The following is a 57,671-nucleotide window of genomic DNA, read 5'->3' as shown; positions in this document are numbered from 1 at the left end:
ATTTCTGAATGGCACGAATATCATAATCAATATTGTGACCAATAATATAAGTGGTTTCCTGTGGAAGAGTAAAAGTCGTGTAGTGAGGCTGACCAACCAACTCGGATTCTAAAATATGATGCACTGCCATGGCGGCAAAAGAGATGGGTTCATCCACACTATAGAGCTGGTCAAAAATTTCACTCTTGTCTAAGGAGAGTTTGCTGTCATGGATTTGGATCGGTGCATAAGCAATCTCAATCGGCTGTCCATTTAACGTATGGGTTTCGGTATCGAGAATAATTGCTTGCATGACAGGTCCATAACCGTTGCGATCGTTTGGATAAATTTAACATTTTCAAATAAGCGGATACAAACTGAAAATACAGTCTTTTCCCCATTGCGGAGTATTTCTGTAGCGAGATGCTGTTTAAATGTGCTGCTTGAAAAGCATCTGTTGAAATTAAAGCTTTATCTAGCTAAAAGGGGAGCCGATCTTCCTGATCAAGCTAAATTTAAACCACTGTAAAAAACTCATCTTGATTTCAGCTTGATGGATTGAATTGATGAGTTCGGCAACTCTCAGTATAAGGATGGCTCGAGAAGAGTCATTTCTGTTAATCAGTCATGGGGGCGGCATAGTGACATAATGCTTTGTTCGCTGTTGGATCTATTTTTAACGTCATATAGCCTAAGCCATCGAAAAACAAGAATAAGAACAATAAGGACATACATCGTTTTAAGATTTTATAGTGTTAGATAACTGCACGTTAATAAAATTAAATTTTTTAAAATCAATTACTTAAATTAATAAAACTATCTCATCCATTTTTATAGTGTTTCTTTCATGTTAAGGAGTATTGTTCAAATACCGAATAAGAGTAATAGTTTGTAATTCATGATTATTTAAATCATCAAAACAAAAAGATATATAAGGAAGTGTAAACATGAATAAAACATTTGCTACGGTGTTGATCGGTGGTTCTGTCCTTTTTTTAACCGCCTGTGGAAACAAGGATGATAATGATGACGTGGTTATCTCTCCTCAGCCGACCATTCCGGTAAATAATATACAAAATCCGGTAGTGCGAGTGGAGGCGTATACGGACCCGAATACCGGAGACGCATACCCCGATCTGAACGCAGACCGGCAGTTGCTGACTTATAAAATGTTAAGTGTCGATGGAAAGGAAGTCCAGGCAACCTCTTTGCTTTTCACTCCAACCGGCGCCGTACCGGCAAATGGATGGAAAATTGTAGTCTGGGCTCATGGAACGGTGGGTGTGGCTGATAAATGTGCGCCAAGTCGTCAAGGCTTAGGAAGCAGCACAGTGTTAATCCAGAAATTGATTGATGCAGGCTATGTGGTGGTTGCTCCCGATTATGAAGGTTTGGGAGCGGAAGGCAATCATCCCTTCCTGAATCTTAAAAGTGAAGCTTTTTCAATTACCGATGCTGTAGTTGCGGCACGTAACTATTTAACCAGTCAAGGCAAAAATATTTCCACCGACTGGATGACTGTTGGACACTCTCAAGGCGGGCATGCAGCTTTAGGTGCTGCCCAATATGCAGCCCGAGCAAATCTAAACTACAAAGGAACCATTGCTGTGGCACCGGCTTCGAATCTGGAGACAATCTTGATGGCTGGAGAAAATTCAGTCAAAGACCTGCCGGGAAATGTACAAATCCCTGTATATGCCAAGTTAGATATGTTTACAGCTTTAATTGTTGCAGGCATGCAAGGGCATAATATATTCGTCAATTATAATCAGGTATTTAAACCGCAATCCGCCGCGATTGCTCCAATTGCAGAAGTAGAATGCGCTACAGATGTTGCAAATGCCTTTGGCGCCGCGATGGGACAATATGCAGCAACGCATAATAATTCTTTGCAAGATTATGGCCGTACTCAAGATAACTTTATGACCCTGCCGGTAATTAACAATTTCCTGGTCAATGATGCACAGCCGGGCAATGTCAAACTGGATCAGCGGGTCATTATTTATCAAGGTTCAAATGACACCACAGTACCTGAAGGGGCGACTTTATTATTAAAGGCAATGCTGGAATCTAAAGGAACGACATTTGAATATATTGACGATAAATTCATTACAAATGTGGCGGATCGCTGGGATCACGGCACGGTGGTCACTGCAAATGTCGATAATATTGTGAAGGATGTAAAATCTCTAATGCCAATTCAATAACTTGATTTGACTCGCACTGCTCATGTTTTTTTAAACATGAGCACTTTTTATTTAAAACTGAGTAAAGTTCATTCTCAATATTTATAAACTTCATGCTACAATACGCGCCAATCTTAGCACGGCTTAAAAGCCCTAATTTAATAGGACCTCGCTAATGTTTGCCAATATCTCTATTGCTGAATTTGATCCAGAAATCGCTCAAGCAATCGCTAACGAAGATGCCCGCCAGGAAGCGCACATCGAGTTAATTGCTTCTGAAAACTATTGCTCACCAGCAGTAATGGAAGCACAAGGATCAAAACTCACTAACAAATATGCAGAAGGCTACCCAGGCAAACGCTATTATGGCGGTTGTGAATATGTAGACGTTATTGAACAATTGGCAATTGACCGTGCTAAAGAACTTTTTGGTGCTGATTACGCTAACGTTCAACCACATGCTGGTTCTCAAGCAAACTCTGCAGTTTACCTAGCACTTCTTAACCCAGGCGACACAGTTTTGGGTATGAGCTTGGCTCATGGTGGTCATTTGACTCACGGTGCAAAAGTAAGCTTCTCTGGTAAAACTTATAATGCAATTCAATACGGTCTGAATCCAGAAACTGGTGAGATCGATTATGAAGAAGTTGAACGTTTAGCTGTAGAACACAAACCACGTATGATCGTAGCTGGTTTCTCTGCATATAGCCAAGTGGTAGACTGGCAACGTTTCCGTGACATCGCGGACAAAGTTGGCGCTTACCTGTTTGTAGATATGGCTCACGTTGCGGGTCTGGTTGCTGCTGGTGTTTACCCAAGCCCAGTTCAAATTGCTGACGTAACCACAACAACGACGCATAAAACACTTCGTGGCCCACGTTCAGGTTTAATCCTTGCCAAAGCTAACGAAGAAATCGAGAAAAAATTACAATCAGCTGTATTCCCGGGTAACCAGGGTGGTCCATTGGTTCATGCTGTTGCTGCTAAGGCAATCTGCTTTAAAGAAGCAATGGCACCTGAATACAAAACTTACCAACAACAAGTGGTTAAAAATGCTCAAGCAATGGCTGAAGTTCTAATCGCTCGTGGTTATGAAGTGGTATCGGGCGGCACTAAAAACCACCTGTTCTTGTTATCTTTAATCAAACAAGACATCACGGGTAAAGACGCTGATGCTTGGTTAGGTGCTGCTCACATCACTGTGAACAAAAACTCTGTACCTAACGATCCACGTTCTCCATTTGTAACTTCTGGTATCCGTATCGGTACACCAGCAGTAACAACTCGTGGTTTCGGCGAAGCTGAAGTACGTGACCTTGCAGGCTGGATCGCTGACATCCTAGATGCTAAAGGTGATGAAGCTGTAATCAACGCGATTAAAGCAAAAGTTGAAGTTGTTTGCGCTAAATTCCCGGTTTACGCAAAATAAGTTTCTCGCTTAAAAAAAGCCTCCTGATATGGAGGCTTTTTTTTATATTTTTTATGACACCAGCGCTGGAATGTTTTGCTGCATCGCTTTGGGATAAGGCAGCTTGTCTGGCTGGTAATATTGAGCCCAAATTTGTGACTCCGCTGGGCGGTTCCGTTCGCTGTCTTGAAGGCCTTTAAAAAATGCGCCCATTGCATGATAAATCTCAGCTAAGTTTTTGCTCGTGATGTCATCTCTACTGAGGAAATAGGGCTGCAAAATACAAAAACCGCGATAGTCAAATACCTGGAAAAAGGGAATGACTAAATGAATATTCATATGCTGTTCGCCATAATTGCGCACATGCAGGGAAATGGCGTCGGTTCGCACATGGGGCAGACAGGCATACATCTCATATCCGAGCACATTATAGGGATATTGTTCAGCATTGATATCCAGTTGTCTTAAGGGTGCATCGGGTCCATCTATATGGCTAAAGAAGGTATTACCCGGTGGATAACTGGTTGGTGTCAGGCTTTGCTCGCAAGAAGTGCGGGGAACCACCCCATGAATATGCAACAATAAAAAATGGGTCAACTGACCTGCTTGATATAAAGCTTCATAAAATGGCGATTGCTGTAAATTGCTATTGGCCTTTTGCGTATCTTCAGCCAAATAAATAGGATTTCTGGTAGCTTTGATGGTTTCCAGGGCATTCAACACATATTGTGTGCTGGATTCTGAAATGACCGGTTCAAAAAGAAACTGGCAAATATGCTGGGTCACAAAAAAGATGGAAGCATTAATCTGGGCAATCCGGCAGGTGGTTAGAGCATCCGGGATTTGCTGCCCCAGCATCTGGCTGACTTGTTCCGGGCGGAACCAGCGTAGTGAAGTTCCGGCCTGTGCAGCAATGACTTGTCCGACATAAGCGGCCAGAAAAAGAATAAAGAAAAAATGTGCATCATCTTCTAAAAAATGATCAATTGAAACCAGATAGTTCAGGCGAATTTCACGCATGAGGTCATCTAAACGGTCCAGACTTGCCATGCTATGGTCAAGATCGGAAATCTGCACTAGATCTTGAAAAGCAGAACCACAAAATAGCGGATAAGCCTTGAAATACATGGTATGTAAGTCGTGCATCTGTTCGGTAAATTTTCCGCGTTCATCTGCAAATATAATCTGATAATTCAGAATAACTGCTTCAATTTCCTGGCTGATGCTAAGCGGTAAATCATCTTCACAAAAATGTTTTGCCACATAATGCAGCGGTAAAATAATTTGATTATTGCAATTGAGCGCATAGCTATGTACAAAGTTATTGGGACGATCACGGAATTTGATAAAGTGAGCTTGTAGCTCTTCAAAACTTTGCCATTTTTCATCAAAGCCCAATTTTTGGCTAATAAACTGCCCTATATAACTGGAGATCAGATAAACGGTATTTAATTTTAGAGGATCTTCAACAAAATTTGCAGCTTGAGTTCCTATTTGTTTTTTAAATGCAGCAAATAGCTGATCCAGTCGTTCAAAGCTGGCAAAAGTACCATCAAAATTAACGGTTTTAAGTGCGGAAGCAATATAAAATTCATGTTGATGTTCTGGCATTTGAAAACGGCTGCGAATGTGCTGCATAAAATTGCGAGAATCAGGTTCAGCTGTCGAGTGTAGTGCGGTAGAGAGCATCGTATTATTCTTGTAAAGTAATTATTTATATACATATGTATACTTGAAATTAATTTTAAATCAACCGTATAGACAGCCTTATTATTGCTGACTGAAAAAAAAGTGTAAAAAAGAGGATGTTGAATATGCAAAGACCGGTAATTATTATTTCACAACAAGATCTTGAGCGTTTAGAAACGATGCTTGAGCATCAGTCGAAACTGACTCCAACCATGCAACATCTGGAAGATGAACTGGCACGTGCCGAAGTCGTTGCACCCCAAGATATACCCTCTAATGTCGTGACTATGAATGCACGGGTACAGATTACTATTGCGCCTTCGAATGAACCGACCATTATTACCCTGGTTTATCCGCATGAATTTATGGGTGAGAAAGGGCAGGTCAATGTACTTGCTCCAGTCGGTGCAGCCATTTTAGGATTGGCTGAAGGTCAGGAAATTGAATGGCCGCAGCCAGATGGTCATTTAATGAAGGTCAAAATTGAAAAGGTGATGTATCAGCCAGAAAGAGAAGGCCATTATTTATAATCGATTAAAATAAAAAGCCCCAAAATCAGGGGCATTTTTAATAGTTCATCACAGCAATTATTATTCACTCATTTTCTCCAGATAGCCCGTCATAAATGCTGAAACGACACAGGTCAGGTGCATGATGATGTACCATATGAGCTTGCTCAATATAAGCAAATTTTAGGGCGATTAAATGAGTTTAAAAAATTGAGGACAATAAAAAAGGCAAAGTAAAAACTTTGCCTTTTACGATCGTACCGATCTTAGTGGTGATGACCACCAGCGCCGTGTACGTGACCGTGTTCTAATTCTTCAGCAGAAGCTTCACGAATTTCAACGATTTCAACTTCGAAAGTTAAATCTTGACCAGCAAGTGGGAAGTTAGCATCGACAACAACGTTGTCGCCTTCAACCGCTTTAACAGTCACGATTTGAACGCCATCATCAGTTTGAGCCTGGAATTGCATACCAGGTTGGATGTTGTCCACACCTTGGAACATTTGAGCTGGAACTTCTTGTACGAGGTTAGGGTTGTATTCACCATAACCTTCAGCAGCAGGAACGTTTACAGTGAATTTTTCACCAACAGTTTTGCCTACCAAAGCGTTTTCTAAACCAGGGATGATGTTACCCGCACCGTGCAAATATGCAAGTGGCTCACCTTGTGATTGGTCGAGAGTTTCGCCCTCTGCGTTAGTCAACGTGTAGTGGAAAGAAACCACGAGGTCATTTGCAATAGCAGTCATGTTATTGATCCATTCAATTTTTTAAGGATACATCATAAAGTGAAAAGCGGGTTTTGTAGACTAGATTTAGCAAAAATCTGCATTTTTCCCACTCATTTATGGCGTTTTGTTAATATTGGGGACGATTTTGGAAATTTCAATGCAATTTTATCTTTGGTCCCGTTTTTCTTGTGACAAAATCTTTAGCTGTCAAAAGTCCTGCATGGGTATAACCATGAATCGCTGCCTGATGCAGGCGATATAACGAGATATACATGGTTTTTGCCAGTAAACCTTGGACATTCACTTGGCCGAGTAATTCTCCCACTGCTTTATTGTGGCTTAATGACACCAGTGAACCCTTGTCGGAAAATTTGAACATCGGTTGTGGCTTGCCTTGAATGCGAGCTTTCATTGCTTCAAGCAGGAAACTGGCTTGCTGGCTGGCGACTTGAGCACGTGGACCCAGTACCGGCTCATCTGCAGCAGGCTGGCAATGGGCACAATCACCAAATGCAAAGACATTCGGATCAGATAAAGTTTGCAGCGTTGCATACACTCTAAGGCGGTGAATATTGTCCTTCTGAAAGTCCGTCAACTTTTCTAGCACAGCTGGAGCTTTAATTCCTGCGGCCCAGACTTTCAGCTCTGCATCGATAGCGCTGCCATCGGCAAAATAGACTTTGTCCTGATCGACTTTAGCCACCCGATGTTTGGTCAACACCTGAATTCCAAATTGCTCAAGTTGATGACTGGTATGCTTGGCTACCGTTTCAGAAAGTGCAGGCAATATCCGGTCAGCAGCTTCAATCACGGTAATATTGACATTTTTTGGGTCAATTTTATTTAGCCCGTATTTAAAGAAGGTTTGTTTGGCCTGATACAGTTCGGCAGCAAGTTCTATACCGGTTGCACCTGCACCAATAATGGCAATATTTAAGGCGCGTGTTGTCTCTTGATTTTGCGCTTCAAGATATAAGTGCAGTAAATCTTGATGAAAGATATCGGCCTGTTTACGACTGTCCAAAAAATGGCAGTGCTGTTTGACGCCTTCAGTATTAAAGTCGTTCGAGGTTGAACCCACGGCAATAATCAGGGTGTCATAATCCAGCTGAATCTTCTTTTGCCCTGAATCTGGTTCAGTCTGAGCGGGTTTGGATAACTGCGCTGTTTCAAGAATAATGTGTTTGGCAGCTGGGTCGACCTGCGTCAAACTGCCTAAAACAAACTCATAATGATGTTTGGCGGCATGCGCAAAATAATTGGTTTCTTCGGCATGTGGATTGAGGCTGCCGGCAGCAATTTCATGTAAAAGCGGTTTCCAGATATGGGTCAGTTTCTGATCCACAAGCGTGATTTTTGCTTTATGATTTTTACCTAAACTATTACCCAACTGGGTCGCAAGTTCTAAACCACCAGCACCGCCACCCACAATAACAATTTTATGTAGATTACTCATTTTGGGACCTATTTATTATTTTCAAGACGAAAAAAAAAGATGGCCTTAATATGCCATCTTCAATTCATTGCTTTTGTTCAGATTGTTGTACAGCTTACATAACGTAAAGAAATTTCACGTAATTAGCCTAGAGGATAAGTTTTGACTTCAATCTCTTCACTTGAGAAAAAACTGAAAAGCTGTTTAAACCATATCGCAATTTTCTGGAAGAAATTGGCTTCTTCAATTTGCACATCATCTTCAATGGCAATGGTGCGAATCAGCTGATTATTTTGATAAACATGCACGGTTGCCAGTTGCATAACCTGAGCGACAGGAGCAGTCAGGAGCTTTTCTTTAATTTCGACATTTAAGTGAGTTTTGGTTTCTTGTAAAGGTTCTATGGTTTGAATTGTTCCATTGCCCGTATTCAACATAATTCGCTGATTGACCGTATCATAGGTTTTTAGGTCAATGGCATAAGGTTGATCGTATAAAGATGTGGTCACAATTTGCGGTTTACTGGTTTCCAGTTTAAACATTTTTAACGTGGATTTAATGACCGGTAATTCAGCAATCAGCTGTTTGTCTTTAATGGCTACTTCATTACGAGTATAGGTATACGCCATATTTAGCAGGGTATGGGCAATTTCAGCACGTTTTAAAGCATTTTGGGTTCCCATCACCACCACAATCAGGCGACGTTCAGGCAGTTCAGGATTAGCGGTAGGGCGGTGTGCAGTCAATGCCAGGTTATATCCCGCAGCTTTGGTAAAGCCGGTTTTTAAACCATCTACACTTGGGTCAAATTTAAGCGCCAAGTTGGTTGCACGATGAAAACGCTGGTTATAACTGAAACTTGGCATCACTGAATAATGCAGGTATTCAGGCGTTTCAGCTGTCAGAGCCTGACCCAGTAACGCCATGTCATGAGCAGATGAGTAATGATCTGGCATGGTCACGCCTGGTGCATTGGCAAAATGGGTATCATTCATCCCTAAAGCTTTTGCCTCTAAATTCATGCGTTCAATAAAAGCCGGCACAGTACCTGAAATGCGCTCAGCCAACGTCACCGCAGCATCATTGGCTGACATCACGATTAAACCCGCTAGAAGCTGATCTACAGTAATCTGTTCACCTTCTTTCAGATACATTTGTGACTCATCCCACTGCACCATTTTTACTACCGGTGTAGCTGTGATGATTTCATCCTTTTTCAAATGATCTGCTGCAATTTCTTTGAGTGCAATGTAGGCAACCATCATTTTGGTCATGGATGCCGGTGCGCGTTGCTCATGACTATTGTGTTCAGCAATGACTTGTCCAGACTGGGTATCTAGAATGGTCCATGCAGGAGCTTCAACACTTTCAGGTACAAGGTTCAGTAATGCAGCATTGCCTATCGTGGAGCACAATAAACTGAGTGATGCGAGGAGGTAGATGACAGCTTTCAATGATATTCCTTATTTGCCAATCCATTGACAGTAAAAATACAAAAAATATGAGGCATGCTATGCCTTTTTTTAGTGAATGGCTAGTCGGAATTGTAGACAATTAAGACAGTTCAGCATTGCTTGGTAAAAAAATGCTAAGCTAATCGTTAAGTTAACTTTTTTAAATTTTATATTGCCCATTATGTTGCATTATCAAATCGAATTTGACGATTATCGTCAGCATTTAATTCACGTGACAGTTCGCTTTTTAGCAGACCCGACACAAGTCCTTTCTTTACCGACCTGGATTCCAGGTAGCTATCTGATTCGTGAATTTTCAAAGCATATTGAGTCAGTTCGTGCTTATGATGAAGATGGACGCATTTTAAAAATCCAGAAATTTGAAAAGAATAAATGGCGCCTATTTAATACCGATCATGAGCTGATTACGGTGGAATATGATGTCTATGCTTATGATTTATCTGTACGTGGCGCCTATGTCGATCAAACCCGACTTTATGTGAATCCGGCCTGTGCGTGCTTGGGACTAGAAGGGCAGGAAGATAAAGCGGTTGAGGTTGAAGTGTTCCTTCCGGATGAGCTGAAGCATTTTCAATTGGCTACCGGCTTAGCTTCTAAAAGTCTGGTTAAAGGGCGTTATACCTTAAAAGCTGAAAACTATGCCCAGTTGATTGATTCACCATTTGAGCTGGCAGAGCAAACGCGCTTTAGCTTTGAAGCCAATGGAATTGCGCATGAATTTGTGGTGTCTGGCAAACATGCCATGAACGCCGTGCGTATGCAGCAAGATATTGAAAAAATCTGTAGTACCGAAATTTCAATGTTCGGTTCGGCACCATTTAGCGACTATACCTTTATGACCATGGCGACCGGTAATAGTTATGGCGGTTTGGAGCATCCGAACAGTACCAGTCTGATTACCCCGCGTGATGACTTGCCTAAAGCTGATGAACCTGCTGAACCCTCTGCGGATTATCAGCGTTTTCTGGGTTTATGTAGTCATGAATATTTCCATTCCTGGCTGGTCAAATTTATTCGTCCTGAAAATTTCGTCAATTATGATTTAAACAAAGAAGGCTACACTTCATTATTATGGATTTTTGAAGGTTTCACTTCTTATTATGACGACCTGATTTTGCTGCGTAGCGGTATAATTTCTCAAGAATCCTATCTGAAATTATTAAAGACACAGATTGACCGCTATTTACAAAATCCGGGACGTGCGATTCAAAGTGTTGCGGATTCAAGTTTTGATGCCTGGGTGAAATTCTACCGCCAGGATGAAAACTCGAATAATGCCGGTACCAGCTACTACAACAAAGGTTGTTTAGTGGCGCTTTGCTTAGATTTAGGCTTGCGTTTACGCGGTTCAAGCCTGGATGCCTTAATGCGTAAATTGTATAAAAATGCGCAAAATGGTGTTCAAGTGCATGAGCGCACCATCTTTGAATTGTGTAATGAATTGACGGGTGATAACTGGCTTGAACAGATCAATCATTTGATCAATACCACAGATGAATTGCCGCTAGATCAGTTGCTTCCTGAGTTCGGTTTAAGTTTTAACGTTAAAAATGACAAGTCTTTGCCATTTGGTTTAAAGCTTGCCGATAAACCTGAAGGCGTGGTGATTCAACAAGCGCGTCGAGATGGAGCAGCTGTTCAGGCTGGCTTGTCTGCCAATGATGTGATTGTTGCAATTGATGGCTTGAAAGCGACCAGTAAACTGCTAGAAAAATATGCGAAGCAGGAAGGTAGTTATACCGTTCATGCTTTCCGCCGTGATGAATTGATGACTTTTGAAGTTCAGGCCGGTGGTTCTGAATTGAGTGAAGTCGAGCTGAAAGTTGAAGATCAGGCCAAAGCAGAGAAGTGGTTAAACGCTTAATTTGCAAGCTGTATAAAAACCATGTAAAACCGGTGCTTAGGCATCGGTTTTTTATGTTTAGTTCTTGGCAAATTTTTCGAAATTGAAGCTAAACCTTCGGTTCGAGTTAGTTTTGTTTCGTCAAAAGTAACCAAAACCATTGTCATCTGCTGAACTCGGCAAAGTAAATTACTAATTTAAGGGGTCGCAGAAACTTTAATGATCAAAGTCGTCCTGCCTCGAACAGCAGCAGATGACGTTTACGTGTATCAAAATTTTGTGAGAATTTTTAATAGATAATGAATAAGAAAAGTTTGAATTGGGGCGTCGGAATTACAGTAGTTTGGTTAGCTGTAATTGGCGTATTTTGGATTTTTGGAGGATTAACATCGTCATCATAGTTAAGTGAACAGGATGATTTTCTGGCAGGTTTGTCAGAAGGAAATGCGATTTAATTGACCCAATTGAGTTTGTTAAGTTCTATAAAAATGAACAACTATCATTAAATAGTTTCCTTTAAGCAGAGTGTTTTTTAGTCAATTCCCCCGATAGGTTGAATAACCATAAGGACTTAATAACAGCGGAATATGGTAATGTTCTAAGCTGCCATCAATTACAAATACTACAGGTACTTCCGGAAAGAAAGAACGCTGATTTTTTGCCTTAAACCAGTCGCCGGTTTTAAAGGTCACTTTATAAATGCCTTTCTGAAGATTGGTATCTTTGGGATATAAGTCCGTAATCCGGCCTTCACTATTGGTTTTCGCTTCATTAAGCTTGGTCCATTTATCACCTTGCTGTGCTTCCAAAACCACCGCTACATTTGACGCAGGTAAACCTGTATCCAGATTCAAGACATGAACACTTAAAGGATTTTGAGCAAAAATCACAGTCGAAAAACTGGCGATTGAAATGGAAAGAATGGATATTTTCATCATGCTGACTTCAATTCAAACTTTAAATCGGTCTACCTTATATAAGACACCTGTATTTTTGCATTAGCTATAAAAAAAGGGCGCATGGAGCACCCTTTTGTAAAAGAATATAATTAACCGCGACCACGCCCCCGACCGCGCGGCGCTTTGCTATTCGGACGCGTTGTACCATTGGTCTTACGACGTGGTTTCTCGCTTTCATCCATTTGCCAGATACGTTTAGTCCCGGATTTTTTAACTGAGCCATCTTTATTCTTACGAACCATTGGCTTGCCGCCTGTACCGCCCGGTTTTTTCACATAAGAACGTGAACGGTAAGGCTCTTCCGCAGGTACATCTTTAAAGTCCGGGTATAACAACGGTTCGATTTCTTTGGTTTCACCCGGTTGTAAACCCAACTGAACAAGATCAATTGAACCAATTTTAGTACGAATCAAACGTAAAGTTGGAAAGCCTACAGCAGCAGTCATACGACGAACTTGACGGTTACGGCCCTCACAGATTGAAATTTCAACCCAAGAGGTAGGCACAGACGCGCGGAAACGAACAGGTGGATCACGATCCCATAACCATTCAGGCTGTTGAACCTTAATGGCTTTGCCTGGAAGAGTGATGCCATCTTTAAGTTCAACACCTTTACGAAGCTGTTCAAGCGCTTCTTCAGTTACATCACCTTCAACCTGTACCAGATAAGTTTTAAACTTCTTATTGGCCGGGTTAGTGATGTACTGGTTTAAACCGCCGTGATCGGTTAAAAATACTAAACCTTCAGAGTCCATATCAAGACGACCCGCTAAACGCAAGGTTGAGTCGTCTACGAAGTCAGACATCGTCATGTGTGCTTCGTCTTTACGGAATTGGGAGAGGACGTCATAAGGTTTATTTAGAATGACAATTTTCACTGTAACCTACTAAAATATATAAAAGAATTCTGTTGGGGTTTTTGAGTTACCCGTTTAAACCCATTTTGGGAGTTGTTTGGATAAAAGTTGGTAAATAAAAGCCCACTATGTGTGGGCTATCATATCAGATTCTGTTTTGTGTTCTTCAACTTTATTCTTTAGGTATGATGAATGCCCAAATACATCTTTTTCTGAAAGTCGAACTGACTGCATAATATCGCCAGAGTTTTCCAAAGAATAAAATTTATCCTTTCTTATGACTATAACTATATGAACTCTTTCGCTCGAATTCTGCAATCAATTTCCATCACAATCCCTCCAATCTTCTATCTGTTGTAATACCACTTTCTACATCTGCAATCGCCTTATTAAACATACCGATGGGCTGGGCGTGATCTGAAAATAAAGTCATTGTAATGATCTAAAAACACATAAATGCCGTTCGAATGTAAATAGAAGTGCATATACCCGAAATACTTCCCATCTAGAGCTTTTTTAACTCTTTCCAAGACCCTAAGTTTCTGCGCCAACTCATAAGCATTAAAATACTGTGCTATTCCTTCTTTCTTGATGCCAAAATTACATCAAAACAGGTTTAAACGGTTCATTATAAAACTAGCTTTAGGTAATTCGGCAAGCTCATCCCAACCAAATTTATTAATAAAATCAGCGGCTGTCATGAAACCTCTTCCAAAAGCTTTCACCACACCTCTCGGCAATCCGCTTAAATAAGTGCTAAAAAAGAGATAAAGCTTATTCAATTCCAGGTATTCAGAATTGATGATTACAATAAGTTTGAAGATATTATTTCCTATAATCCATCCTTATTTGCTCAAAATTAATTGACTGTTTAAATGTGATATAGCCTATCTTTGTTCAAGTGATCGCAGTGCAAGTTCAAGCACTCGATTAATTAGGTAGCTCGCGAAATGGGGAGCTTTTTTATATTTGAAATTTCTTCTAAAAGTATTGATTTTAAGTTCAGCTTATCTATAAATTCTTAAAAATTTAAAAATGATTGTTTTTTATGCAAGTTATTAATAAATATTAACTTAATTTGAACACCTTTAAACCTAACGCTCATATTTCTTATACTTATAATTTTATTGGATGATGGTATCTTTTTGTTATTCCAAGAACTTTAAAACAAAAATAATATTATGTGAGTTGAAAAGCCTACTTAATTTACAGCAAATTAAGTAGGCTTTTTATTGACTGATGAAAAGCTAAAGATATGTCTAGATGATACAAACTTAAATATAAGAAAAATCGTGAAATAGCTCTGGTCGACCAAGGACTGTATTAAATTAAGATATACATTTTATGTGGGATAAAGTTTACTTTTTGGTATATTCCATCATTGCAAGTTACTAATAAAAACGTAAATTTATAAGTCTACATATAAATAATACTAATGATATGCAAAATAAAAGATTAATGATTTTGATTGGAGTTTTAGTTGCAGGATCTCTTTGTTTGATGGCCACAGTATATGTTCAAGCTAAAAGACATGAAAGAGAAAACATTCAACGAGTTATCAGTGAAGCAGAGGAAGCGTTAAGGATTCAATCTTATCAATACTAAATCGGGGGCGAAATATAGATTTTGATTAATTATTAAATTGAAATATCTAGTAATAATTTGTCATTGATTAAATATTAATCTTATATATAATATGTAATTAGAATCTATCGCTGTAGTTTCTATCTTTATTTCTTGCCTCCTTTCCAGGAGGTATTTTTTTGCATGAAACAAAAGAAAAAGTAGTGTTGGAAGTTCTGTTCTGTTTTGCGATCTGAATAGAAGACTAAGAACATTTAACTAACAAATTGATTACTTGTCAGCCAAATTGTTAATAAACAATAACTTAATAAAGACATCATTAAACACAACACTACTATTTCTTATACTTTTTAAGTGAATTGTTGGTGATATATTATAGTTATTCCAATAACTTAACAACAAGAAGAATATGTTGAGAACTGAAAATCCTATTTGATTTGGGAGAGTTAAATAGGATTTTTATTTTTCATTATATTTAAAACACTTAATAAACAGGAGAAAATTATGTTGCACTTTCTAATGTGTTTGTTTGGTCTTCATGGCGCAACCGAAATCGACTACACGGTAGATGATGAAGAAATAAAAGTGTGTCGAGATTGCCTGAAAGAGATTAAGTAAACCTGACTTGAGCAAACAAGTATCACTTGAAATGAACATGCCTATTTAGGAGAAAGGATCATTTTTAGTGTTCTTTATTTCTAAAAAGATGAGGATTGAAGCTAAAGCGAGTAATACTCCTAGTGCAAAAAAAATAAGGTCGGTTTTATAAAAGCCAACGATAAAGCTAAATGCGCTTGCCAATAAAAAACATACTAGAATGGCAGATAAAATACTGTATTTCATATTAATTATTATATTTATTGTTTTTGAGCTTATTAATATAACAAGATTTTTAGTTTTATGTTATTTGAAAAAGTGAATTTCTTCCGACGTCATCAGATAAGAAGATTACTTTTATTATTTCTAAAATTGATAGGCTTATCTTTTTAACAGACTAAAATTTAAAGATTACAATGAAATTTGGGTCTTTTAATTCGACTTTCATTTAGGTTTATACGTCTAAATGTTGATATCAGTAAAGATAATTAAGTGAATTTTGTCATTAAGTAATAGCTATTCTCAACATGCTTATAACTCGATATATTTAGATAGAGTTAAGAATAAGAAGTAACGCTAAGATGTCATACATAGAGATAGCCGAGCTAATTTATAAGAGAGTTTTGGATAAATATGGATTCTCTTCTGATAGCTCAAAAGATTTAAATTTACTGTTGATGGAACTTAAAAACATGATTGGCAAAACTCATTTCCAACTTAAACATGATTTTACAAATATTGATGATTTAAATGAGCAGCTAAAACTGAGTGATGGCAAGAGTGTAGACCTAATTCTTGCACCAAATAGATATCAGGATAAAGAATTCATACTTTGGTTAGCAGTTATCCTTCAAAATATAACGGATCACAATGCTCTTAATCAAAGAGATAAAAAAATTTATTTACCTATAAAATCACTGGGAAAAGACAATGGTGAAGCCATCTTGGCATATTTAAATTCTGAAGATTTTAATAGGGCAGAGTTTTAAGTTTTACTTATTAATAAGTTTCCATTAATTTTCACAGGTCGTATTCTCGTATATAGAACCCTTCGCATTCTAGAGGTTGAGGGATTTTTGTTTCTTATTGGGGTTAAATATGTGTCATAGATGCAAAAACGGAATTTAAAAGTAATTGAAAAATATAGATCAAAACAGAATTAGGTATTCATACTTATTCAGAATGACGATTTTCATAGGAAATGACTTCTATAACTATATAAAAATTAAGAAAGGTTAAGTTTTATTCAATGGGGAAATGTAGTTATTTTCAGTATAAATCTTAAACACAATGGAATTCGATTAAACTCTTATGTGATAAGAAAGGACGAAACAATTGCCTATTCGGCAATTATTTTTAGATATCGCTAGATAGAAAGGGAGAACCTATACAATGGGTTATCAGAAGATCGTTGTTCCTGTGGATGGTAGCAAAATTACCGTAAACGCAGATTTGTCACTCAATGTTCCAAACAATCCAATCATTCCTTTTATTGAGGGCGACGGTATTGGGGTGGATATTACACCAGCGATGAAAGCCGTTGTGGATGCTGCGGTTCAAAAAGCTTATGGTGGCAAACGTTCGATCGAATGGATGGAAGTCTACTGCGGCGAAAAAGCAGACAAAATTTATGGCACTTATATGCCGGAAGAAACTTGCGAAGCACTTCGGGAGTTTGTGGTTTCTATTAAAGGCCCATTAACCACTCCTGTAGGCGGTGGTATTCGTTCTCTAAACGTTGCATTACGCCAAGAATTAGATCTTTACGTATGTGTACGTCCCGTTCGCTGGTTTGAAGGCGTACCTTCTCCAGTTCAACATCCTGAACTGACAGACATGGTAATTTTCCGTGAAAATTCTGAAGATATCTATGCAGGGATTGAATGGAAAGCTGATTCGCCGGAAGCAAAAAAAATAATTAAATTCCTCAAAGAAGAGATGGGTGTAACTAAAATCCGTTTCGAAGAGAACTGCGGAATTGGGATTAAACCGGTCTCTAAAGAAGGTACACAGCGTTTGGTTCGTAAAGCCATTCAATTCGCAATCGACAATAACAAGCCAAGCGTGACCCTGGTTCACAAAGGCAACATCATGAAGTACACCGAAGGTGCATTCAAAGAATGGGGTTATGAAGTTGCGCTTGAGCGTTTTGGCGGCGAACTACTGGATGGTGGCCCTTGGGTTAAAATCAAAAACCCGAAAACCGGTAAAGACATCATTATTAAAGATGTCATTGCAGATGCGTTCCTGCAACAAATCCTGATGCGTCCATCGGATTACTCAGTGATTGCCACGCTGAACTTAAACGGTGACTATATTTCTGATGCACTTGCAGCAGAAGTAGGGGGGATCGGTATTGCGCCTGGTGCCAACATTGGTGGAGCAATTCAAATGTACGAAGCGACTCACGGTACTGCTCCTAAATATGCGGGTCAGGACAAGGTCAACCCGGGTTCAATCATCCTGTCTGCGGAAATGATGCTGCGTGATATGGGCTGGGATGAAGCAGCTAACTTGATCATTAAAGGTATTTCCGGTGCCATTGCGAATAAAACAGTGACATATGACTTTGAACGTTTAATGCCTGATGCGACTTTGTTGCGTTGTTCTGAATTTGGTCAGGCCGTGATTAACAATATGGAATAAGTTTAAGGCTCATACCTTAGGCGAGAAAAACCCGTACGAGTTGCGGGTTTTTTTATATTTACAGAAATCATATTTCATTCAAAATAATTAAAAACTTAAGATGAAATCGCTCACATCACTTTAATTCTTGAAATGAATGTATCCACATCGAAAAATGTTTAAACAGACTTTTTGTTCAGGTTTAATACTTGCATTAATACTGCTTTCAGGTTGTCAGCCGCCAGCTTCAGGTGAAGCAGCAGGCATGCGTTATCCCATTTTATATATGCAATTACAAAAAACGGACTTGCCTGCCCAGCTTGCAATGCCGGTGGAAAACTTTAAAGCTCGACAAATACAAGACACCTGGGGTGCAGCACGAAGTGAAGGACGAACCCATGAAGGAATTGATATTTTTGCCAAGCGAGGAACACCGGTATTAAGCACCACCCAAGGCATCGTAGCTCAGGTCGGAACCAATAATTTAGGCGGCAAAGTGGTCTGGATTACTGGTCCAGATTTAAGCCGGCATTATTATGCCCATCTGGATAATTACGCTGACCAGATTCAAGCCGGGGATTGGGTAGAAGCAGGTGAGGTGATTGGTTATGTCGGTAATACAGGCAATGCTAAAAATACCCCGCCACACTTGCATTATGGAATCTATTTAAATGGACAGGGATCTGTAAACCCTTATCCATATTTAGCCCCATCTTCATAAAAAAATTTAAAATTCAGAGTGTTTGTTGGGTTCGCTTGCAGTGCTTTGAGCGGGTATGCCATGCCAGTTGCAGCGTTCCGAGTAACAAGATAAAAGAAGCTAATAAAAACTGCTGGTGATAGGTTACGCTAAAATGTTGCAGGGTACTAAAACTTAAACCGCCAATCAGTTGAACTGAGGCAAAACTCAGCGTCGCAATGCTCCACAACTTTTTATATGCCACGCCATAGAGTTGTAGAATCGTATAAGAAGTCAAAAACACCACTGCCGGATTGAGCATGCCTGTAAAAAAAGACGAGGCAAAGGTCAAGAGAGGGTTGATACTTAAAGTTGCAATAAAAATGGCCATAATATACAGACTGTAAAGAATTTTCAGGCTAGTAAAATTTCCAAATTTTCTCGCTAGTGCGTAAGCGGTAAAAGCTCCTAAAGCGCTGCCTAAGCCATAAAGAATCCAGTTAAAGTTGATCCAGAACAAACTTAGTCCTAATTCGTGACTGAGATAATCGATCCAGAACAAGGAATGGGGAATATAGGCAAAAGCGCTGCTTGCATAGGCAATCAGTAAACTATAGAACAGGGTATTTAATCGGACTTCTGTTGAACTCTGATTGGCTTGGGTGAACAATTGATGTTTAAACTGTTGCAGTAAAGAACTCAAGCCAATACAAATGATCAGTGCAAAGCTGCATAGAATCAGCCATGCCGTTTGAGTTGAAATTTGGTCCAGATAAGGCAAGAAAAGCGTTGCCAACAGAACTCCAATGCCAATGCCGCTAAAACCAATAAAATTGATTTTAAAACGGTCCTGAAGATCACAGCACTGCGCCACCACGCTAGGTGACAGAATCATCAGCAGACCACCGCTTACCCCAGAAACCACACGCCAAAAGATGTACCAGACTTTGGCAAAATCTGAAAAGGCGCAACAGAGTAAACTGAACATACCGGTAATCGCTGCAATCTGAATGTATCGCGTCATGATTTTAGTTTGAGGCAATCGCATAGCCCAAAATGCACCGATTAAATAACCCAGCAAATTCGCACTGCCTAAAAGACTGGCAAAACCTGTTGTCCAGTCAAAGGCTTCACGTGTGCTGGGTAACAATGCGGTATAAGAAAAACGTAAAATACCAATTCCTAAACACATGCTTAAGCACAGAAAAATACTGAGTTTGATATTTTTTGAGGACATCCATGTACTCACAATAGGTATAAAAGGTGAGTTCAATAAATAACATGAGTAAATCAGATTGAATAGCTGAGCAAATAATAAATAACTATAAAAACAGCGGCATTTGAATCATGAAGTAATATCTAAGAAGAATCTTATAAAATTGGGTCACATAAACCCTTTAGTTTGAAAATTGAATTTTTTGCATAAAGGCATACAATGCCGCTACTTTATTGTACTTTTTTAAATTATGAATCTCTCCTATCGCGCTGATATAGATGGCTTAAGGGCCATTGCTGTTTTATTGGTGATTTTTAATCACATCGGAATAGCTTTATTTTCCGGTGGATATATTGGTGTTGATGTCTTTTTTGTGATTTCAGGTTATTTAATTACCCTTATTTTAACCCAGGATATCCAGTCCAAAAGATTTTCCATTGCACGCTTTTACAAGAAGCGTGTGGTGCGTTTAGCACCTGCCTATTTTACGGTACTCAGTGTGGTCAGTGTGATAGCTTGGCAGGTGATGCTTCCTGGTGAATTGACCCAATATTTTGATAGTGTCATGTATGCAACCCTGCTGATGGCGAATATCTATATGCGCAATAAGGTGGGAGATTATTTTAGCCAAAGTGCTGAAGGTATCCCTTTATTGCATCTCTGGTCGCTAGGGGTAGAGGAACAGTTCTATATTTTCTGGCCTTTATTGTTATTGCTGTTTGTAGGAAAAGTTTCCCGTAAACAAACCTTAGCTATAGTGACCGCGTTAATCATTAGCTTAGTATTTTATGCTCAGCACAAGTTGACTCAAAATGCAGAAAAGGCTTATTACAGCATGCCGGTACGTGCTTTTGAGTTGCTGATTGGTGCATTAATTTGTTTTTTACCGCAGTTAAACTTGCCAAAAAAAATTCGGCAAAGTCTGGTTTGGGTCGCTTTAATCGCATTATTTACAGCGGCCATTTACTTCGATAAGCAAACTCCATTTCCAGGCTTAATGGCGCTTATTCCATGTTTGGCGACAGCATTCATTATTTATCTTGGGCAAGGTACCTCATCCAATAATCTATTACTGAGCAATCGCTTGAGTACTTGGATTGGAAAAATTTCTTATCCTTTATATTTATGGCATTGGCCCATTATCGTGTTATTCGGCATCTATATGCGGCCATTAAATGCTGAAAATCAGGTGGTGATTGTACTGCTGTCCATGATGTTGGCATTTTTAACTTATCAGCTTATTGAAAGGCCAACCAAACGTTTTGTGATGGCAGCGAATTACAAAGTGATTCTCATTGGTTTTCTGCTGCCAGCCATAAGTTTTATCGCCATTGCACAGCTCATCAATATCAAGCAGGGTTTTCCAGACCGGTTTCCTCAGTCTGTTCATAACAAGCAAGCAGCACTTAATTCATTTGCGCATGTGATCCGATATAAATGTATGGATACTGAGGATCCTAAAGCTTTACCCGATCCGAATGAGTGTGTGCTGGGCCAACCGAAAGCCAGCATCGACTTTTTATTGATTGGCGATTCTCATGCAAACGGTTATAGCGCCATGCTGGATGAATGGGCGAAAGATGCGCATTTACGCGGCTATGACGTCACGCAAAGTTCAACTTTCTATTTACCCGGGGTGCAGCGTTCAGAGGTCAATTTCAAGGGATGGAAAAAACTCGACAAGTTTGCATTCAGAAATAAGGCCATTACAGATCATCTTGCTAAAACACATTACCGAACCATTATCTTGGCGGGTTCCTATGTGCCGTATTTTAGTGATGAAGTGAAACTTGAAGATGGTGTGCATCATTCCAATGCAGCAATCTTTAAAAGTGGTTTTATGAAGGCTCTGGAAATAGCCTATCAATCCAGTGAGCAGGTGATTCTGCTGAATGATGTACCTCGTCTAGACCAAGACGGAGTGCCGGCAGATTGTAATCTTCGCAACGAAATTTTAAATACCCATGCCCAATGTACTGTGTCCAGAAAAAATTATGAGGCACAGCTTAAACAATTCAATCGAATTGTTGCCGAAGCGAAACTGAAATACCCTAACCTGAAAATCATTGATCCGACCAAGGTGATGTGTAATCAGCAGGAATGTAAAATTATGATTAATCATGTGCCTTTATATCGGGATAAAGACACCAATCACATTAATGATCAGGGTTCACGGCAATTGGGTATTGAATATTTAAAGCAATATGGCAATCCACTCAAAGACTAGCAATAAATTCTAATCATAAAAAAACCGCGCTATATAGCGCGGTTTTTTTAGCATTTTAGATTAACGCATTTTTGCCAGGAAACGGCCTAAACGGGTAATCGCTTCACGCAGTTCATTTTCGGCAGGTAAAAACACCACACGGAAATGATCCGGAGTTGGCCAGTTGAAACCGGTGCCTTGTACCAGTAGCACTTTTTCAGCACGTAATAAATCGAGCATGAATTTTTCATCATCCTGAATTGGATAAACTTCCGGATCCAGTTTAGGGAAACAATACATGGCACCTTCAGGTTTCACACAAGATACACCCGGAATGTCATTCAGCATTTCCCAGGCAATGTTGCGCTGCTCATATAAACGGCCACCCGGACGGATCAAATCATTAATTGACTGATAACCGCCTAAAGCCGTTTGAATGGCATATTGGGCTTGATGGTTGGCACAGAGACGCATAGAAGCCAGCATGTCTAAGCCTTCAATGTAATCCATGGCACGTGATTTATCACCGGTAATCGCCATCCAGCCTGAACGGAAACCCGCAATACGATAAGCTTTAGACAAACCATTAAATGAAATACACAACTGGTCACCAGCAAGTGCAGCAACAGAAACATGCTCAATGCCATCGTAAACAATTTTGTCGTAAATTTCGTCAGCAAATAAAATCAGATCATATTTCTTCGCTAAGGCAACTATTTGTTCCAGTACATGACGAGGATAAACCGAACCTGTTGGGTTATTCGGATTGATAATCACGATACCACGGGTATTGGGCGTGATTTTACTTTCCATATCGGCAATGTCTGGATACCAGAAGTTTTCGTCGTCACATTTATAGTGAATGGCGGTACCGCCAGAGAGGTTTACCGCAGCGGTCCATAATGGATAGTCTGGCATTGGAACCAGCATTTCATCGCCATCATCCAGCAAGCCTTGCATGGCCATGACAATCAGTTCAGACACGCCATTACCGATATACACGTCATTTACGTGCATGTTGAGAATGCCTTTTTGCTGGTAATACTGGCAAATGGCTTTACGTGCTGGGAAAATCCCTTTTGAATCGGTATAACCTACCGCATTGGGCAGATTTAAAGCGACATCATTAATAATTTCTTGCGGCGCTTCGAAACCAAATGGGGCGGGGTTACCAATATTTAGCTTAATAATTTTGTGACCGGCTTCTTCCATTTCATTGGCCGCTCGTAACACAGGCCCGCGAATGTCGTAGCATACATGCTCGAGCTTAGACGATTTCTTAATTTCGCGAGGGGTTTGGAAAGTGTTCGGCATTTTGATGTTCTCGGAAGGAGTGGAGGTCACTTTTGCATAACGATATAAATAACTTTTAAATGTCTCAGTTGTTACTAAATCAAGATTATGTTCATCCCGAAGTAAAGCAACAATTTTTTCGTGCGTAAATCCTGCCTGTTGATACTGTTTAATCACAGGAAGCAAATTTTTAAAAATAACGCTCTTTTTTTGCGACATTTTTTAATCCTAAGCAAGCTTATGACAAAGAGTAACACTAAATTTGCTCACGAAAAAGCATTTCTCGAAGAAATTGCTCACTCTATTTTTAAAAAAATTGCTTACTTTTTGCTTTTTGAGGGAATTATAGGTCTTTTGTAAAATGTTAACTAAAGACTAGAAATTTAAATATGAATAACGTAAATATAGGATTATTTTATTTTAAATAGCAAGAAAGAAGGTACTTAGCCATGGGAAAACTCAATAAATCGGACCGAGAATGGCAAAGAGAGTTATCACCTGAAGAGTTCCGTATTACACGTCAAAAGGGAACAGAACCTGCATTTACAGGTAAATACTGGAACACAAAACAAGATGGTACTTATGTCTGCCGTTGTTGTGGTGAGCCGTTGTTTAGCTCGGAAACAAAATACGACAGTGGCTGTGGTTGGCCAAGTTTCTATAAAGCCTTAAATAATTCTGCAATTGAAGAACATGCCGATACGACACATGGTATGGTCAGAACCGAAATTGTTTGCCATCATTGTGGCGCACATTTAGGCCATGTTTTTGAAGATGGTCCACAACCTACAGGATTGCGCTATTGCGTAAATTCAGCTTCTTTAGAATTAAAAACACAAGAAAAAAATGATGAGGAAACATATCCATGACCAGCATTTATCAGTTTGAGGCTGAGTTGTTAGATGGAAAAAATAAATCATTTACCGATTATGAAGGTAAGGTTTTATTAATCGTAAATACTGCCAGTAAATGCGGTTTTACGCCCCAGTTCGCAGGTCTTGAAAAGTTGTATGAAAAGTACAAGGATCAAGGTCTGGAAGTCTTGGGTTTTCCCTGTAACCAGTTTGGCGGACAAGATCCGGGTTCCAATGAGCAGATTGGTGCATTCTGCCAGAAAAATTATGGCGTGAATTTCCCCATGTTTGCCAAAGTGGATGTTAAAGGACCTGAGGCGCACATCATCTTTCGCTATTTAACCAATAATAGTAAAGGGGTATTGGGGAATGGCATTAAATGGAATTTCACTAAATTTTTAATTAATAAAAAAGGTCAAGTGATTAACCGCTATGCGCCAACGACGAAACCAGAAGATCTGGAAGCGGATATTGAAGCGGCTTTAGCCCAGTAATTTTTATCATAAAAGCAGATATAGGGCGATTCATGAATCGCCCTTCATCATTTAATAGACGGGAAAATTTATTTTACTTGCATCACGAGATGAAAATAGCCCAGGTTGTTTAATCCATAGCTACAATTAAATAATCCACTGTAGAAACAGTGGATTATTTTTGGTTTGATTGCTATTTCAAAGCTTAAAGAATGGCTTTAAGGCGCTGAATCACTTGTTCACATTGTGCGATATCTGCGACCAATGCCATACGGACATGGTTTTCACCCGGATTACCTTGTTCAGTATCACGAGACAAGTAACGGCCCGGTAGAACTTTAATATGGGCTTTTTCCATCAGCATTTTGGCAAAGTTTTCATCATTGTCGACTTTTAACCAGTAATAAAAACCAGCATCGGGTTTTTTCAGTGGCAATAACTGACCCAATTCATTTTGAAATAATTCAAACTTGGCGCGATAAAGTTTACGGTTTTCTTCCACATGTGCTTCATCATCCCACGCGGCAATAGAAGCCAGCTGATGTTGAACCGGCATGGCTGCACCGTGATAGGTACGGTATTGCAAATAAGGTTTAAGCAGTGCGGCATTACCAGCAACAAAACCTGAACGCATGCCCGGCAAGTTTGAACGCTTGGAAAGGGAATGGAACACCACACAGTTTTTGTAATCATCACGGCCAATTTCAGCACAAACCTCCAGTAAACCTACCGGTGCTTGATCAAACCAGAGTTCTGAATAGCATTCGTCCGATGCAATCACAAAGTCATATTGATCTGAAAGTCCAATCAGTTTTTTAAATTGCTCTTTAGACAATACTGCACCGGTCGGGTTACCCGGTGTGCAAACAAACAACAAAGCCGTTTTTTCCCAGACTTCCGCAGGAACCGCATCAAAATCACCGAGGTAATTGTTTTCTTCTGTGCAGTTAATGAAGTACGGTTTTGCCCCGGCAAGTAAAGTTGCCCCTTCATAAATTTGATAGAAAGGGTTTGGCATCACCACATAAGGTGCATCTTCACGGTTGACTAGAGCCTGAACAAAAGAAAAGATCGCTTCGCGAGTACCGGATACAGGCAAAATATGATCTTCCGCGCTAATGCTGTTCAGCTTGAAGCGGCGTGTTAACCAGTTGGCAATGCTTTGACGTAGCTCAGGCAGACCTTTACTGTTTGGGTAAGTCGATAAATGCTTGAAGTTGTCAATAATGGCCTGTTTCACAAACTCGGGTGCCGGATGTTTTGGTTCACCAATCGATAAAGGAATGAGGGGTAAATCTGCAGGTTGAATCCCCTGAAAAAGTTTATTTAACTTTTCAAAAGGATAAGGATGCAATAATGACAAACTAGAGTTCATGAAATCGATACCGCGTAAATTTAAGTTAATGTTGGCCAGAGACTAGGCTTGAGGCTTCATCCAGTGCTGACTTTAATTGGGTAGCAAAAGTTTCAGCTTCTGAATCGGACATTGGGTTGCCATCTTTTTTAGTGACAAAGAAAATATCTTCTGCGCGTTCACCAAGCGTTGCAATTCTAGCAGAGTGAATATCTAAACCTTGCATCATAAATAAACCGCCTACTTTAGCCAGTAAACCCGGATGGTCAAGTGTGGCTATTTCCACCATGTTTTGCTGTAACGCGGCATTCAGGGTGATATCGACGGTATTTTCAATATCGAAATGACGTAACTGGCGTGGAATACGACGTTGCATTAAACCCGGATATTTATCTGAGTGGCTCAGCGCTTCGACCAATGCCTCAATCACAGTTTTTTCACGTTCCGGATCGGTCAGTAAAGTCCCGAAACGGTCTAGAACCACATAAGTATCTAAACTAAATGCAGTGGACGCCGTAATAATTCGCGCATCTTGAACATCCAGATTCATGCGGTCAAATACAGCCACTGTGGTGGCAAACAAATTGGGTTGATCTTGCGTATAAATAAAGATCTGCACTGCATCTTGGGCGTATTGACGATGGGCACGCATGAGTACTAAAGGTTCAGTATTGTCGCCATGTTGCAAGATGGCACGGGTATGCCAGGCAATTTCATCTGCCGATTCTTTAATGAAATATTCATCTCCCAATTCCTGCCAAATGGTTTCTACATCGTACAGGGAGAAATCATTGACCAACAATTCACTGGCTGCGAATTTAGTATCTTCAATCAGCATTTGATAATCGACAGGACGCCCGAGACCGGTACGAATCACATCACGTGCATGGGTATAAAGCTGGCGCATCAGGGAAGCACGCCATGTATTCCAGAGTTTCGGATTGGTCGCGTTAATATCGGCAACAGTGAGCACATACAGATAATCCAGATGCTCCATATCACCCAGTTTTTGCGCAAAATCCTGAACCACATCGGGATCGGAAATATCTTTTTTCTGCGCGGTCATCGACATTAGCAAATGATTTTGAATCAGCCAGGCCACCAGATTGCATTCACGCTCGGTAAAGCCATGGGTGCGACAGAAGGCAATCGCATCTTCTGCACCCAGTTCACTATGGTCACCACCACGACCTTTGGCAATGTCATGGAATAATGCAGCCAGATATACAATGTCGCGACGACGAAGTCGCTGGAACACCGAGCTGACCACCGGAAAATCTTTGGCAAATTCAGGTTCTTTAAAGCGGTTTAAATTACGCAGCAATAATAGGGTATGCGCATCGACAGTATAAATATGGAACAGGTCATATTGCATCAACCCCATAATTTGCCCGAATGCGGGAATATAATTTCCCAGCACGCCATAACGTTTCATCGCCACCAGCGTGTCATACAGGCGATGCGGTGAACGCATGATTGCCATAAACAGGGCCTGATGTTCGGGATTATCGCGATAAGCCTGATTAATGCGTTTGGCTGCCAGAGTGAGCAGGCGTAAAGTACGGGCACGGATGCCTTCAATTTCAGGTCGGTTGGCCAGTAAATAGAAAATTTCCAAGATAGCACTCGGGCGTTCCGAGAAGATTTTATGGTGCTGTACTGCCAGCTTGCCATCCACCAGTTTGAAATTTTCGTTAATTTCTTCAATTTTACGTTCGTAATTCGGCAAACGTGGGGTGATGACCGACTCATTAAAGTAGGCCAGCAGCATTTCATTTAAGGTAGAAATTTGCTGGGCGCTACGGTAATAGCGCTTCATAAACTGTTCAATCGGAAAATTCTGCGATTTGCCTTCTTCACGGGTATAGCCAAATAAGGCCGCAATATCACGTTGATAATCAAACAATAAACGGTTTTCGTCACGTTTGGTCAGACGGTGCAGATGATGACGAATTTCCCATAAGAAACTTTCCGCTTCTTCTAAAACACCCAGCTCGAAATCTGAAATAAAGCCTAAATGCACCAGGTCATAAATACGGTTGACCCGGAAGTGACGTTTGGCAATCCAGCCAATCTGGTTAATATCGCGAATACCACCCGGGGCATTTTTGATGTCGGGTTCCAGGTTGCTTTCAGTATTGTTGTGCTGAGCATAGCGTTTGGCTTGCTCATCCATTTTGGCATCAAAAAAGGTTTTATCGGTCCAGGTTTGCGAGACAATACGACGTGGCCATTTGGCTAAATGCGGGTTGCCAATAATCAGACGCGATTCAATCAGCGCCGTCGCCACGGTTAAATCATTGGTCGCCTGTTCAACACATTCGGAAATGGTCCGTACACTAATACCGGGTTTGAAATTACCGACATCCCAAAGCGAGGAGATAAAGGTAGAAATCAGTTTTTCCTGATCGGAAGTAATTTCATCTTCCGACAAAATCATGATGTCGACGTCTGAATAGGGCAACATTTCCCGACGTCCATAACCGCCCACTGCAAACAGACCCAAATCGGTCTGGTCCAGTTCGGCATGTTTCCACAGGAATTCTAAGGCTTCATCAATCAAATTGGATCGGGCTAAAATGATTTCCCGGATTGACTGTCCATTTTCAAAACCTTTCTGAAGCTGATTTTCAACATCGGCGCGCCATTGATTGATCGCCTGAATGTCATGGTTACTTTTAACGTAATTCAGCAGAGGAGAAGTATTGATCATGAACAGTGGTCCGTAAATATTATGACAAGTTTAGTTTTGTTGAACACTGACTTGAGACGCCGTCTCTAGTGCAAGTTCACGCGCCTGATCTGTGGTTTCAGCACGTGCAGTTGCGACCCCCATGCGACGTCGTTTAAAACCTTCAGGCTTACCGAAAAGGCGTAAATCGGTGTTTGGATTTACTAAAGCAAGATTTAAGCCAGAAAAAGATAAATTACGATCATCAACGCTTGCATAAATGACAGCACTGGCTGCAACACTATGACGAGATGTATTCACCGGCAGGCCTAAAATGGCACGTGCGTGCAGTTCAAATTCACTCTGGAATTGCGATGCCAATGTCACAAGCCCGGTATCATGCGGACGTGGAGATACTTCACTAAACCATACTTTGTCGCCTTTGACAAACAGTTCGACTCCGAAAATACCGCAGCCACCTAAAGCCGCTGTGACTTTATGAGCAATGCGTTTCGATTCTTCCAGCGCGGCTGGCGTCATGGCCTGAGGCTGCCAGCTTTCGACATAATCCCCAGAGTCCTGACGATGTCCGATCGGGTCGCAGTACTGGGTTTCGACTTCGCCTGTTTCAGCATTTTTCGCGCGAACGGTAAGTAAGGTAATTTCAAAGTCAAAATCAATTTGTGATTCGACAATCACTTTACCCTGATTGACGCGTCCGCCGGTTTGCGCATATTCCCAAGCGGCATCCACTTCATCAAAACTTTTAACGCGAGATTGTCCTTTGCCTGATGACGACATCACTGGTTTAACAAAGTTGGGATAGCCAATATCATCGCAAGCCGCACGGAAAGAATCAATTGAGTCGGCAAAACGATAGGCTGATGTCGGTAAACCGAGTTCTTCAGCCGCCAGACGACGAATACCTTCACGGTTCATGGTCAAGTTGACCGCTTTTGCTGAAGGAATCACGGTAGCAATATTTTGTTGTTCAATCTCGACCAAAACTTCGGTCGCAATGGCTTCAATTTCAGGAACAATCAGATGGGGCTGGATTTTTTGGATCAGTTGTTTGAGTTCTGCGGCATCTGCCATATTCAAGGTATAAGCAAAATGGGCAACTTGCATGGCGGGCGCATGGTCATAACGGTCTGCGGCATGAACTTCTACACCTAAACGTTGTAGAGAAATCACCACTTCTTTACCCAACTCTCCTGAACCTAATAGCAAAACTTTAAAGGCAGAAGCTTGAAGGGGAGTACCAATAGTCACGCTCATGTAAATCATCCATGCTTGATTTTATGGACTTTTAGCATAGCAGAACTGATTGCCAAATTAAGATGGGATTCACATAAAATAATGATATTGTCCAACAATTTTATTTATAAAGTTGTTTGAAAAATCTCCCTAAATCCCTCTTTGTAAAAGAGGGACTTTTCTATGAGATTTAGAAGGAAAAAGGCATATAGGTATAGACCAAACCATAAGCCAAAGCTGCGGTTAAGGTCGCAGGCACAATCTTTTTAAATTTAAAATACAGCCCGGCTAAGGTTAAAAAACCCACCAGCATGGCAAAGCTTTTATTCGGTGTTTCCATTAAGGGAGGAAGCGTTGCCACCACCAGCATGGAACTGATTGCGGCAATGCCAATACTTCCCAAAGCGATTTTGATCCAGACTGAGCCACGTTTTTGCGAGCTCTGCTGATGTTTTTGTATGACATAAAAAGGGCCAAAACGTGAGGCAAAATTAGCAATCCCGACAATGATCCCGACCAGAATAATTTCAAGATTCATGCGCTTCTCCAAATTCATCATCATGCTGTTTTAAAACATAGTGCTTAAATAAGCCAGCCAAAATACCGGATAAAATTCCAATAAAAATCGCAGCGGATAAATTAATGAAATAGCAGGCAATTGCGGAAACAATTAAGCAGACCGTCACGATAAAAGTGTGTTTCTTCTCAAATGCTGCCAGCAAGAAGCTCAGGAATAAGGCCGGTAGCAAGAAATCCAGGGCAGCCTGTAAAAACTGCGGTAAGTCACTGACCTGATCTGCAAATAAGCCACCCAAGAACGAACCTAAAGCCCAAGACATCCAGCTAAACAGGCTTAAACCCAGCATCCAGGATTCTGACCATTCCTGACGTCGTTGTGACAGTTTAATCATGCCGGAAGCAAATACTTCGTCGGTTAAGCCCCACGCCCAAACCGCAGTTTTCTTTAAATTCAGCTTGTCCCGAATCAGGTTTTGTAATGCAGGGCCATAAAGCACATGGCGAATATCTAAAGCAATTACGGTAAGGGCGGTCATCCAGATTGAGGTACCACTACCCAGTAAGGCCACCACCAAAAACTGACTGGCGCCTGCGTACATGGAGCAGGATAAAAACAGCGCTTCCCAAGAACTAAAGCCGAACTGGCTGGCGGAAACACCAAAAGCAAAAGAAACAGGAAGATAAGTAAAAATAATGGCTTGGCTATCTTTTGCGCCTTGCCAAAAGCCAGCAGCTTTGACTGGAGGAATTTTGTGCTCAGACACGACACACCTTTGCGGGAGAGTTGAACAACAGGTCAAATGATGATTGAGTATTGTACGCGAATTCACTAGCATAGTGCCGAATTGTTTGTTTAGGCGAGCCGGATATGTTGATGTTAAAGACACGTGGGATGCTGATTGTTTCTTTATTATGCAGTAGTGCTTTACTACAGGCTTGTGGAAATGAAGGTAATAAGACTGAAAAAGTTCAGATTAAACCTGCAGCTAAATTAACCAATGATGCAACCACTTATGCCAATGAGGCCTGGAAATTTATCAATCGGGTAGATGGTCTGGTCTATGCCAAAAAACTGGATGTATTGGAAGAGCAGGTGCGTAAGCCGGCGCGCAAGCTCAGTACCGATTGGCGCATTAATGTCAAAATGACCGATTCTGTGACTGAAGGAAAATATGCGCTCTGTCGTAAAGCATTGACCAGTCTGGAAATCTGGGCACGTGAAAGTATGGAGCAATCCAGTTCAGTAGCGCAGAAGCAGGCCGATTACGAACGCGATAAACAGCAATGTAAAGGTGCGATTGAGCATCCGCAGCTAGGCAATACTGATCCTAAAAAGGTTGGGGTTTAATGCAAAAAAGACGAGGCACAGGCCTCGTTTTTTATGTTTTAAATTTCTATCATATTTGCTTTTAGTTATAGTTTTAAAGAATCAATAAGAGAATAAAACAATAATGTGATAAATATATAAAATTATCACTAATTGATAAAATATGTATAATAATGGCTATTTTTAATGAAAAATATTTAGATAAAATCTGTATTTTTTATTTTTAGCAACCAAATAAGAGTAGAGAAAAATGTTTAATAAAGTGTTTTTATCAATAAGTGTGGCAGTTGTTTTGAGTGCTTGGAGTGGTGTGGCAACGGCCGCAGACAATGAATATGAAGTGGCGCCCTGTACTAATGGCTTTGATGATGTCAACGTATGTCAATTGCGTTCATAAGCACGATTGATGAACTATACCAATCATCAGTCAATTTATTCACTTGTCATGCTTAGGCATAGTACAACTCATACTACAACGGTATAAGTATCTGAATCCTCTTCATCTTTTAAATATTTAATTGATTTTCTATTGAATGGTTCGGAAAGGCATGCGCGATGCGATGTAATTCAGACACATCCAAAATTTCAATTTTCTTAAAAGAGAGCCGTAAAATATTCTGCTTTTCCAAGGCTTGTAATTCCTGATTAATCGTCTGCCGCGAGCAGGTCAGCATTTGCGCCAATTGTTCTTGAGATAAATGAATGACATTTTTCTCGATCATCACATGATTGCCATAACCATTTAGAATAAACATCAGGCGCTGTGCCAGGCGCTGGTGAATGCTTTGCGTTTGAATAGAAATCAGTTCCAGAAAAGCAAAGCGTAACTTTTGACTGGTTAATTGTGCGATGTGATACCAAAAACCAGGATGCTGTTGCAGCAGATTTTGTATCGCTGCACTGGGGATGTGTAAGATCAGGCTCTTTTGAGTCGCAATGGCATTGTGCGAACGAGGCTTAGCATCGACCAGAGAGATTTCACCAAACCACATAATCGGTTCAACAATCGCAGCCACGGATTCTTTGCCTTCTATATCAATATAACCCAAGCGGACAGCCCCTTCTAAAACCGCATAGATGCCATTGAAGGAGTCACCTGCATGAAAGATGGCCTGTTCCTTGTCAAAATGTTGTTGCACTGCATGGCTGATGATAAATTGTTTAAATGCCGTAGTTAACTGTGAAAACCATACATTCTGCTCTAAATGATCAATATAAACGGGGTCGAGCACTTCAATTCCTTTTTTAATATGAGTTGTCGGCTAGCTGACAACTTGTCGCGGTATTTTTTTATATAGTGAAAATATAAGTCTAACAAGGAAAACAGTGATGACCAAATTAGAACAGCTGCTGAGCCAGTATGCAGCATACCATCTGGATCAGAAAAATATTTATACCCATTTTATTGGTATTCCAATGATTGTGTTTTCCATTATCTGCCTGACTGCCCGTGCCGGTGTGATCATTTCAGGTGTTGAGCTGACTCTGGCTTTAGTGCTCCTGCTTGCCAGCTGTATTTATTATCTCAGTTTAGATCGTATCTTTGGTCTGATCATGTTAGTGATCTACGCAATTGCTTATCCATTTGCTTACAAGATTGCCCAGCTTGATACCACTGGCTGGTTAAGCCTCAGCATTGGAATTTTCGTAGTGGGATGGGTATTCCAGTTTGTGGGACATTTTTATGAAAAGAAAAAACCCGCTTTTACCGATGATATTATTGGTTTAGCCATCGGTCCTTTATTTGTTTTAGCTGAAATGGTGTTTATGCTCGGGTTTAGAAAAGAGCTGGAACAACGCATTCTAGAAAAAGCACGTAAACAACGTGCTGCAATGGATGTCAAAACCGTGAATATCTGACTGAAAAGACCCAATAAAAAAGCCAGTGTTGAATGCACTGGCTTTTTTTATATCGCGTTAGGATGGGTTGAGGTTTATGATTTGGGTGCCTGCTTTTCAGGAGTGGTGTTTTCGTGCATGCTTTCATGCATAGTGGCTTGCGGTGCGGTGGTGTTGGGTGCTGCAGTTGCAGCTTTGTGATCCATGTTCATCATCTGGTCTTTGTCCATCATTTTATGCTCTGCTTTTTTTTTCATGATTTGCTTTGTGTTTTGTAGCATGAGCAGTGGCAACACATTTACCCCCTTGATGATTTGGTCCCGTACCACCTGTCATGGTTGTACCTTTGGGGCAAGCAAATGCGGTCACGCTAAGCATGGAGAAGATTGTTGCTGTAAAGATTGTATTGATTTTTTTCATTGCTATTATTCTTTGGAAACAGGCATTAGTGCCTGTAGATAAATTAGATAAAATTGATCAGGCATGAAGTTGTAAGCTGGTTGTTGAAAAGCAAGAATTTATGGTGAAATTGTCGCCATATTTTTGCTTTTAAGCGAAAATTAAGCTGATGCTGTATCAAATGAAATGATAAAAAATCATTCAATTACTTACCCAAAAAAATAGCCTAAGTTAAATACCATAAGCTTACGAACCTTCATTTATAGACGTTGTATTGGGTATTTGATCAATCATCAAAGTGTTCATCTGGTTGGGAAAATTCAGTTCAGGAATCAGGCTAGTTTATAGTAAGCGTTTGCTCTTTGCTTCAATAAATTTGTGATCTGTGTAGAGGAAAAAGGAGATATAAGTGTATGTTGGGACTCAAGCAACTTGCCTAAACTACTTAAAAAGCGCCGATATGAAAAATCTAAAGAAATAAAAAAGCCAGCGTAATGCTGGCTTTTTTTGCTTCAACTTATACGTTAAAGCGGAAGTGCAGAACGTCACCGTCCTGAACCACGTAAGTCTTACCTTCTAGACGCCATTTACCCGCTTCTTTTGCACCAGCTTCGCCGTTGTATTGAACAAAGTCATCATAAGCAATACATTCAGCGCGGATAAAGCCTTTTTCAAAGTCAGTGTGAATCACACCCGCTGCTTGAGGGGCAGTTGCACCGACTTTTACAGTCCAGGCACGAACTTCCTGTACACCTGCAGTAAAGTAAGTCTGTAAGCCAAGCAAGCTGTAACCAGCACGGATTACAATGTTCAGACCTGGTTCTTCCATACCCATTGCTTCTAGGAATTCAGCACGGTCTTCATCTTCAAGCAGTGAAATTTCAGCTTCAATCTGGTTGCAAAGTGGAACCACAATCGCATTTTCTTCTGCAGCCAATTTTTTCACAGCGTCTAGATGAGGGTTGTTTTCAAAACCATCTTCAGCCACGTTGGCAATATACATGGTTGGTTTTAAAGTCATTAAACCAAAACCACGTACCAGTTTGCGTTCGTCATCATCGAGGTCGGCTGCACGAGCAGGTTTACCTTCATCCAGTAAAGGCAAAATTTTGTCTAGAACAGCTTTAGTCGCAACTGCTTCTTTGTCGCCACCTTTGGCAGATTTGGCCAAACGTGTTGCTGCTTTAGTTACAGTTTCCAGGTCAGCCAGTGCAAGTTCTGTATTGATGGTGGCAATATCATCCAGCGGGTCAATTTTTCCGTTCACATGAATGACATTTTCATCTTCAAAACAGCGAACCACGTGGGCAATGGCATCAGTTTCACGGATGTTGGCAAGGAACTGGTTACCCAACCCTTCACCTTTAGATGCACCCGCAACAAGACCAGCAATATCAACGAATTCCATAGTCGTTGGAATGACACGTTGAGGCCCAACAATAGCAGTCAATTTATCTAAACGTGGATCAGGTACAGGCACGATACCGGTGTTTGGTTCAATGGTACAGAACGGGAAGTTTTCTGCAGCAATGGCAGCTTTAGTCAATGCATTGAAAAGTGTAGATTTACCAACGTTCGGCAAGCCGACAATACCGCAATTAAAACCCATGAAATGACTCACAACGTGTTATTTAAAAATTGCCGATGATTTTACATGAAAGCCATGACAAAGTCAGGTCATGGCTGGGTGCTTTGTTGAAAACTCATAAAATGGATAAGGATTTAAATTTTGCGTTTATCCAGTTGGCTGGAGATGGAATCGCCGGCGGCCTGAACCAGCATCACTAAAATTACCAGCACCACAATCACGGCCAGCATAATTTGCATGTCAAAACGCTGATAACCATAACGGTAGGCAATATCGCCCAAACCACCCGCGCCAATAGCTCCGGCAATAGCAGAAGAGTTGATCATGGTGACTAAGGTCACGGTAAATCCGGCCACAATGCCGGGTAGGGCTTCAGGCAGCAGTACATGCCAGATGATCTGTTTGCGGTTACAGCCTATTGCCTGAGCTGCTTCAATCAGGCCCTGATCGACTTCACGTAAACTGACTTCAGCAATACGGGCAAAGAAAGGTGTTGCTGCCAAGGTCAACGGTACTACCGCTGCCCATACCCCATAACTGGTGCCAACGATGAGTCGGGTCAATGGAATAAGAGCAACCATTAAAATCAGGAAGGGAATAGAGCGGGTAATGTTGACCACCCAACCCAGAGCCTGATTGATGCTTTTGGAAGGATAAATACCGTGTTCTGATGTGCTGACTAAAATGATAGCCATCGGCAGACCCATCAAGAATGCGACGATTGCTGACACACCGACCATCAATAAAGTATCAATCGTTCCGGTCAGTAATAAATCAATGAGCTGGTCGTGCATAGCCAATCACCTCAATCTGTGCAATGTACTGGTTTAATTTTTGTTGAAGCTGTTTTAGATCTGTATTGAGCTCAGGCACAGCCACAATAAAACTACCGACCAGATGGTTCTGAATAGTGTCGATGTGGCTTTGATATAAATGCACCGGTGTATCAAACTGGCCAAAAATATCTTTTAGATCTGGAGCGTGCTGAACATCAGAGGCATAACGCAGCTTTAAAATGCTATGTGAACTTTCGGCAATGACTTTTGGGCTGATGGCAAAAGGTAATTCCAGCTGTTCCAGATTCAAAAGTTCCTGGGTAATGTCCTGCTGTGGATTGGAAAAGACCGACCAGACTTCACCTGCTTCGACAATTTCACCGTGTTCAATCACTACCACCTGATCGCAAATTTCACGGATGACCTGCATTTCATGGGTAATTAGTACAATAGTAATGCCGAGTTTCTGATTAATTTCTTTCAGCAGGGACAACACCACCGATGTACTTTCCGGATCCAGGGCAGAAGTTGCTTCATCGCACAGCAGAATTTCCGGATGATGGACCAAGGCACGAGCAATCCCGACACGCTGTTTCTGTCCACCGGATAATTGTGAAGGGTAGTGCTGAGCTTTATCGCTGAGTCCGACCAGTTGCAGGACCTCATTGACACGAGTGTCAATCTCATCTTTTTGATAATTCGAGACTTTAAGCGGCAAGGCGACATTTTCCCACACCGTCTTGGCGGACATTAAATTAAAATGCTGGAAAATCATGCCGATGCGCTGACGCAGCTGGATCAGTTCAGAATGTTTCATTTCGGCCAGATCTTGCTGGTGAATGTGGATATGACCTTCACTGATCTGCTCTAGCCCATTTAAGGTACGCAATAATGATGATTTACCTGCACCACTCTTACCGATAATCCCGAAGATTTTACCTTCTGCAATGTCGAGGTTAATGTCTTTCAATGCATGAACCGGGCTACCTTGAACATCATAATATTTGTTTAGATTCCGGATTTTGATGTGGGGGATAGAGAAGTCCACCTTTGAACCAAAACTCACCATGGATATTCTCCTTATTTCCAGCCCGGGAACCAGAGTTTGGCACCAAAATCTGCATCCAAAGCCTGTTTCACTTTTGCCGAGTTCTGATAGATTTCAACAAATTTTTTCAGCTTGTCATTTTTATCCTGGTAGTCATCACGTACTGCAAACAAGATGGCGTAGCGTGTGTCAGTGTTAGAGTCAAATAACAGCGCTTGTTCAGGATCAGCCGTTTTCGCTAAACGTAAGTAATGCGGGTAGCCAAAAGCCAGATCGACATCATCAATGGCACGTGCAGTTTGTGGGCCTTCCACTTCGACAAACTGCAATTTTTTAGGATTGGTCACGATGTCTTTCAGACTAGATAAATAGTTTTCTGGGTCTTTGAGGGTGATCAGTTTTGCCTGTTGTAAAAGCAGTAGAGCACGTCCCTGATTCACCGGGTCATTTGGAACCACGACTTTAGCGCCATCTTTTAACTCATCAAAGCTTTTGATTTTCTTGGAATACAAACCGACATGCGTTGCTGCACCTTTGGCAAATGCCTTGATCTTGAAATCGGTTTCTTTCTTCGCATTATCTAAAAATGGTTGATGCTGGAAGAAATTGGCATCAATATCACCGTGATTCAGGGTAATGTTAGGTGTATTCCAGTCGGAAAATTCTACCAGTTTGACATTTACACCTTGCTGCTTGGCCTCGTTTGCTGCCACCTGTAAAGGCTTGGCAAAGGATGGACTAATGCCAATCACCAGTTCATCCGAAGCGGATTTCTTTTGTTGGTTCCATACCACCAGTCCAATAATGACGGCGGCAATAAACACCCCAATAATGCTGAATTTGGTTTTCGCTGTTTGTGCCATGTTGCACCTCAAAATTTATGCGGATTGTTTTTGATTTAAGTGAGAGTTCGAAGTTGAGGCGGAGCTTTGACATCGAAATTGCTGAACAGGATGAGATGCTGAAAGCTGATCTCCCTGCTGAAAAAGTTTGTGTCTTAAACTGCCGTGTTCATATGCGGTTTTATAGCGACCGCGTTGTTGTAATTCAGGAATGACCCATTGAATAAAATCGTGGTGTGATTCAGGGGCAACGGTGCGGGTCAGGTTAAATCCATCAATGCCTGTTTCATCCATTAATTGAATTAGTTTTTCTGCTACGGTAGCACCACTGCCAACAATCAGGGGATAACGTCCACCGAGAACATGCTGTGCTTTTAAATCATTTTTAGTGATTTTCTGTTCTTTAAACTTATTGTTCACCGAAGCAATGCTGTTGGTTTTTTGGTAAGGAATGGCTTCGTCATCGGCAAATTTAGACAAATCCATACCGACTGAACTGGAGAAATGCGCTAAACCTGCTTCAGGACTGGCATAGGCAATATATTCATCCAGTTTTTGCTGCGCCAATTGATCCGTTTCAGCAGTCACCACGGTAATGCCGACAAAGATTTTAATCGCTTCAGGGTCACGTCCTTGATTGGTGGCTTGCTGACGAATTTGATCGACCTGTTTTTTGATTTTCTCGGGTTGATCACCCCCAATGAACATGCCTTCTGCATGTTGAGTCGCAAAAGCTAAACCACGAGGAGAGGCACCCGCCTGGAATAAAACAGGGGTGCGTTGAATCGATGGTGAAACTTGAAATACACCTTGGCTTTGGTAAAACTGACCATCATGCTGAACTGAATGCACTTTGGCAGGATCGGTAAAAGTACGATTTTGTTTGTCTTTTAGAATGGCATCATTTTCCCAGGAACCTTCCCAGAACTTATAGCAAAGCTGTAAAAATTCTTCGGCCTGTTCATAGCGCAGGTCGTGGTCTTTCAAGCCTTTTTCACCAATTAATCGCTGTGCGCTGTCTAAGTAACCCGTGACAATATTCCAGCCGATACGGCCATGAGTGAGATGATCAAGACTGGCAAAACGGCGGGCAAACTGATAAGGCGATTCATAACTTAAATTTACCGTAATGCCAAAACCTAGATTTTTTGTCACCGCAGCCATCGCTGAAACCAAGGTGCTTGGATCATGGCTCGGTAGCTGAATCGACTCTTTTAAAGTCAGGTTAATGCCATTTTGATAGACATCATAAACCCCGGTAATATCGGCAATGAACAAGCCATCAAACAGGCCTTGTTCCAAAGTTTGAGCCAAATCCGTCCAGTAACTGAGTTCATTAAAACGATGCGATTCATCCCGTGGATGGGTCCATAAACCGTGGTTGATATGACCGACACAGTTCATATCAAAAGCATTGAGCAAGATTTTCTTTGCTGTCTTTGGTGTTGAGGTCGTTGTCATTACAATGTTCCCCGACGCGGTGGCAATATACCGTTTAACACATGATTAGCAATGAAATAATATTTCCATCGCGCCGCATCATGTAGGGTATGTACGCGAGCATTGCGCCAAAAGCGGTCCAGACCATCTTCCCGTTGACTGCCCCGACTACCTGCAAGTTCAATCAGTTTTGACGATGCTTTTAAGGCTGTTTCAGTACTGTGCGCACGAACTTTGGCAACATCGAGAGAGGCTTTGGCAATATTTTCTGCTGTAGGTGCAGGTATGGCCGCATCAATAGAACGCGCTGCCTGTTTCAGTAACACTTCAGAAGCACGCACATCGGCAACAATGCGACCCAATTCAAACAGCGTCAGTGGATCATCAGTGGCTTTGTCGACACCTGAATCAATCCATGGACGCGCTTGACGCACACGGTTTAAGGTTTCTTCAAATGCGGCACGGGCTATTCCGGTTTCAATAGAAGCATGCATCAATTGCGCAAACGGACCAGAAATGGTCGGTGTGGAGTAGGCAGGATCAAACGGCACTACATCTTCAGCCAGTATCTGCACATTGTTGAATTTCACTGTGCCACTTCCGGTCGTGCGTTGCCCAAACCCGCTCCAGTCATCAATTAAAGTTAGGCCTTCGCTATGACGTGGCACAAAAGCCAGAAACTGTTGATCCTGTTCATCGACCACCAGTGTTGGAATTCGATGAGCAAATAAACTGCCGGTGCAATAGAACTTTTCACCATTAATCACATAACCTGCCGCATTTTTTCGGATAGCTGTTTGGCGTTGAGCCGCAGTCTTGGTTTTAAACTCTGCTAGAGCATTGCCAAAGCGGGCACCTTTTAAAACTTCGGCATAGAACTTCTGTTTTTGTTGTTCAGTTCCGTTATTACGCAGGATTTCCAGTCCATAAAAATGGTTTTGCGGAATTTGGCCAATCGAACCATCGACACCACTCATTAAGGCAATCACTTGCGCCACGGTATAGCTGGAAACTTCCGCGCCACCATATTGCTTGGGTACGGTAATGGCCCATAACCCAGACTGGCTGTAGGCTTCAATTTCTTCAAAAGGCAGAATCCGTTCGGCATCGCGTTGCACAGCTCCTGCTTTGAATTGTTCAGCTAAATTACTTGCGATTTCCAGCGCTTCGGCATCAGACTGAATAATATGCGCGTGTGCCAGCTGCTCTGCGTTGAATGGAATAATATTTTGATATGAAGTCATGAGCGGTATCCTTAAATCCAGGCGTGGCGGGCAGGAAGTTTATGATTCAGGTAATAATCCCCAAGTGCATGTAATTTCCAGCGGATTGGATCATGCAGGGTATGCACACGGGCATTGCGCCAGTGTTGATCCAGGTTGTGCTGACTGAGACTGGAACGGCTACCGCCAAGTTCCAGTAACTTTTCAGAAATGTGCAGTGCCGCATCATTGGCATAGATTTTTGCTTCTGCCACAAGAATCGAGGCTTTAGCCGCCTGTTCATCCGTTACGGCATCGAGTTGGTCCAGTTCATCTAAATACTCAGCTGCTTCATCGAGTAGTAAAATGGCAGCATCCAGCAGTACTGAAGATTTGCCGACTTCCTGCAAGGTGTAATGTTCAAAACTGGCTTTTTCCACATGTGCATCGACAATCGGACGTGCTTTCTGTACGGCTGTAACGGTATCGGCAAATGCTGCTTCAGCAATGCCGACATCAATCGCAACTTGTAGTAATTGTGAATAAGCACCGCGGTAATTGGGTTGACTGGAAAGTAGGCGTTCATCAAAAATCAGCAGGGGATCAACTTCAACATGCTCGAGTCTGACCGTGCCACTTGAAGTGGTACGCTGACCAAAACCATTCCAGTTATCAATAACTTCAACACCGGCAGCTTCACGATTCACAATCGTTAAAACCACATGACCTTCTGGATGAATGGCTTTGATCGCTAGCCAGTGGGCAAAACTACTACCGGTGGAATAAAACTTTTCACCATCTACAAAGTAATGACCATCTTTAAGGGTTAACAGCGTATTTAAGGTTTTACTGTCTTTGGTATGACGTTCCGGTCCACCATTGGCCAGACGCTTACCTTTTAAAATTTCGCTATAAATAAACTGTTTTTGTTGATCCGTGCCCATAATCTGGATCATATTCAATAAGGCAATCTGGTTTTGCGGAATTTGTCCCACGCTGGAATCGGCTTTATTAATAATACGAAAGACATGTGCCAAAGTTTTATTGGATACGAAAGGACCACCAAATTGTTTTGGAATTCGAATACCACCTAAGCCTTTCTGGCTGAATAAATCAATTTCTGCAAAAGGCAATAAGCGTTGTTGATCACGGTCATTGCGACCTTCCAATGCAAAATCTGCTACATGATAAGCAGCATGAATGGCTTCAAGATCATTTTCAATTACATGAACATTTTCTGAAATTAAACGAGACATAATGACACCTTAAATCGATATCAAAACGCTACAAGTAATTGAATTTAAAATTAAGCAATTGCTTGTGCAAAGCTTATGAAAAATCTTATTTAAGATAAAAAATGCTAGATTATGATTGAATTTGAATAAGTTAAATGTTTAAAAATCAAAAAAATATTTTTTTTTGAGAACTTTTTGCAGGGCTAACAAGCGCAGGTTATCTACTTTGAAGATAATCAAGACAAAAAAACATATAAAAATAAAGGAAGATGATACAGTTTTTAGGCATACGATTTTGAATAAAAAGTGCATTGTAATTCCGGGGCAGGGTGACTAAAGTATCCGACTGAATTAGATGGTTTTGACTTGGCAGAACTAAAAAAATAAACGCGGAGTTTTTATGCGAATTTTATACCAGTTTCCTTTATCTCATTTTTGTGAAAAAGCGCGCTGGTTGCTCGACTATAAAGAGCTGGATTATGTGGCCCATAATCTGATTCCCGGAGTGCATCGTGCATTTGCCCAATTAAAAACAGGACAAAACCGTTTACCAATTTTACGTGATCAGGAACACTGGATTGCGGACTCGACTGAAATTGCCTTATATCTGGATGAGGTATATCCCGAGCATTCTTTATTGCGTGCCGATCCGCAGCAACGTCAACTGGCTTTGGAAATCAATAGTCTTGCCACCGAGCTGGGTAGACATGTGCGCCGTTGGGGACTTGCTCATACTTTGTCAGAAAGTGAAGAATCTTTAGATATCTTAATTGGTGAAAAGGGTTATTTACGTCAGTTTGAAAAATATTCCAAACCGATTATCAAAGCCTTGCTTTCTAAAGGCTATCAACTGAATGCAGACAAGGTGGCTGAATCTAAACTGCAAATGGATAGCATCATCCAAAGTTTAAATGAAAGATTGATTGAAAATCATGGGCGTTATTTTGTCGGAGAACGTCTTGGTCTTGCGGATATCGCGGTCTGTTCGATGCTTGCACCAATTCTGGAAATTCCGGGTACACCTTGGGAAAAAGAGCAGGGTGAAACCTTATCTGAAGAATTTCGTCAATATAAAGAGCATTTAATGACATTACCTTTGGGCCAATATGTGCTGCGTATATATCAAACTGAACGTAATGCACGTGTCGATTGGCGTGGAGTTTAAAAGGAATGCATAAAAATATGCGCTCTAAAGCGCGTATTTTGCAAAGCAAATGCCTTTACGCAAAAATGACTTAACCAAAGACGATCGGTTGATCGAGTTCTAAACCTGGTGTGGATGTCGGTAGCGATGTTGCATCGTAATTCGGTTGTGTACTGGTACTCAAAATTTCAGGAAGTGAGCCTGTAAGACCCGGAGCAGTATTGCTTAAATCGATATTGCCTAAACTGCTGTTGCCTTGGAATAAATCAGACAGGTTAGGTAAGGGGGTTGGGGTGTCGCCAATGAGCTGTCCATCTGTAATCGTATCCAGATTAAAGTCGCCGCCCAATAGGCCACTCAATAAATTGATAATTTAAGGAATACTAAAACTGCCACTATTTGATTGAGTTAAACTGTTGATCAGGTTTTAAAAATTTAAACTCGAAGTATTTGAACCAGAAAATTGAGTTAATAAATTACTGAGATTTGTTGTACTCAGTTTACTGCCAGGGAGAAGGTTATTTAATAATGAGCTAACTGAAGGTTGAGTGATGGAGCCAGTCAGATTAGTAATAAGATTGGTGAGAGTGCCTAATGTACTTTCACCGAGAAAATCACTTAATAAGCTTTTAGTTTGCGTTTCAGCGGTTAAGACAGGACTTACTTTAGTTTTTATTAAGCTTAAAAGTTGAAAAGTCATGACCATTCCTTGTGTATAAATGATTTTTAAAAATGCCTATTTTTTGTTTTATTAGAGCGTTTCTCTTTTAATCTATTTCTATACAGTTTTAAAAGATGAGCATTCATCGTAGGTTGGATACTCAGACAAGTAAGCCTGTAGAAAGCTGATTTTTAAAATTAACCAATTGAAAAATATATTTTTAATTAAAAATTTATCGGTCGTTTTTTGTACTTAAATGACCAGTGGTAATTTAGGTAGCAATCAAAAAATTCTTTATCACTAAGCAAGCTTTTGGAAAATATTTTCAGGATATTAAAATTTTGTGAAAAATAAGTAATTATTGTATAACTGAGATAACTGTAATATTTTGCTTAGCTAGTGATTATTGAAAAGAGTATAAAATGGAACTAGATCGTTTCGATAAACAGATCCTTGAAATATTGAGTCATGAAGATGTCAACTTAAATGAGCTGTCAGAGCGCATTAACCTTTCAGTAAGTTCTGTGCATCGACGGATCAAGCATTTAATTGAAGCCAATATCATGACTCATTTAAAGCGTGATATTAACTATGCCAAGTTGGGTTTTAGCTTGCATGTTTTATTGCAAGTTTCTTTGAATAAACATGATACCGATACCTTTGCCAAATTTTTAGAGGAACTGGAAAGTATTCCTGAAGTCATTAATGCCTTTTTAGTTACTGGACAATCTGCTGATTTTATTGTCGAAGTGGTGGCTAAAGATATGGAAAATTATAGTGAAATTCTTTTAAAGCGGATTGGTAAAATTGAGCATGTAGTAGCATTGCATTCCAGCTTTGTGATTAAAGAATACAAGGTGTTGAACTGTAGTGGTTTACTTAACCGGGTTTGAGTTGAGTATTTATCTTATTGCTATGTTTGTCTGGCAGTGATGTGCATGCAAAATCCTTTAAAAACCATAAAAAAACGCACCATCAGGTGCGTTTTTAAATTCAGCTTGCGTATGCTGTATTAGTTTTCTAGTTGCTCTAATACTTCATCTGAGAATTCAACGTTAGTATAAACATTTTGAACATCATCAAGATCTTCAAGCATATCAATCATTTTCATGATTTTTTTCGCTTGGTCGATATCTGTGATTTCAGCTTTGGTTGATGGGTTCATCACAACTTCAGCATTGTCAGATTTAAGACCGGCAGCGGTCAAGGCATCCTGAACTTCACCGAAAGCTTCTGGCGTGGTAATGACCACGATTTCATCTTCTGAAACTTCGATGTCTTCTGCACCTGCTTCTAAAGCCACATCCATAATCTGGTCTTCTAAAGAAACATCTTCAAAAGTGATTTCACCACGTTTAGTGAACAGGAATGCAACTGAGCCATTGGTACCCAAGTTACCATCTGTTTTTGAGAAACAGTGACGAACGTCAGGGACAGTACGGTTTAAGTTGTCAGTCATTGTTTCAACAATAACAGCAACACCACCTACGCCATAACCTTCGTAGGTCACTTCTTTTAAATCATCATTATCTTCACCGCCAGCACCACGTTGGATGGCACGGTTAATCACATCACGTGTCATGTTTACAGACAATGCTTTTTCGACAACAGCACGTAGACGAGGGTTACTTCCCGCATCTGGGCCGCCGAGTTTTGCAGCTGTGGTTAATTCACGAATGTATTTGGTAAAAACTTTACCACGGCTAGCATCTTGTTTTGCTTTACGATGTTTGATATTGGCCCACTTGGAATGACCCGCCATGCGAAATATGCTCCTTATAGATTGGCTTTATGCCTAATCGAATGTGTCAAATTCTACCATAAGCCCTTTTTTCTTAGAAAGGGCTAGGTTTTGAGTTTTTAAACAAATGCCGGTTAGTTTTTATTTTCAACAATGTTTTTAGGTTCTGGAATAATAATATCCAGTCCTACCTTTTCTTTATAGAGCTGTTTTAACAAAGCCAGGTCGTGATTAATTTCTGTTGGATAAATTTTCCCTAAAATCCCACCTTCCTTGGTCTGAGAATTGGCATACATTAAAACGATAGGTACACCTGCAGCTTTGGCAATGTGCCAAAAACCTGTACGAATAGGTTTTCTGACTTCACCTGTTTTGGCACGGGTTGCTTCAGGAGCAATCACCAGATTAAATTTTTCATTCTGCTGAAAATGCTCGACCATAAGCGAAACGATATCCTTATTTGCTTTTCGATCGACAGCAATTCCTCCAATGGCCTCTAATAAAGGTTTCATGGGACCTTTAAATAATTCTTTTTTAATCAGGGTATGAATTTTTATATCATAAATCTGGAATAGTGCTAGTGAAAGCACTGCATCCATCATGGAAGTATGTTCAAATCCGACAATGACCTGCTTATTTTCAAGTACATCTGGTTCAATATGATAGTTCCATCCTGCAAGCTTAAATGCAGATTCACCAATAAATTTTTTTAACATGGAGGTAGGGGATATTTGACAATACGAAAGGAGGTTAATTTCTGCCTGTTCGAATTTATAGTCAAGTGTTGATGCGTTAAAAATAATCAAATAAATACACTATACATAGCTTTTAAAAATGCAGCCATTAATTGGTTGTATATATAAAACAGTCTTGATAAAGACTTTAAAGATATAATTCAATATAAAATAAGACTTAATTGTGGCTATTCAGATGAAAAAATACCTATTAGACTTTTGTCGAAGATAAAATTTTTTAAGCACCTGTCCTTTTTCGGCATTTGTTTAATGAGGATTGAAAAGAATGATGTATGTTTCGACTTTTCTATTAGCGGTTTGCTTGTTTATGCTCGTTGTTGTATGGTCTTTAATCGAAATTCGCATTGAAGAGCAAAAAGAACGCAGTCTTTAGTTTTAATCTGTAGTCCTCGCTTAAATAATTTTATTATTTAGGTTTTAAGAATTCTGATTTAAAATCTAAATAAAAATTAAAATAAGAGTTTTTAAGTATAAGAAATTCATCTTTATCACATGATTTTGGCCTGAACAATGCAATTCATTACAGCATAGATTTTTTAGCTTACTTTTTTATTCCTTCTTACTGGAAGAATTGAGAAAGCAGCACTCTAAGCGTGTTAAATGTTCTGATTGTCAAAGTAGGTGTATATCTTCAATTTTGTAGTTTAATCATTGATTTTAATGTTCTTTCTAAAATTTCTTTGGATCGCATTTTTTTATTAAGCGAATGATTCGATTTGCGCGGTGTTGAAGATAGGTGAGGAATGAAGTTTTTTAAAAAAAATTGCCGTTTAAAAGTTAACCAAGATTGTTGAGTTAGTGTGCAGGCAGAAACGAAAGGGCTTGTCTTTTAAAAAAATCTTCGCTAGTATGCTTTTCGTCTGAAATTATTGATAAATATAGCTTTCAGAATATAGGGCCTATAGCTCAGTTGGTTAGAGCAGCGGACTCATAATCCGTTGGTCGACAGTTCAAGTCTGTCTGGGCCCACCATATATAACAAGCACTTAAGAGCGATTCTCTTAGGTGCTTTTTTAATTCTGAATCCTATATAAGTACTATGTAAGCAATAAAAAAATTAGCAGTGTAAAAAGCACAGGCAATAAAAACCCCTCATTGCGAGGATGTGTCCTTAACTATTAGATGCAAGAAAATCATTTCACATAGTTGCACTCCACAGCTACCAGAATAGAGATCATGCCAAAGATCGCCATTCTTATAAAAACAGAAAATATAGAGACATGTGAAGAAATCCCATTCACGAGGTATTTAATTTTTGCGCCCTTAAAATTAGCTAGGGTTGACCTTCTCAGTTACCATCCATTCCAATTTTAGTTTGGAGTACTTTTTTCATCAGTGTTTCTAGCTAAGCTTTTAAACAAGTCATCCCAAGAAATCACATGGTTAGTTTTATTCAGGTCTTTAGCTTAAACCTACTCCTTAAAAGTCTCATTCAAAGCCTGCTGCACTGCATCAACACGTGATTTACAGGCTTTGTAAGCAGACATCGACTCTTCAACGATTTTCATCAAGTTATCAATATCAGGCTCTTCTTGTGATTGCAGCAGCTCAGCATTCTTCTGAAGAATTTCATAACCTTCTTTAAACGTTAATTCTTTTTTAGTCATTGCTTATTACCTTTGTCACGTGGGCTTCAATGGTGCCATCCTGTAATTCTACCTGAAGACTGTCATCCGAAATCTGTTGAATAGAATGAATAGCTTTGCCTTGGCTGCGGACGATACCGAAACCTTTGGCCATAACATGCCGCGGATTCTGTAATAGGACTTCACGCATTAATGATTCAACCTGCTTGGAAGCCAGTTTAATTTGCTGCTGCGCTAAGTACTGTAAGGTGTCTTTTATTAAATCCAGGGTTTTACTGGCTTCATTGATTTGGCCATGAGCAAGCGTTTTAATTACTCTGATGTATTGATCATTTTGGCTTTGATATGCCGTGATTTGATGCTGAGATAAAAGCTTGATCGTCTGTAGTGATTCCAGTACTTTCTGAGTCCGTTCCACAATCACATTGCGAATACCGCCAATCACTTTACTTGGGGTGTCAAATGACCGGTGAGCGATTTCATCCAAAATGGTGCGGTCCTTTTCATGGCCAATACCGACCCAGACCGGAACTGTACGTTTGCAGAGCAGGGCCGCTAAATCATAGTCATTTAAATAAGCCAGATCATTTACAGCACCGCCGCCCCGGATAATTACAATTAGATCTGGTGCGGCTTTAAAGTCTTTAGCCCACTGACGTAAACCATCGCCCAATGAATTGATAATTGAAACTGCAGCGGTATTTCCCTGAAAGGTGGCAGTGTGATAAACGAAATGACAAACACCGGCTTTATTTAAAGTATCAGCATCTTTCTTGAAGTCACCTAAACCCGCCGCATTTTCCGGAGCAATCACCAAAACGTTTTGAATATCGAACGGAGTGGGGAGGAGTTTATTTTTATCGGCTAAACCTTCTTTGGTTAAGCGTTCTAATATTTGCTGATAGCGCTGTGCAATATCACCCAGGGTATAACTTGAATTAATATCTTCTATATTGAGGGAAAAACCATACTGTGGATTAAATGTAGCTTTAACTTTAATCAGGACATTTAGATCCTTAGATAGCTCAATACCACTTTCACGTTCGAATTTTAAAACCATTTTGGCTGCTGAAAACTTCCAGATTGTCGCTTTACAACTGGCAATAACTTTATCTGTATTTTCTTCTTTTTCTGCCAGCTCTAAATAATAGTGGCCGCCTTTAATACTCAGATTACGGATCTCAGCTTTGACCCATACCGACTCATCGAAGGTTATTTTGATAACCTCCTGAACCATTGACAAGTATTCACTTAAAGAAAGCTGAAAGTCGGACATAAAGCAAGCAATGCCTAAATCTTGAGTAAAAATAGTATACAGCCGTAAAATCGGAGGCAATGTAGGTATATTGAACTTCTAGCAAGGAATATGTCGCATGCAGCGTTGGTTAAAATACGAACTTGATCTAAAGCCCGCTAAGTAATGAAATTTTTATTTACCGTTTAACTTATATTCGAATGCTTTTATTTACATATAGTACAAAAAATAATCAAAACAAGATTAGAAGGATACAAATTCTAATGCTAGTTTTATACTCAAGCATTAAACAGTTGAGGTGAGCAATGAAACTATGGAATTTGCTTGGTATAAGCCTATTTAAAAATTATTGTCTAAAAGTTATAAAGAACAAACCTGCGTATTCCAAAGCTGACTTTGATGAAATTGTTAGAAAAGCATTATTAAAAGATTTCGCAAAATAGAGTAGTGATTCAGATCACTTATAATATTTGTTAAATAGAAGAGCTTATCGAAAGATGAGCTTTTTATTTAATATAGATAAAATGAATATGTGCTGCAAAAAACTATTTGTATATATCAGAAACAAAAACATAACTGAGGATAAAACTCATTTAAACGTTGAGGAATCAAATATTATGAATAGAAGTACACTTATTTGAGATGTAGCCTAAGCTATATTTGCCAGCACTCAAGATTCAATTCATAAATATCAGTTATTAAATGTAATGGATGCTTACCGTAGATAAAATTTGCCGATTTATGCGCATACTGAATCAGGCAAAGCTCATACCCAAGTGGCAACTTAAGTTCGCACAAATTAGGAAGAGTTTAACTTCTTCATGTATGTGCAATGAAAGTCATAAACCCCTAAATTAAATCATTTAATCTAAGGGTTTATTTGCGGATATTAGTATCTTAATCAGACTAATTGAAATTAAATTAAGCTATTGAATCCCAATTAAAAGAACCTACTGAGTTAAGAGCTCTTTCTACACTTTACTCCCTACTTTATTGAGTGATTTTAATAGTGCTTCAGCAGTCGCGGCAGAAGAGGCCGGATTCTGCCCGGTAATCAGTAAACCATCTTTCTGTACATGCACCTGCCAGTCCTCAGCTTTGGAATATTTCCCACCTTTTTCTTTCAGCATGTCTTCCACTAAAAATGGCACAATATCGGTTAGACCTACGCCGTCTTCTTCGGTATTAGTAAAACCGGTGACTGTCTTGCCTTCTACAATCGAACGGCCTTCGGCATCTTTCACATCACGCAGGACACCGGGTGCATGACAGACCAGCGCAACAGGTTTATCTGCCTGCAAGGTCTGCTCAATTAAAGAAATGGAATTCTGGTCTTTGGCCAGATCCCATAATGGCCCATGACCACCCGGATAGAACACGGCATCAAAATCCTGATTGAGAACTTCACTCAGTTTATGCGTATTGGCAAGAGCCTGCTTGGCCACTTCATCTGCTTCAAAGCGTTTGGTAGTTTCAGTTTGCGCATCCGGCTCATTACTTTTTGGATCTAATGGTGGCTGACCACCTGCAGGAGAGGTCAATGTGACTTCTGCACCGGCATCGATAAACGTATAATAAGGTGCAGCCAGTTCTTCCAGCCAGAAGCCGGTTTTTTTACCCGTGTCACCGAGTTGGTCATGTGAAGTCAGAACGATCAGAATTTTCATATTATTTTCCCGTATCTCATTAAACATTGCGAATCATCGACTGTTAATTTAACAAGGCATGCGCGTCGGGAATGTTGTGATACGTTCATTTGCTGTATCGATACGTTGTTGTTTCAGTTGATTTAACTAAGGTACATAGCTATGCAAAGTGAACAGTATGTTCAATATTCATCTACCCATCAACAAGTCTTGCTGAAGATCAGCCTGCTTACGTAAGAAATCCCAGACCAGTTTAATTTTCGGTTCATGTTGCAGATCGACCAAGGTCAGCATCCAGAAAGTGTGGGTAAAACTGACCTGATCGCCCAGAACCTCTTTGAGTTCGCTTTTATCATTGACCAGAAATTTCGGCAAAATAGCCAGCCCGGCTCCTGCGCGAACCGCAATCTCCTGCGCCAGAATACTGTTACTGCGAAAACAGGCACTGACCTGCAAGGGAAGACGCTCCAGCGAATAAAGTGCAGTGCTATAGACCAGATCATCAATATAATCGACAAAACGGTGCTGCTGGAGGTCTTCCAGTTTTTTAATTTCCGGATTTTGCTGTAAATAATGCTGGCTGCCATATAGCTTTAAACAGTAATTAGACAAACGAGTAATGATATAGGGACCAGATTTGGGACGGTCAATCGCGATCACAATATCGGCTTCACGATGTGACAATTTAATGGTCTTCGGAACCGGAATTAAATCGATGGTTAAGGAGGGATAATGCTGGGAAAACTCAGCCAGTAACCGCGCTAAAAATGCAGTTCCAAAGCCTTCTGGTGCACCAATCCGGACCCGACCTTGCAAGGGATCATGGCGCTTGTCAATCTGGATAAAGGACTGCTCCATCTGTTCGACACGCGGCACCAGTGCCAGACCTTCCGAGGTCAGTTCATAACCGGTGGCTTCGCGCTTAAACAATTGCGTACCTAAAGTACTTTCCAGGGCCTGAATTCGCCGCGCTACGGTACTGTGTTCAACCCCAATCAAGCGTGCTGCATTGGTGAGCGTTTTAGCACGCGCCAAAACCAGAAAAAAGCGTAAATGATCCCAATCCACTTTCATTTTTTATTTAACATCCTGTTAAATTCCTGTGCATATTTGCACAACCATCGTGCACCAATTTCTATTGGTGGTCAAAGTGTTCTTTGTTAGTCTGCTGAAACAGCGTAAAAATTATACGTTACATAAAAGCCAGTAAAGGCAGATACAACGACAATAACAACCCAGCACGGAGCGACCATGAACGCCATTTCTCATCCACAGCAAAGTACCGGATTCACCACCGCAAAACTCCTCATTAATGGTGAATTTGTCGAATCAAAAACCAGCCATTGGCAAGATATTGTTAATCCTGCAACTCAGGAAGTCTTGGGTCAGGTGCCATTTGCTACCGAAGAAGAAGTCAATGCCGCCATTGCTGCCGCACAAAATGCCTTTGCCAGCTGGCGCCAAACCCCGATTCAAGCCCGTATGCGGATTATGCTGAAATTGCAGGATCTGATTCGTACCAATTTAAAAAGTATTGCGCAGGTATTAACGGCGGAGCAGGGCAAAACATTGGCCGATGCCGAAGGTGATATCCAGCGCGGTCTGGAAGTGGTCGAGCATGCCTGTTCGATCGGTTCATTACAGATGGGTGAGTATATTGAGGGCGTGGCACGCGGTGTCGATACCTATACCTTGCAGCAACCACTAGGTGTCTGTGCAGGGATTACGCCGTTTAACTTCCCGGCAATGATTCCACTGTGGATGTTCCCGATGGCGATTGTCTGCGGGAATACTTTTGTTTTAAAACCTTCTGAACAGGATCCGCTATCGACCATGATGCTGGTTGAACTGGCGATTCAGGCAGGTGTGCCGGCAGGCGTACTGAATGTGGTCCATGGCGGTAAAGAAGTGGTCGATCTACTGTGTACTCATCGTGACATCAAGGCGATTTCTTTTGTGGGTTCGACTGCAGTCGGCACGCATGTTTATAACCTCGCAGGCCAGCACGGCAAGCGTGTGCAGTCGATGATGGGCGCGAAAAACCATGTCGTGGTGATGCCTGATGCCAACAAGGAACAGACCTTAAATGCGTTGGTCGGTGCAGCCTTTGGCGCCGCAGGTCAACGTTGTATGGCACTTTCTGTGGCGGTGATGGTTGGTGATACCAAGCACTGGGTCGATGAACTGGTCAATAAAACCAAAACTTTGAAAGTTAATGCCGGACACGAGCCAAATACCGATGTTGGACCAGTGATTTCAACCCGTGCCAAAGCACGCGTACTGGATCTGATTAACAGTGGCGTTGAACAAGGCGCTGAACTGCTGCTGGATGGCCGTGATGTACAGGTTCTAGGCTATGAAAAAGGCAATTTTGTCGGGCCAACGATTTTTAATCAGGTCACGACCGATATGCGCATTTATAAAGAAGAAGTGTTTGGTCCGGTACTGGCGATCATGCATGTCGATACTTTAGAGCAGGCCATTGAGCTAATTAATGCCAATCCATTTGGCAATGGCGTTGGTCTCTTTACCCAAAATGGCAATACGGCACGTACCTTCCAGAACCAGATTGATATCGGTCAGGTGGGCATTAACATTCCAATTCCTGTCCCTGTACCTTTCTTCAGCTTTACTGGTTCACGCGGTTCAAAACTGGGTGATCTCGGTCCTTATGGCAAACAGGCGGTGCAGTTCTATACCCAGACCAAAACCATTACCAGCCGCTGGTTTGAAGATGACCAGGAAACCACTGGTGTCAATACCACGATCAGTCTGCGTTAAGGAGCATCAGCATGAAGATTGCATTTATCGGTTTAGGCAACATGGGCGGCTCCATGGCGCAAAATCTGCTGAAGTCCGGTCATCAGGTTTTTGGTTATGACTTAAGTGCAGTGGCTTTACAGCATTTTGCAGAAGCGGGTGGTATCGTCTGCGACAGTCCACAAGCTGCCGCGAAGCAGGCGGAGATCGTGGTCAGCATGTTGCCCGCAGCCAAGCATGTACGTGAGGTTTATCTTGGTGAACACGGTATTCTGGAGGTGCTTCAAGCGGGCAGCTTATGTATAGACAGCAGCACCATTGATCCGCAAACCATTCAGGAGGTTGCTGCAGCAGCTCAGGTCAAGCAGATTCGCGTCTGTGATGCACCGGTATCCGGCGGTACTTTAGGTGCCAAAGACGGCACTTTAACCTTTATGGTCGGTGCAGATAATGCCACCTTTGAGGCGGTCAAACCGGTTCTCAGCTGTATGGGTAAAAATCTGGTGCATTGTGGTGCGGTGGGAACAGGACAGGTGGCAAAAATCTGTAATAACCTGATTCTGGGAATTTCCATGACTGCGGTGGCAGAAGGGATGGCACTCGGGGCCAAACTGGGCATTGATCCACAGGCCTTGGCTGGGGTGATCAACAGTTCCACCGGACGTTGCTGGAGTTCTGAAATTTATAATCCATGGCCAGATATCTGTGCCAATGCGCCGTCATCGCGGGGTTATACCGACGGTTTTGCCGCACAACTGATGCTGAAGGATTTGGGTCTGGCCGTGGATGCAGCGCAACAGGTGGATCAGCCGGTGGTGCTGGGCAGCATGGTACAGAAACTCTATCAACAACTGTGTCAGGAAGGCGATGCCCATCTGGACTTCTCCAGCATCATGCATCAATACACCACGCCACCTGCTTAAAACTTAAAAGATTCAGATGGAGCAAGGATTCGCTTCAATAACTACACCTTGTCAGTAATAACGATAAATTCAGGCTGAGGTTTAACATGTTAGATTATCAAACAACGGTTCAAAACTTTGATTTAAATACGGTTGCAAGTCAGTATCTCTCCGGTTCAATGCAGGCAGTAAATGCCTGTTATGAATGCTGTGACCGTCATGCCGATTCCGATGCCATTGCCTTGTACTGGTATGGCAAAGATGGCCGCAAAGAACAGTATAGCTTTCGCGAGCTGAAAAAATATTCCAGCCAGTTTGCCAACTTTTTAAAATCTCAGGGAATCCGTAAAGGCGACCGCGTTTCCGGATTATTACCGCGTACCCCGGAGCTGATTATTACCATTTTAGCAACCTGGCGGATTGGTGCGGTCTATCAACCGTTATTTACAGCCTTTGGTCCCAAAGCCATCGAGCATCGCATTCAGCTGGCGCAAAGCAAGCTGGTAGTAACCGATTTAGCCAATCGGGAGAAATTATCCGAGATCAGCAACTGTGCACCGATTGTGACGGTACATGCCGAAAGCGAGGCAGAACGTTATCCGCACGATCTCAGCTTCTGGACGGTATTAAACCGTCAGGCTGAAGCTTGTGAGCTGGAAATGCTCGATATCAATGATCCTTTTTTATTGATGTTTACCTCCGGCACCACTGGACCGGCGAAACCGCTTAAAGTTCCGCTGAAAGCACTGATTGCTTTTGGTGGCTATATGCAAAATGCCATCGGTCTAAGCCCTGAAGATGCGTTCTGGAATATTGCTGATCCCGGCTGGGCCTACGGTTTGTATTACGCGATTACTGGTCCCTTAATGCTTGGACACTCGACCTTATTTTATGAAGGCGGTTTTAATGCAGAAAGTGTCTGCGAAATTGTTAAGGAATATGGCATTACCAATCTTGCCGGTGCACCCACTGCCTACCGCATGCTGATGGCAGCAGATCCTGCTCAAATGGCAAAATTGCGCGGTAAATTACGTGTCGTCAGCAGTGCGGGAGAACCGTTAAATCCGGAAGTGATCCGCTGGTTTAAAGAGGTGCTGGATGTGCCGATTTATGACCATTATGGCCAGACTGAAGTCGGGATGGTGGTGTGTAATCATCATGCCTTGGAACATCCGGTCCGTTCAGGTTCGGCAGGCTTTGCCAGCCCGGGTTACCGGATTGCCGTTGTCGATGAACAGGGGCATGAATTAGCGGCTGACGTCCCGGGCATCCTGGCAGTGGATATTAGCCAATCGCCGATGATGTGGTTCTCTGGCTATGAAGAAAGCCGTAAATCTCCATTTGTCGGGCAGTATTACTTAACTGGGGATACCGCAGAAATTCATGCCGATGGCAGTATGAGCTTTGTCGGGCGTAGTGATGATGTCATTACAACGTCAGGCTATCGGGTGGGTCCATTTGATGTGGAAAGTGCCTTGCTGGAACATGATGCCGTGATTGAAGCAGCGGTGATTGGTGTACCTGATCCCGAGCGTACCGAAGTGATTAAAGCCTTTGTGATTCTGGCGAATAATTTTGCAGCTTCGCCCCATCTGGAAGAAGAACTCGGTCAATTTGTGAAAAAGCGTTTATCTGCGCATGCCTATCCGCGTCTGATTGAATTTGTGACCGAATTGCCGAAAACCCCAAGCGGTAAAATTCAACGCTTTTTACTCCGGAATCAGGAAATCAACAAGCAGCAATCCAAAACTGCATAACCCAATAAAGCTAGCAGATTGAATAAGAAGACCAAATAAAGAGATTGAAGGAAGCATCGATGCAACTAACGGAAGAGCAAAAACTAATTCAGGATATGGCCAAAAGCTTTGCTCAGGAACAGATTAAACCCTTTGCCGGCGAGTGGGATCAAAAAGGCATTTTTCCTAAACAGGCCTTGGCCCAAATGGGAGAGCTTGGTTTTTTAGGCATGCTGATTCCCGAGGAATGGGGCGGTTCCGGTACAGGTGCACTGGCTTATGTTCTGGCCTTAGAAGAAGTCGCTGCAGCCGATGGTGCGACTTCAGCCATCATGAGCGTACATAACTCGGTGGGTTGTGTACCGATTTTCAAGTTCGGCACAGACCAGCAAAAGCAGCAATTTTTAAAGCCTTTGGCCCAAGGTGAAATGATTGGGGCCTTTGCCTTAACCGAACCGCATACCGGATCGGATGCTGCCGCGATTAAAACCCGGGCGGTCAAGGATGGCGATTATTACATTCTGAATGGCGCCAAACAGTTTATTACTTCAGGCCACAATGCCGGGATGATTATTGTCTTTGCCGTGACTGATCCAGCTGCGGGCAAAAAAGGCATGAGTGCATTTTTAGTACCGCGCGACACACCTGGCTATGAAGTGATTCGGGTGGAAGAAAAACTCGGCCTGCATGCTTCGGATACCTGTCAGATTGCCTTAACCGATGTCCGCATTCATGAAAGTTTAAGACTCGGTGCCGAAGGCGAAGGTCTGAAAATTGCCTTGGCCAATCTGGAAGGTGGACGAATCGGTATTGCTGCACAGGCAGTGGGTCTGGCACGTGCAGCTTTAGAAGAAGCCACCAAATATGCACACGACCGCGTGGCTTTTGGCAAACCAATTTTTGAACAGCAGGCGATTTCTTTCAGGCTTGCCAGCATGGCCACCGAAATTGAAGCGGCACGGCAACTGGTGCATTTTGCAGCACGCAAAAAAGAAGCCGGTGAAGCCTGTTTAACTGAAGCTTCCATGGCCAAGCTATTTGCTTCGGAAATGGCAGAACGTGTCTGTTCCAAAGCACTGCAGATTTTTGGCGGCTATGGTTATCTCAAAGATTTTCCGATTGAGCGGATTTATCGGGATGCGCGGATTTGTCAGATTTATGAAGGCACCAGCGATATTCAGCACCTGGTGATTGCACGCAGCCTCTAATTTTAAAAGGATTTATCTCATGCAATGGCAAACGATTTTATTAGAACAACGCAACGGTGTCGGACTGATTACCTTAAACCGCCCGCAAGCGTTAAATGCACTGAATAACCAGCTGATTGTTGAAGTCAATCAGGCACTGGATCAGCTGGAAAAAGATCCGGCAATTGGCTGTATTGTGATTA

The 57,671-nt window shown here is 41.3% G+C and carries 51 protein-coding genes and 1 tRNA gene (1 of these 52 running past the window's edge); 20 read left to right on the top strand and 32 right to left on the bottom strand.

Annotation, left to right across the window (positions count from 1 at the left end):
* On the bottom strand, positions 1-292 hold the start of the coding sequence (locus B4C48_RS09815; protein ID WP_291356002.1) for a putative quorum-sensing-regulated virulence factor. Its footprint begins 407 nt before the window's first position; only the first 292 of its 699 coding nucleotides appear in the window; the start codon lies at positions 290-292; its stop codon lies off the left edge, out of view.
* A 634-nt stretch (positions 293-926) separates the two neighbouring features.
* Between B4C48_RS09815 and B4C48_RS09810 the strand changes: the two genes are divergently transcribed.
* Both B4C48_RS09810 and glyA read left to right on the top strand, forming a co-directional pair.
* The gene (locus B4C48_RS09810; protein WP_291356000.1) at positions 927-2,186 is read left to right on the top strand and encodes an alpha/beta hydrolase family protein; all 1,260 of its coding nucleotides are present in this window, start codon (positions 927-929) and stop codon (positions 2,184-2,186) included.
* Positions 2,187-2,340: 154 nt separating this feature from the next.
* On the top strand, positions 2,341-3,594 hold the full coding sequence (gene glyA, locus B4C48_RS09805) for a serine hydroxymethyltransferase (protein ID WP_291355998.1): 1,254 nt from the start codon (positions 2,341-2,343) through the stop codon (positions 3,592-3,594).
* A 51-nt stretch (positions 3,595-3,645) separates the two neighbouring features.
* Here glyA and B4C48_RS09800 read toward each other — a convergent pair whose 3' ends face one another.
* Positions 3,646-5,262: a hypothetical protein gene (locus B4C48_RS09800; RefSeq protein ID WP_291355996.1), complete on the bottom strand. Its 1,617-nt coding sequence runs from the start codon at positions 5,260-5,262 to the stop codon at positions 3,646-3,648.
* A gap of 125 nt (positions 5,263-5,387) precedes the next feature.
* Here B4C48_RS09800 and rnk point away from each other — a divergent pair, with 125 nt between their 5' ends.
* Complete coding sequence (gene rnk / locus B4C48_RS09795; protein WP_291355994.1) at positions 5,388-5,792, top strand: nucleoside diphosphate kinase regulator; 405 nt, start codon at positions 5,388-5,390, stop codon at positions 5,790-5,792.
* Between the two features lie 245 nt (positions 5,793-6,037).
* Here the strand turns inward: rnk and slyD are convergent, their stop codons facing one another.
* The 3 genes from slyD to B4C48_RS09780 form a co-directional block, all read right to left on the bottom strand.
* The gene (gene slyD / locus B4C48_RS09790) at positions 6,038-6,520 is read right to left on the bottom strand and encodes a peptidylprolyl isomerase (protein ID WP_291355992.1); all 483 of its coding nucleotides are present in this window, start codon (positions 6,518-6,520) and stop codon (positions 6,038-6,040) included.
* A gap of 136 nt (positions 6,521-6,656) precedes the next feature.
* Positions 6,657-7,958 carry an NAD(P)/FAD-dependent oxidoreductase gene (locus B4C48_RS09785; RefSeq protein ID WP_291355990.1) on the bottom strand — a complete coding sequence of 434 codons (1,302 nt, stop codon included), beginning with the start codon at positions 7,956-7,958 and terminating at the stop codon, positions 6,657-6,659.
* Positions 7,959-8,080: 122 nt separating this feature from the next.
* Positions 8,081-9,391 (bottom strand): D-alanyl-D-alanine carboxypeptidase PBP6B, encoded by a 1,311-nt coding sequence (locus B4C48_RS09780; protein ID WP_291355988.1) that lies wholly within the window; start codon positions 9,389-9,391, stop codon positions 8,081-8,083.
* Positions 9,392-9,572: 181 nt separating this feature from the next.
* On the opposite strand from B4C48_RS09780, the gene B4C48_RS09775 reads away from it, so the two are divergent.
* Positions 9,573-11,276: a M61 family metallopeptidase gene (locus tag B4C48_RS09775; RefSeq protein ID WP_291355986.1), complete on the top strand. Its 1,704-nt coding sequence runs from the start codon at positions 9,573-9,575 to the stop codon at positions 11,274-11,276.
* A gap of 515 nt (positions 11,277-11,791) precedes the next feature.
* On the opposite strand, the gene uraH is transcribed toward B4C48_RS09775, so the two are convergent.
* Both uraH and B4C48_RS09765 read right to left on the bottom strand, forming a co-directional pair.
* Positions 11,792-12,193: a hydroxyisourate hydrolase gene (gene uraH / locus B4C48_RS09770; protein ID WP_409514834.1), complete on the bottom strand. Its 402-nt coding sequence runs from the start codon at positions 12,191-12,193 to the stop codon at positions 11,792-11,794.
* A gap of 110 nt (positions 12,194-12,303) precedes the next feature.
* A complete protein-coding gene (locus B4C48_RS09765) occupies positions 12,304-13,092 on the bottom strand; it encodes a pseudouridine synthase (protein WP_291355984.1) in 789 nt (262 codons plus the stop codon).
* A 2,741-nt stretch (positions 13,093-15,833) separates the two neighbouring features.
* Between B4C48_RS09765 and B4C48_RS09760 the strand changes: the two genes are divergently transcribed.
* The 3 genes from B4C48_RS09760 to B4C48_RS09750 all read left to right on the top strand — a co-directional run bounded on the left by B4C48_RS09760 (position 15,834) and on the right by B4C48_RS09750 (position 18,598).
* On the top strand, positions 15,834-16,241 hold the full coding sequence (locus B4C48_RS09760; RefSeq protein ID WP_291355982.1) for a hypothetical protein: 408 nt from the start codon (positions 15,834-15,836) through the stop codon (positions 16,239-16,241).
* Positions 16,242-16,644: 403 nt separating this feature from the next.
* Entirely contained in the window at positions 16,645-17,898 is a 1,254-nt protein-coding gene (icd, locus tag B4C48_RS09755) for an NADP-dependent isocitrate dehydrogenase (RefSeq protein ID WP_291355980.1), read from the top strand.
* A 154-nt stretch (positions 17,899-18,052) separates the two neighbouring features.
* The gene (locus tag B4C48_RS09750; RefSeq protein ID WP_291355978.1) at positions 18,053-18,598 is read left to right on the top strand and encodes a M23 family metallopeptidase; all 546 of its coding nucleotides are present in this window, start codon (positions 18,053-18,055) and stop codon (positions 18,596-18,598) included.
* A gap of 13 nt (positions 18,599-18,611) precedes the next feature.
* Here the strand turns inward: B4C48_RS09750 and B4C48_RS09745 are convergent, their stop codons facing one another.
* Positions 18,612-19,793 (bottom strand): YbfB/YjiJ family MFS transporter, encoded by a 1,182-nt coding sequence (locus B4C48_RS09745; protein ID WP_291355976.1) that lies wholly within the window; start codon positions 19,791-19,793, stop codon positions 18,612-18,614.
* 229 nt (positions 19,794-20,022) lie between these two features.
* Here B4C48_RS09745 and B4C48_RS09740 point away from each other — a divergent pair, with 229 nt between their 5' ends.
* Positions 20,023-21,999 (top strand): acyltransferase family protein, encoded by a 1,977-nt coding sequence (locus B4C48_RS09740; protein WP_291355974.1) that lies wholly within the window; start codon positions 20,023-20,025, stop codon positions 21,997-21,999.
* A 60-nt stretch (positions 22,000-22,059) separates the two neighbouring features.
* On the opposite strand, the gene B4C48_RS09735 is transcribed toward B4C48_RS09740, so the two are convergent.
* Positions 22,060-23,490, bottom strand: coding sequence for a pyridoxal phosphate-dependent aminotransferase (locus tag B4C48_RS09735; RefSeq protein WP_291355972.1), 1,431 nt, complete (start codon positions 23,488-23,490; stop codon positions 22,060-22,062).
* 230 nt (positions 23,491-23,720) lie between these two features.
* Between B4C48_RS09735 and msrB the strand changes: the two genes are divergently transcribed.
* Both msrB and B4C48_RS09725 read left to right on the top strand, forming a co-directional pair.
* Positions 23,721-24,140: a peptide-methionine (R)-S-oxide reductase MsrB gene (gene msrB / locus B4C48_RS09730; RefSeq protein WP_291355970.1), complete on the top strand. Its 420-nt coding sequence runs from the start codon at positions 23,721-23,723 to the stop codon at positions 24,138-24,140.
* On the top strand, positions 24,137-24,619 hold the full coding sequence (locus tag B4C48_RS09725) for a glutathione peroxidase (protein ID WP_291355968.1): 483 nt from the start codon (positions 24,137-24,139) through the stop codon (positions 24,617-24,619). The genes msrB and B4C48_RS09725 overlap by 4 nt, the downstream gene beginning before the upstream one ends.
* Before the next feature lie 184 nt (positions 24,620-24,803).
* Here the strand turns inward: B4C48_RS09725 and dapC are convergent, their stop codons facing one another.
* The 5 genes from dapC to B4C48_RS09700 all read right to left on the bottom strand — a co-directional run bounded on the left by dapC (position 24,804) and on the right by B4C48_RS09700 (position 31,163).
* Positions 24,804-25,973 carry a succinyldiaminopimelate transaminase gene (gene dapC, locus B4C48_RS09720; protein ID WP_291355966.1) on the bottom strand — a complete coding sequence of 390 codons (1,170 nt, stop codon included), beginning with the start codon at positions 25,971-25,973 and terminating at the stop codon, positions 24,804-24,806.
* A gap of 25 nt (positions 25,974-25,998) precedes the next feature.
* Positions 25,999-28,665 (bottom strand): [protein-PII] uridylyltransferase, encoded by a 2,667-nt coding sequence (gene glnD / locus B4C48_RS09715; protein ID WP_291355964.1) that lies wholly within the window; start codon positions 28,663-28,665, stop codon positions 25,999-26,001.
* A gap of 30 nt (positions 28,666-28,695) precedes the next feature.
* The gene (gene purT / locus B4C48_RS09710) at positions 28,696-29,910 is read right to left on the bottom strand and encodes a formate-dependent phosphoribosylglycinamide formyltransferase (protein WP_291355962.1); all 1,215 of its coding nucleotides are present in this window, start codon (positions 29,908-29,910) and stop codon (positions 28,696-28,698) included.
* A gap of 160 nt (positions 29,911-30,070) precedes the next feature.
* Positions 30,071-30,418: an L-valine transporter subunit YgaH gene (gene ygaH / locus B4C48_RS09705; RefSeq protein ID WP_291355960.1), complete on the bottom strand. Its 348-nt coding sequence runs from the start codon at positions 30,416-30,418 to the stop codon at positions 30,071-30,073.
* A complete protein-coding gene (locus B4C48_RS09700) occupies positions 30,408-31,163 on the bottom strand; it encodes an AzlC family ABC transporter permease (protein ID WP_291355958.1) in 756 nt (251 codons plus the stop codon). The genes ygaH and B4C48_RS09700 overlap by 11 nt, the downstream gene beginning before the upstream one ends.
* 104 nt (positions 31,164-31,267) lie before the next feature.
* Between B4C48_RS09700 and B4C48_RS09695 the strand changes: the two genes are divergently transcribed.
* Positions 31,268-31,747 carry a hypothetical protein gene (locus tag B4C48_RS09695; RefSeq protein ID WP_291355956.1) on the top strand — a complete coding sequence of 160 codons (480 nt, stop codon included), beginning with the start codon at positions 31,268-31,270 and terminating at the stop codon, positions 31,745-31,747.
* 485 nt (positions 31,748-32,232) lie between these two features.
* On the opposite strand, the gene B4C48_RS09690 is transcribed toward B4C48_RS09695, so the two are convergent.
* Positions 32,233-32,958: a Crp/Fnr family transcriptional regulator gene (locus B4C48_RS09690; protein WP_291355954.1), complete on the bottom strand. Its 726-nt coding sequence runs from the start codon at positions 32,956-32,958 to the stop codon at positions 32,233-32,235.
* Positions 32,959-33,055: 97 nt separating this feature from the next.
* Between B4C48_RS09690 and B4C48_RS09685 the strand changes: the two genes are divergently transcribed.
* Positions 33,056-33,586, top strand: a complete 531-nt coding sequence (locus tag B4C48_RS09685; RefSeq protein ID WP_291355952.1) for a DUF962 domain-containing protein — start codon at positions 33,056-33,058, stop codon at positions 33,584-33,586.
* 74 nt (positions 33,587-33,660) lie between these two features.
* Here the strand turns inward: B4C48_RS09685 and B4C48_RS09680 are convergent, their stop codons facing one another.
* From B4C48_RS09680 to B4C48_RS09640, 9 genes are all read right to left on the bottom strand, one after another.
* On the bottom strand, positions 33,661-33,798 hold the full coding sequence (locus B4C48_RS09680; RefSeq protein ID WP_291355950.1) for a hypothetical protein: 138 nt from the start codon (positions 33,796-33,798) through the stop codon (positions 33,661-33,663).
* A 1-nt stretch (position 33,799) separates the two neighbouring features.
* Positions 33,800-33,985, bottom strand: a complete 186-nt coding sequence (locus B4C48_RS09675; RefSeq protein WP_409449764.1) for a hypothetical protein — start codon at positions 33,983-33,985, stop codon at positions 33,800-33,802.
* A 496-nt stretch (positions 33,986-34,481) separates the two neighbouring features.
* Positions 34,482-35,573 carry a redox-regulated ATPase YchF gene (gene ychF, locus B4C48_RS09670; protein ID WP_291355948.1) on the bottom strand — a complete coding sequence of 364 codons (1,092 nt, stop codon included), beginning with the start codon at positions 35,571-35,573 and terminating at the stop codon, positions 34,482-34,484.
* A gap of 113 nt (positions 35,574-35,686) precedes the next feature.
* Positions 35,687-36,346: a methionine ABC transporter permease gene (locus B4C48_RS09665; RefSeq protein WP_291355946.1), complete on the bottom strand. Its 660-nt coding sequence runs from the start codon at positions 36,344-36,346 to the stop codon at positions 35,687-35,689.
* Positions 36,327-37,397, bottom strand: a complete 1,071-nt coding sequence (locus B4C48_RS09660) for a methionine ABC transporter ATP-binding protein (protein WP_291355944.1) — start codon at positions 37,395-37,397, stop codon at positions 36,327-36,329. The genes B4C48_RS09665 and B4C48_RS09660 overlap by 20 nt, the downstream gene beginning before the upstream one ends.
* Positions 37,398-37,408: 11 nt before the next feature.
* Positions 37,409-38,239, bottom strand: a complete 831-nt coding sequence (locus tag B4C48_RS09655; protein WP_291355942.1) for a MetQ/NlpA family ABC transporter substrate-binding protein — start codon at positions 38,237-38,239, stop codon at positions 37,409-37,411.
* 15 nt (positions 38,240-38,254) lie between these two features.
* A complete protein-coding gene (locus B4C48_RS09650; protein WP_291355940.1) occupies positions 38,255-39,679 on the bottom strand; it encodes an LLM class flavin-dependent oxidoreductase in 1,425 nt (474 codons plus the stop codon).
* A complete protein-coding gene (locus B4C48_RS09645) occupies positions 39,679-40,902 on the bottom strand; it encodes an SfnB family sulfur acquisition oxidoreductase (RefSeq protein WP_291355938.1) in 1,224 nt (407 codons plus the stop codon). Before B4C48_RS09645 ends, B4C48_RS09650 begins: the two co-directional genes overlap by 1 nt.
* Positions 40,903-40,913: 11 nt before the next feature.
* Complete coding sequence (locus tag B4C48_RS09640; protein ID WP_291355935.1) at positions 40,914-42,116, bottom strand: SfnB family sulfur acquisition oxidoreductase; 1,203 nt, start codon at positions 42,114-42,116, stop codon at positions 40,914-40,916.
* Positions 42,117-42,495: 379 nt separating this feature from the next.
* Here B4C48_RS09640 and B4C48_RS09635 point away from each other — a divergent pair, with 379 nt between their 5' ends.
* Positions 42,496-43,260, top strand: a complete 765-nt coding sequence (locus tag B4C48_RS09635; protein ID WP_291355933.1) for a glutathione S-transferase family protein — start codon at positions 42,496-42,498, stop codon at positions 43,258-43,260.
* A 70-nt stretch (positions 43,261-43,330) separates the two neighbouring features.
* Here the strand turns inward: B4C48_RS09635 and B4C48_RS09630 are convergent, their stop codons facing one another.
* Together B4C48_RS09630 and B4C48_RS09625 are read right to left on the bottom strand one after the other, a co-directional pair.
* The gene (locus B4C48_RS09630) at positions 43,331-43,600 is read right to left on the bottom strand and encodes a hypothetical protein (RefSeq protein WP_291355931.1); all 270 of its coding nucleotides are present in this window, start codon (positions 43,598-43,600) and stop codon (positions 43,331-43,333) included.
* 66 nt (positions 43,601-43,666) lie between these two features.
* Positions 43,667-43,939, bottom strand: coding sequence for a hypothetical protein (locus tag B4C48_RS09625; RefSeq protein ID WP_291355929.1), 273 nt, complete (start codon positions 43,937-43,939; stop codon positions 43,667-43,669).
* 383 nt (positions 43,940-44,322) lie between these two features.
* On the opposite strand from B4C48_RS09625, the gene B4C48_RS09620 reads away from it, so the two are divergent.
* Positions 44,323-44,793, top strand: a complete 471-nt coding sequence (locus tag B4C48_RS09620; protein WP_086175902.1) for an Lrp/AsnC family transcriptional regulator — start codon at positions 44,323-44,325, stop codon at positions 44,791-44,793.
* 119 nt (positions 44,794-44,912) lie between these two features.
* Here the strand turns inward: B4C48_RS09620 and B4C48_RS09615 are convergent, their stop codons facing one another.
* Together B4C48_RS09615 and B4C48_RS09610 are read right to left on the bottom strand one after the other, a co-directional pair.
* The gene (locus B4C48_RS09615; protein WP_291355926.1) at positions 44,913-45,662 is read right to left on the bottom strand and encodes a YebC/PmpR family DNA-binding transcriptional regulator; all 750 of its coding nucleotides are present in this window, start codon (positions 45,660-45,662) and stop codon (positions 44,913-44,915) included.
* Positions 45,663-45,775: 113 nt separating this feature from the next.
* Positions 45,776-46,357: a 1-acyl-sn-glycerol-3-phosphate acyltransferase gene (locus tag B4C48_RS09610; protein ID WP_291355924.1), complete on the bottom strand. Its 582-nt coding sequence runs from the start codon at positions 46,355-46,357 to the stop codon at positions 45,776-45,778.
* A gap of 934 nt (positions 46,358-47,291) precedes the next feature.
* Between B4C48_RS09610 and B4C48_RS09605 the strand changes: the two genes are divergently transcribed.
* A tRNA-Ile gene (locus tag B4C48_RS09605) sits at positions 47,292-47,368 on the top strand.
* A 440-nt stretch (positions 47,369-47,808) separates the two neighbouring features.
* Here the strand turns inward: B4C48_RS09605 and xseB are convergent.
* From xseB to B4C48_RS09585, 4 genes are all read right to left on the bottom strand, one after another.
* Positions 47,809-48,003, bottom strand: coding sequence for an exodeoxyribonuclease VII small subunit (xseB, locus tag B4C48_RS09600; protein WP_291355922.1), 195 nt, complete (start codon positions 48,001-48,003; stop codon positions 47,809-47,811).
* The gene (gene xseA / locus B4C48_RS09595; RefSeq protein WP_291355921.1) at positions 47,996-49,258 is read right to left on the bottom strand and encodes an exodeoxyribonuclease VII large subunit; all 1,263 of its coding nucleotides are present in this window, start codon (positions 49,256-49,258) and stop codon (positions 47,996-47,998) included. The genes xseB and xseA overlap by 8 nt, the downstream gene beginning before the upstream one ends.
* 950 nt (positions 49,259-50,208) lie before the next feature.
* Positions 50,209-50,904 carry a type 1 glutamine amidotransferase domain-containing protein gene (locus B4C48_RS09590; RefSeq protein ID WP_291355919.1) on the bottom strand — a complete coding sequence of 232 codons (696 nt, stop codon included), beginning with the start codon at positions 50,902-50,904 and terminating at the stop codon, positions 50,209-50,211.
* Positions 50,905-51,072: 168 nt separating this feature from the next.
* Positions 51,073-51,957 (bottom strand): LysR family transcriptional regulator, encoded by an 885-nt coding sequence (locus tag B4C48_RS09585; protein WP_005251776.1) that lies wholly within the window; start codon positions 51,955-51,957, stop codon positions 51,073-51,075.
* A gap of 177 nt (positions 51,958-52,134) precedes the next feature.
* Here B4C48_RS09585 and B4C48_RS09580 point away from each other — a divergent pair, with 177 nt between their 5' ends.
* The 5 genes from B4C48_RS09580 to B4C48_RS09560 form a co-directional block, all read left to right on the top strand.
* Positions 52,135-53,664 (top strand): CoA-acylating methylmalonate-semialdehyde dehydrogenase, encoded by a 1,530-nt coding sequence (locus tag B4C48_RS09580; RefSeq protein ID WP_291355916.1) that lies wholly within the window; start codon positions 52,135-52,137, stop codon positions 53,662-53,664.
* 11 nt (positions 53,665-53,675) lie between these two features.
* The gene (mmsB, locus tag B4C48_RS09575) at positions 53,676-54,566 is read left to right on the top strand and encodes a 3-hydroxyisobutyrate dehydrogenase (protein WP_291355914.1); all 891 of its coding nucleotides are present in this window, start codon (positions 53,676-53,678) and stop codon (positions 54,564-54,566) included.
* An 86-nt stretch (positions 54,567-54,652) separates the two neighbouring features.
* Positions 54,653-56,302 (top strand): AMP-binding protein, encoded by a 1,650-nt coding sequence (locus tag B4C48_RS09570; protein WP_291355912.1) that lies wholly within the window; start codon positions 54,653-54,655, stop codon positions 56,300-56,302.
* 59 nt (positions 56,303-56,361) lie between these two features.
* On the top strand, positions 56,362-57,489 hold the full coding sequence (locus tag B4C48_RS09565; protein ID WP_291355910.1) for an acyl-CoA dehydrogenase family protein: 1,128 nt from the start codon (positions 56,362-56,364) through the stop codon (positions 57,487-57,489).
* Between the two features lie 19 nt (positions 57,490-57,508).
* On the top strand, positions 57,509-57,671 hold a 163-nt coding region (locus B4C48_RS09560), incomplete at its 3' end, for an enoyl-CoA hydratase-related protein (protein WP_291356285.1).

The sequence above is a fragment of the Acinetobacter sp. UBA3106 genome (genome assembly GCA_002365595.1).
In the GTDB taxonomy this organism is placed as follows: Bacteria; Pseudomonadota; Gammaproteobacteria; order Pseudomonadales; family Moraxellaceae; genus Acinetobacter.
The sequence above is the reverse complement of the archived record's forward strand: the minus strand, read 5'-3'. Positions and strand labels throughout refer to the sequence as shown.

What these genes read in the sequence shown, in the direction of transcription:
- B4C48_RS09810 (WP_291356000.1), top strand. Translation starts at nt 927, where the DNA reads ATGAATAAAACATTTGCTACGGTGTTGATCGGTGGTTCTGTCCTTTTT.
- glyA (WP_291355998.1), top strand. Translation starts at nt 2,341, where the DNA reads ATGTTTGCCAATATCTCTATTGCTGAATTTGATCCAGAAATCGCTCAA.
- B4C48_RS09800 (WP_291355996.1), bottom strand. Translation starts at nt 5,262, where the DNA reads ATGCTCTCTACCGCACTACACTCGACAGCTGAACCTGATTCTCGCAAT.
- rnk (WP_291355994.1), top strand. Translation starts at nt 5,388, where the DNA reads ATGCAAAGACCGGTAATTATTATTTCACAACAAGATCTTGAGCGTTTA.
- slyD (WP_291355992.1), bottom strand. Translation starts at nt 6,520, where the DNA reads ATGACTGCTATTGCAAATGACCTCGTGGTTTCTTTCCACTACACGTTG.
- B4C48_RS09785 (WP_291355990.1), bottom strand. Translation starts at nt 7,958, where the DNA reads ATGAGTAATCTACATAAAATTGTTATTGTGGGTGGCGGTGCTGGTGGT.
- B4C48_RS09775 (WP_291355986.1), top strand. Translation starts at nt 9,573, where the DNA reads ATGTTGCATTATCAAATCGAATTTGACGATTATCGTCAGCATTTAATT.
- uraH (WP_409514834.1), bottom strand. Translation starts at nt 12,193, where the DNA reads ATGATGAAAATATCCATTCTTTCCATTTCAATCGCCAGTTTTTCGACT.
- B4C48_RS09760 (WP_291355982.1), top strand. Translation starts at nt 15,834, where the DNA reads ATGTCATACATAGAGATAGCCGAGCTAATTTATAAGAGAGTTTTGGAT.
- icd (WP_291355980.1), top strand. Translation starts at nt 16,645, where the DNA reads ATGGGTTATCAGAAGATCGTTGTTCCTGTGGATGGTAGCAAAATTACC.
- B4C48_RS09750 (WP_291355978.1), top strand. Translation starts at nt 18,053, where the DNA reads ATGTTTAAACAGACTTTTTGTTCAGGTTTAATACTTGCATTAATACTG.
- B4C48_RS09745 (WP_291355976.1), bottom strand. Translation starts at nt 19,793, where the DNA reads ATGTCCTCAAAAAATATCAAACTCAGTATTTTTCTGTGCTTAAGCATG.
- B4C48_RS09740 (WP_291355974.1), top strand. Translation starts at nt 20,023, where the DNA reads ATGAATCTCTCCTATCGCGCTGATATAGATGGCTTAAGGGCCATTGCT.
- B4C48_RS09735 (WP_291355972.1), bottom strand. Translation starts at nt 23,490, where the DNA reads ATGTCGCAAAAAAAGAGCGTTATTTTTAAAAATTTGCTTCCTGTGATT.
- msrB (WP_291355970.1), top strand. Translation starts at nt 23,721, where the DNA reads ATGGGAAAACTCAATAAATCGGACCGAGAATGGCAAAGAGAGTTATCA.
- B4C48_RS09725 (WP_291355968.1), top strand. Translation starts at nt 24,137, where the DNA reads ATGACCAGCATTTATCAGTTTGAGGCTGAGTTGTTAGATGGAAAAAAT.
- dapC (WP_291355966.1), bottom strand. Translation starts at nt 25,973, where the DNA reads ATGAACTCTAGTTTGTCATTATTGCATCCTTATCCTTTTGAAAAGTTA.
- glnD (WP_291355964.1), bottom strand. Translation starts at nt 28,665, where the DNA reads ATGATCAATACTTCTCCTCTGCTGAATTACGTTAAAAGTAACCATGAC.
- purT (WP_291355962.1), bottom strand. Translation starts at nt 29,910, where the DNA reads ATGATTTACATGAGCGTGACTATTGGTACTCCCCTTCAAGCTTCTGCC.
- ygaH (WP_291355960.1), bottom strand. Translation starts at nt 30,418, where the DNA reads ATGAATCTTGAAATTATTCTGGTCGGGATCATTGTCGGGATTGCTAAT.
- B4C48_RS09695 (WP_291355956.1), top strand. Translation starts at nt 31,268, where the DNA reads ATGTTGATGTTAAAGACACGTGGGATGCTGATTGTTTCTTTATTATGC.
- B4C48_RS09685 (WP_291355952.1), top strand. Translation starts at nt 33,056, where the DNA reads ATGACCAAATTAGAACAGCTGCTGAGCCAGTATGCAGCATACCATCTG.
- B4C48_RS09680 (WP_291355950.1), bottom strand. Translation starts at nt 33,798, where the DNA reads ATGATGGACAAAGACCAGATGATGAACATGGATCACAAAGCTGCAACT.
- B4C48_RS09675 (WP_409449764.1), bottom strand. Translation starts at nt 33,985, where the DNA reads ATGAAAAAAATCAATACAATCTTTACAGCAACAATCTTCTCCATGCTT.
- ychF (WP_291355948.1), bottom strand. Translation starts at nt 35,573, where the DNA reads ATGGGTTTTAATTGCGGTATTGTCGGCTTGCCGAACGTTGGTAAATCT.
- B4C48_RS09665 (WP_291355946.1), bottom strand. Translation starts at nt 36,346, where the DNA reads ATGCACGACCAGCTCATTGATTTATTACTGACCGGAACGATTGATACT.
- B4C48_RS09660 (WP_291355944.1), bottom strand. Translation starts at nt 37,397, where the DNA reads ATGGTGAGTTTTGGTTCAAAGGTGGACTTCTCTATCCCCCACATCAAA.
- B4C48_RS09655 (WP_291355942.1), bottom strand. Translation starts at nt 38,239, where the DNA reads ATGGCACAAACAGCGAAAACCAAATTCAGCATTATTGGGGTGTTTATT.
- B4C48_RS09650 (WP_291355940.1), bottom strand. Translation starts at nt 39,679, where the DNA reads ATGACAACGACCTCAACACCAAAGACAGCAAAGAAAATCTTGCTCAAT.
- B4C48_RS09645 (WP_291355938.1), bottom strand. Translation starts at nt 40,902, where the DNA reads ATGACTTCATATCAAAATATTATTCCATTCAACGCAGAGCAGCTGGCA.
- B4C48_RS09640 (WP_291355935.1), bottom strand. Translation starts at nt 42,116, where the DNA reads ATGTCTCGTTTAATTTCAGAAAATGTTCATGTAATTGAAAATGATCTT.
- B4C48_RS09635 (WP_291355933.1), top strand. Translation starts at nt 42,496, where the DNA reads ATGCGAATTTTATACCAGTTTCCTTTATCTCATTTTTGTGAAAAAGCG.
- B4C48_RS09625 (WP_291355929.1), bottom strand. Translation starts at nt 43,939, where the DNA reads ATGACTTTTCAACTTTTAAGCTTAATAAAAACTAAAGTAAGTCCTGTC.
- B4C48_RS09620 (WP_086175902.1), top strand. Translation starts at nt 44,323, where the DNA reads ATGGAACTAGATCGTTTCGATAAACAGATCCTTGAAATATTGAGTCAT.
- B4C48_RS09615 (WP_291355926.1), bottom strand. Translation starts at nt 45,662, where the DNA reads ATGGCGGGTCATTCCAAGTGGGCCAATATCAAACATCGTAAAGCAAAA.
- B4C48_RS09610 (WP_291355924.1), bottom strand. Translation starts at nt 46,357, where the DNA reads ATGTTAAAAAAATTTATTGGTGAATCTGCATTTAAGCTTGCAGGATGG.
- xseB (WP_291355922.1), bottom strand. Translation starts at nt 48,003, where the DNA reads ATGACTAAAAAAGAATTAACGTTTAAAGAAGGTTATGAAATTCTTCAG.
- xseA (WP_291355921.1), bottom strand. Translation starts at nt 49,258, where the DNA reads ATGTCCGACTTTCAGCTTTCTTTAAGTGAATACTTGTCAATGGTTCAG.
- B4C48_RS09590 (WP_291355919.1), bottom strand. Translation starts at nt 50,904, where the DNA reads ATGAAAATTCTGATCGTTCTGACTTCACATGACCAACTCGGTGACACG.
- B4C48_RS09585 (WP_005251776.1), bottom strand. Translation starts at nt 51,957, where the DNA reads ATGAAAGTGGATTGGGATCATTTACGCTTTTTTCTGGTTTTGGCGCGT.
- B4C48_RS09580 (WP_291355916.1), top strand. Translation starts at nt 52,135, where the DNA reads ATGAACGCCATTTCTCATCCACAGCAAAGTACCGGATTCACCACCGCA.
- mmsB (WP_291355914.1), top strand. Translation starts at nt 53,676, where the DNA reads ATGAAGATTGCATTTATCGGTTTAGGCAACATGGGCGGCTCCATGGCG.
- B4C48_RS09570 (WP_291355912.1), top strand. Translation starts at nt 54,653, where the DNA reads ATGTTAGATTATCAAACAACGGTTCAAAACTTTGATTTAAATACGGTT.
- B4C48_RS09565 (WP_291355910.1), top strand. Translation starts at nt 56,362, where the DNA reads ATGCAACTAACGGAAGAGCAAAAACTAATTCAGGATATGGCCAAAAGC.